This is a genomic window from Actinomadura alba, from assembly GCF_014323705.1.
GTDB lineage: Bacteria > Actinomycetota > Actinomycetes > Streptosporangiales > Streptosporangiaceae > Actinomadura_C > Actinomadura_C alba.
This window is the reverse complement of the sequence record NZ_JABVEC010000019.1, coordinates 1-57,479: the sequence shown is the minus strand read 5'-3', so window position 1 is coordinate 57,479 and position 57,479 is coordinate 1. Positions and strand designations below refer to the sequence as shown.

The window sequence follows — 57,479 nt, the reverse complement described above, 5'->3', positions numbered from 1 at the left end:
GCTCCTCGTGGCCCCCAGGGACAAGAACACGATCACCGCCGAGATCGCCAACCGTGAGGGCCGCACGATCCTGTTCGCCCGCACCAAGCACGGTGTCGACCGGCTGGCCAAGCAGCTCGCGCAGGTGGGCGTGCGGGCCGGGGCCCTGCACGGCGGCAAGAGCCAGAACCTGCGCACGCGCACCCTCGCCGAGTTCCGCGAGGGCAGCATCAGCGTGCTCGTCGCGACCGACGTCGCGGCCCGCGGCATTCACGTGGACGACGTCAGCCTCGTCGTGCACATCGACCCGCCCGCCGACCACAAGGACTACATGCACCGCGCCGGCCGTACGGCCAGAGCGGGCGAGAGCGGCACCGTCGTCACCCTCGTGCTGCCGCACCAGGTACGCGCGACGGCGGCCATGACGCGGCGGGCCGGCATCGACCCGACCCGTACGAAGGTGATGGCCGGCGACGACAAGCTGGTCCGGCTCACGGGGGCGCGCCCGCCGAGCGGCGAGCCGATCACCGAGCCGATCATCCGCACCTCCGCCGGCCGTTCGGGCCGCGGCCGGCCCGGTGAGCGCCGCGGCAACCGGGGCCAGGGCTGGGGCGGCGGCGACCGTTTCGGCGGCCGGGGCCGAGGCGGCGAGCGGCGCGGCGGCTGGTCCGGCGACGGCTCGGGCGAGGGCGGCGACCGCCACTCGTACAAGCCGCGTACGGGCCATGGCCAGCGCGGCCAGGAGCAGCGGCCCACCGGTGGCGCGGACCGCCGCCGGCCGCGCCCCTCCCACCAGGGCTGACGCCCCGCCGTGATCATGTTGCCTCACCCCGCCTCACCCCGCCGTGATCATGCAATTGTTCGCGCCTTCGCGGAATGTGGCATGAGCGTCGCGCCTTAACTGCATGATCACGCTGGGGGTGACGGCGGTTCAGCCGGCCTCTTCGCGGAGCCGCTCCTGGAGCAGTTGCAGGCCCTCGAGCTCTTCGACCGTCAGCGCCGCGAGCTCGTCCGCCGAGGCCAGCCGGGCACCACCGCGCAGTGGCGGCTGCCAGCCCTCTTCGGGGTCGTACCGCCGCACGATCTTGGCGGGCACGCCGGCGACGACGCAGTGATCGGGAAACTCCCCGCGGACGACGGCGCCGCCCGCCACCGCGACGTTCCGGCCGAGGCGGGTGCCGGGCAGGATGATCGCGCCGGTGCCCAGCCAGCAACCGTCGCCGATCAGCACCGGGTTGTTCTCCGGCCACTGCCGGCCGATGGGCGTGTCGAGATCGCCGTAGCTGTGGTTCTGATCGGTGATGTAGACGTTCGGGCCGGTGAAGACGTTGTCGCCGATCTCGATGGACCGGTGGCCGATGATCTGGTTGCCGCGGCCCAGGGAACAGCTGTCGCCGATTCGGACGATCAGATTCGGCCCGAGGTCGAGCCCGGGTCCGAAACCCGCCGACAGCGTGACGTGCGGCCCGATGAGCGTATGGTCTCCGACGGAGATCCATCGCTCGCCGTAGATCGTGCCCACGGGGAAGCCGATACAGGCGCCGTCGCCCAGCCTGGCGAACCGGAGCCGGCCGGGCGTGCTCGGAGTGATCTCGCCATGACGCGCCAGCCACTCCCATCCACGGTGTACGGCGACGGTGACCTTGCGGCGGATCGATGCGGCGACCTTGTCCCTGATCGGCATGGCGCACACGGTACAGGCCACCTAGACGGCGGATGACCGGGGCCGTCTCGCCCCGGACCGGCGCACCGAGGCGGCCGCGCAGGACACGGGCCGGCGGGGGAACCGTCCCGGCGGCAAGAGGGGACGACAAGGAGGACCCGGCGGTCCGACCGCCGGGTCCTCCTGTGTGCGTCGCTGTTCAGCGAGAGTTGATCAAGGAATGCGAGCCTGCCCATCCGCTGACGTCGGGGACGGCTGCAGCACGTCCTCTGAGTGCTTCGGAGAGTTCGTGGGAATGCGACGGCTCACCATCGCGCCGACCGCGCCGATGGCACCGGCGGCCGCCAACGTGATCATCGCGGTGTTGCGCTTCTGCCGCTGACGTCTCGGCGGCTCGACCTTGTCGGCCGCCTTGGTCAGCAGCGTGCCCACCCGTGGGCCCAGTTCGGTCTCGACGTAGTGTGCGGCCCGCACCAGACGCGGTGCGCTCCACTCTCTGGCGTCGAGCATCCGCTCCGTGGCGATCTCACGCGCGACCTGCGTGGTGGGACCGATGCGTTCCCTGGCCCGATGGGCACCTTCCTTGCTCAGCTCCTGCATCCGCTGCAACTGCTCACGGTCGATCTTGACCCGTGTCGACGGGCGGTATCTTTCCTTGAAGGACACGCTAACCTCCCGGATCTGCGGGGTCCTGACCCTCAGCCTTCCCTGAGCGCGCAAGGTAAACCTCTGGCGTGGGAGTATGCGGTCACGCGCTGTTTCCAGGCGCGACTTGTCCGCGACAAAGAGGAGGCAGTCTTCCGTGGCTGAACAAACCAATCGAGGATTCGGGGGACCGGGAGGCTCGGAGGTGCTGGTCGCCACGCTGCGCACGACGCTGGGTCCGATCGTCATCCGGCTGTTCCCCGAGCACGCTCCGCAGACCGTCGACAACTTCGTCAGTCTCGCCGAGGGCACGAGGGAATGGCTCGACCCGCGCACCGAGCAGAAGTCGAACGCGCCGCTCTACAACGGCACGATCTTCCACCGGGTGATCGACGGCTTCATGATCCAGGGCGGTGACCCGCTCGGAACGGGCACCGGCGGGCCCGGGTACGATTTCGCCGACGAGTTCCAGTCGGGCCTGCGATTCGACCGGCCGTACCTGCTCGCCATGGCCAACGCCGGCCCGAACACCAACGGCTCGCAGTTCTTCATCACCGTCGTGGCCACCAAGCACCTCGACAACCGGCACACCATCTTCGGTGAGGTCATCGAGGGCACCGACGTGGTCGACAAGATCGCGACCGCGCGGACGGGCCGGTCGGACCGGCCGGTCAACGACATCGCCATCGAATCGGTGACGATCGACCGCCGCCAGTCGTAATAGAGGTAGGGAAGCAACCACAGCGCAGAGCCGGAGACGAGGCAATGAACACTGACCCGCAGCCCCCTTCCGGGGCGGAGGCGGACAAGCCGACGTGTTACCGCCATTCCGAGCGGGAGACGTACGTCCGGTGCACGCGCTGTGATCGCCCGATCTGTCCCGAGTGCATGCGCGAAGCGGCGGTCGGCCATCAGTGCGTGGAGTGTGTGAAGGAAGGCAACAGGACCGTCCGGGCACCGCGCACGGTCTTCGGCGGCCGGGTCTCGACGACGCCCGTGGTGACGTACACGCTCATCGCCGTCAACGTCGTCGCGTTCTTCCTTCAGTACGCCGGGACCAATGTCGAGGGGCGCTACGGGCTGTGGCCGCCGGCCGTCGCGGACGGTCAGTACGAGCGGCTCGTGACCTCGGCGTTCCTCCATTACGGGCCGGTGCACCTGCTGTTCAACATGTGGGCCCTGTACATGGTGGGGCAGCCGCTCGAGCAGTGGCTCGGGCGGCTGCGGTTCGGGGCGCTCTACCTGCTGAGCGCGCTCGGCGGTTCGGTCTGTGCCCTGCTGTTCGCGCCGCTGAACACCAACACGGCCGGTGCCTCGGGTGCGGTCTTCGGGCTGTTCGCCGCGATCTTCGTGGTCTCCAGGCGGATGCGGGTCGACGCCCGGGGCATCGCCGTGGTGATCGGCCTCAACCTGCTGATCACCTTCACGTTCCCCAGCATCAGCTGGCAGGGACACGTCGGTGGACTGGTGACGGGCGCGCTGCTGGCGTACGCGTACGCCTATGCGCCGAGAAACCGGCAGCAGCTCGTCCAGCTCGGCGCGACCGTGGTGGTCGCCGCCGTGTTCCTGGTACTGATCGCCATCCGCGTCGGCCAGCTCACCACACAGCTGAGCGGCGTCTAGCCGTACTCTCTCAGGGGTTCGCCGGAGGTCCGTGAGATCACGGCGGTGGGCGGACCTGTGGATAACCTGGGGATCACATCCAGGTTATCCACAGGCTGTGGACGAAATTCGTGGATTGATCACCGGCGAACGTGGGTACCCGTTACCGCCACTTAGTGGCGAGCCCCAGCCCCACAATGATCGCGGCGAATCCGATGCCGAGGTTCCAGTTGCCGAGATCGCTCATCACGGGAATGTTGGTGTCGGTGCTCGCCGTGACGTAGAAGGTCGCGATCCAGGCCAGTCCGGCCAGCCATAGCGTGATCATCGTAGGTGCCAGCCAGCGCGGGCTGACCTGGACCTTCTGCGACTTCTGCGGTGGCGTGTAGACGGCCTTCTTGCGCACTTTGGACTTGGCCACTGTGGATCGGTCTCCTCGGGCGGGCGTCGGCAGCGCGCCGGCCCACTCATGGGTGGTTTGTCGGATAGCGTAGTCGCTGGTGAGCAGCGTACGGCGTCAGACGTGGAGAAGCATCATTCCCATCCTCACACTTACCGCGGGCGCGTTGTTCGCGGCGAGTGCGAACACGGCACGAGGCACTGATCTCCGCGATGCGGGCCGCACCAGGCTCACCCAGTTGATCACGGCCGAGCAGCGTCGCAACCAGCGGGAACGCGCTGAGTACCAGCGACTCAACCGTGATGTCGACACCATCTCACGGCAGACCGGCCGGCGCGACGAGCGGGTGAAGCAGGCACAAGTACGAGCCGACGGATTGGCGGGAATCTCCGGATTCACCCCCGTCAAGGGCCGTGGCCTGCGGGTGACGCTCGACGACGCGCCGCAACGGTCCGGTGGAAAGCGCGGCGGTGTCAAGCCCAACCCCGATGACCTGGTGGTTCATCAGCAGGACGTCCAGGCGGTGGTGAACGCCCTGTGGGCGGGCGGTGCCGAGGGCATGCAAATAATGGACCAACGCCTGATCTCGACCAGCGCCGTCAGGTGTGTTGGCAATACGCTGATTCTGCAAGGCGTCGTCTACTCTCCGCCTTTCCGGATCACCGCTGTGGGTGATCCGGGCCGGTTGAGGGCCGCGCTCGACGCCTCCCCGGACATCGCGACCTACAAGGAATATGTCACCGAGTATGGCCTCGGATACGGAGTGAAGACCCTCGATCGCGTCACCCTCCCCGCCTACACGGGCAACGTGACGATGGAACACGCGACCGTGCCGGCCGCCGGCGAGAGCGACGGGACGTAGCTGCGGGGGTATGGACTAATGCGGGCGCTCATCCGTGGTGTCGGCGAGCTCTGCATCACCGCAGGGATCGTCCTCCTGTTCTTCGTCACCTACGAACTGTGGGGCACCGGCCGTTACACCCAGGATCAACAAGACCAGCTGAGCAGGCAGCTCGCTCAGGACTGGGATCGGCCCAAGGTCACCACCGAGAAGGTGAAGCTGGGCAGCGGCATGGCCCTGTTGCGCATCCCCCGGTTCGGCGACAGGTTCCGTTACGTCGTGGTCGAGGGCGTCGACCTCGGCGACCTCCGCAAGGGACCGGGCCACTACCCGGGGACGGCGATGCCCGGCGAGAAGGGGAACTTCGTCGTCTCCGGCCACCGGACCACCTACTCCGCCCCGTTCAACCGGGTCGACGAGCTCCGCGACGGTGACCGGATCCTGGTGGACACCCGCGAGGGGCAGTTCGTCTACAAGGTGACCGACCAGAAGATCGTCTCTCCCCGAGAGGTCAGCGTGACCGCGGCCGTACCCTTCCATCCCAAGCGGGCGGCCGACAAGCGGCTCATCACGCTCACCACGTGCCACCCGAAGTTCTCCGCCGCCAAGCGGCTGATCATCTTTGGCGAGCTGGCGCAGCGGCTGCCGCGAGCGAAGCCCGGCACGCCGGCCGGGGGTGCCTGATGTACGCGTGGATCTGGCGCCATCTGCCCGGCACGGCCCCGGCGAGGGCCGCGACCGCCGTGGCCCTGGCCATGATCATCGCTGGGCTGCTCTGGTACCTGGTGTTCCCCTGGGTCGAGCCCAAGGTCCAGTTCGACCGCGGCGTCATCGACCACCACACCTCCACCCCCGCGAGCCCGCGCCCATGAACACGGCGAGTGGCGCGGTGGCGGCCGGGCGGAGGCCACGGGTCCTCGTCGTGGACAACCACGACAGCTTCGTCTACAACATCGTCCAGTACCTGCTGGAACTGGGTGCCGACTGCGTGGTGCTTGACCGCTCCGACGTCACTCTCGCCGACGCACGGGATGTGGACGGAGTGCTGCTCAGCCCCGGTCCGGGGCATCCGTCCGAAGCCGGTGTCTGCGTCGACCTGGTGCGCGCCGCCGAGCAGAGCGGGCGGCCGTTGCTCGGCGTCTGTCTCGGCCATCAGGTGATCGCGGTGGCGTACGGGGCCGTCGTGTCGCGCGCGCCCGCCCTGCTCCACGGCTACACCAGCCTGATCCACCACGGCGGCGAGGGGGTACTGGCAGGGCTGGCGGACCCGTTCCCGGCCACCCGGTACCACTCGCTGGCCGTGGAGCCGGCGACCGTTCCCGGCGAACTGGAGATCACGGCCCGTACCGAGGACGGGACCATCATGGCCCTCCGGCATCGCCGGCGGCCGATCGAGGGCGTTCAGTTCCATCCCGAGTCGGTGCTCAGCGAGGGCGGCCACCGGCTCTTCGGAAACTGGCTCGGCAGACTCTGTAACACCGCGGCCCGCTGATACGACTCACCTAGGAGGGCTTCCGCCATTGCCCCCGAGTGGCGGAAGCCCTCCTTCACGTCATTGGCCCGGGAAGGTGATGGTCGGGCCCGGGTCCGGAGGCGGCTCTTGCTCCTGGGCCTTCGCGACGAAGATGATCACGGTCGTGTTAGGCGGGACCTTCTGGCCCTCCGGCAGGCTCTGCCGGAAGACGGTTCCCTCGGGCACGTCGCCCTCAGGCGGGGCCTCCCTGACCTCGGCCCGCAGCTTGGCGTTCTTGAGCTGCCTGAGCGCGTCGTTCTTCTGCAGACCCACGAGGTTCGGCACCGTCGTCTCCTGCGGGCCGGTGGAGACGTACATGACGACCCTGGACTTCTCCTCGGCCTTGCTGCCGCCCGAGGGGGTCGTCCTGATCACCATGCCCCGCTGCACCGACGTGGACGCCTGTGTCCGTGTCACGACCTCGAAGCCGGCCGCGGTGAGCTCGGCCTTGGCCGCCTGCGCGGGTTGCCCCTCGACGTCGGGGACCTCGACTTCCTTGACCTCTTTGCCCTTGGAGACGGTCAGCGTCACCGTCGAGTCCGCATCGACCTTCTTACCCTCTGCAGGGTCGGCGCTGATGACCTTCCCGCTGGGCGTGGAGTCGTCGAAGACCTCCTTGGTGTCGGCCTGGAGCCCGGCGGTTTCGAGGGCCTTCACCGCCTCGCCCCGGTCGAGTCCGACGACCTGGGGCACCGCGACCTGCTGTGTCTCGGAGCCGGAGTTGTTGCCATTGGTCATCAGGACGCCGATCAGAGCCGCCCCGCCGAGGAACAGCACCGCCACGAGCATCCAGATCGCGACCTTCTTGCCGTTGCCCCCGTTGCCCCCGTAACGCTCGTCCTCCTGGTCGTAGCGGACGGGAGGCAGGTCGTACCCGGTGTTGGTGGCTCGCTGCATCTGCGTGCGGGCCGGCGGCGCGGCGCCCATGACCTGCGTGCCGCTCATCGCCATCGTGGCGGCCGCGGAGACCGGCTGGCCCTGCAGGGCCCGCTGGATGTCGGCGCGCATCTCGGAGGTGCTCTGATAGCGATCGTCCGCGCTCTTGGCCATCGCCCTGAGAACGATCGCGTCAGCCCACGGCGGGATCTGCGGGTCGAGCTGCGACGGCGGGATCGGCTCCTCCCGTACGTGCTGGTACGCGATCGACACGGGGGAGTCGCCCTGGAACGGGGGCCGCCCGGTCAACAGCTCGTACAGCACACAGCCCGTCGAGTAGACGTCGCTGCGGGCATCGACGCGTTCACCGCGGGCCTGCTCCGGTGACAGGTACTGGGCGGTGCCGATGACCTGAGCCGTCTGGGTCATCGTCGCGGCGGAGTCGTCCATGGCACGGGCGATGCCGAAGTCCATGACCTTGACCTCGTGGTCACGGGTCATCATCACGTTCGCCGGCTTGATGTCCCGGTGGATGATGCCACCGCGGTGGCTGTAGTCCAGCGCCCGCAGAATGCCGTCGACGATCTCCATCGCCCGCTCCGGCCGGAGCCGGCGGCTCTGCTGGAGCAGGTCGCGCAGCGTGTGGCCCTCGACGTACTCCATGACGATGTACGGGACCGGCAGATCGCCCAGCATGTCCTCGCCGGTGTCGTACACGGCGATCACCGACGGGTGGTTGAGCGACGCGGCCGACTGTGCCTCACGCCGGAACCTCGCCTGGGACGTGGGGTCCCTGGCCATGTCCGAGCGGAGCGTCTTGACCGCCACGACACGGTCCAGCCGGAGGTCTCGGGCACGGTAGACCTCGGCCATGCCACCGCGCCCGATGACACCATCGAGCTCGTAGCGGCCACCGAGTAGCCGAGGCTGAGTCATGTCTCGCACATTCCCTTGTCGTCTACAGCATTGCTATGAACCTAGTGGCGATCCGCCACTGCTTGTCGGATCTGGGTCCGGAATCGACGGCTCAGCGCTCGGTTCCGGATCGGGCGGTGTCGGGTTGGGGCTGGTTGTCTGGGATCTGGTCGGTCGTGGCGTGGCGCTCAGGGTGGGGGACGGGCTCCACGTCGGCACGTTCGTCCCTGCGGTCTGCGGAGACGGGGTGGCCTCGGGCGAAGGCCTCGAACCGACCGGGTTCGGATCGGTCAGATCGCCTTGCATGACCGGCCCGGTCGAGGCCGGGACGTCGCTGTCGTTGCCGTTGAGGCCGGCGCCCTGCCGCTCCTGCCACGGGGACGTGATGAGGATCACGCCCAGCAGCACGATACCCAGGGCCACTGCGGCCAGCAGCAACGGGGACCGGTGCTGTACGGCGTCGACCTGGTCGGTGTCGGCGCCCCCGGTGACCTCTTGTGCGGTGGTGAGCTGTCCATCGGTGGTGCTCCCGCTGCCGGGGAGATCCGGCCCCTCGGCTTCGTCCGGCTCGACGGTGAGGGTATCCGACCTCGTGGCATCGTCAAGTTCGGCCGGGTCGAGGCCCGTGGCCAGCGACTCGCGGATGACGTACGCCTGGTCGGCCAGCTCCTGGGCGCTGGTCGGGCGGTCGGCGGGCTTCTTGGCCAGCAACTGCCGGACGAGCTCACGCACCGGTGCCGGAATGTCGAGGGGCAGCGCGGGCGGGAAGTCCCGCACGTGCTGAAGGGCGATCGCGACCGGCGTGTCGGCGTCGAAGGGCGGCCGGCCGGTGAGGCATTCGAACGCCACCACACCGAGCGAGTACAGGTCGGTGGAGGGCGTGATCGCCTGACCTGAGGCCTGTTCCGGCGACACGTAATGCGCCGTGCCCATGACCATGCCGGTCTGGGTCAGCGTGCTGACCGCCGCAGCACGGGCGATGCCGAAGTCGGTGACCTTGATCGTGCCGTCGCCGGTCACCATCAGGTTCCCGGGCTTGACGTCACGGTGGATGATCCCCGCGGAGTGCGCCACCTGCAGGGCGCGGGCGGCCTGTGCGACAAGATCGAGGGTGGCCTCCGGGTCGAGCCCGCCCGTACGTGCGATGATCTTGGAGAGCGGCTCGCCGGGGACCAGCTCCATGACCAGGAAGATGAGATCGTCCTGCTGGCCGTAGTCGTACACCTGTGCGATGCCGCTGTGGTGCAGCGACGCGGCGAACCTCGCCTCGGCCTGGAACCGGCTGCGGGCCGCCTCATCGGACACGTACTCGGGGCGCAGCAGCTTCACCGCGACCGAGCGGGCGAGAAGCTGGTCGGTCGCACTCCACACCTGGCCCATTCCGCCGGTGGCCAGCAGTTCGTCCAGCTGGTACCGGTCGTTGAGCAGGAGCTGCTCGGTCATGGTGCCCCCCGCTCGTCGGCGGGGCGCCGTATCGGCTCGCTCAACGCCGCACCGCCGACATGATCGTCGCGGCGAGGTTGCCCGCGTTGGTGGCGGCCGACCCGGGGCCCTCGGTGACGACGGCGAACGCGTAGCGGGGGCTCTCGACCGGGCTGTAGCCGACGAACCACCGGCTGTTGAGGCTGCCGATGCCGGTCTCGGCGGTGCCGGTCTTGCCGGCGATGTTCCGGCCCTGCAGGTTCGTGGCGGTGCCGGTGGTCACCACGGCCAGCATCATCTGCTTGAGATCGTCGGCGACGCCACTGCTCATGGCCTGGGCGAACTCCTGGGGGTTCGCGCTGTAGAGCTCCGACTGGTCGTCCGCCCGCACCTTGTCCACGAGGTAGGGCTTCATGATCTTGCCCTTGTTCGCCACCGCGGCCGCGACCATCGCCATCTGCAGCGGAGTGGCCCGCACGTTCGCCTGCCCGATGCCGCTGCGGCCGAGGTTGTCGCCGCCGAGCGGCTGGCCGGTCGGCTCCTTGGTCGGGACGTCGCTCTCGGCGCTGAGCAGGTCCGGCTCGACCGGGATCTTCTTGCCGAAGCCGAACTTCGCCGCGCCCGAGTTCAGGGTGGCCGCCTTCATGTCCAGCGCCATCCGGCCGAACGTCGTGTTGCACGACTCGGCGAAGGCACTGATCAGTGGTGCGGTCTGCTTGCACGCCCCGCCCTCGTGCGAGTTCGGCAGCCGCCGCCCGGTCTCGGGCAGGATCAGGGGATCGGTCCGGACGGTGCTGTTGAGGTTGAGCCCCTTCTCCGTCATCTCGATCGCCGCGACCACGGTCTTGAACGACGAACCGGGCGGGAAGGTCTCGTTGAGCGCCTTGTTGACCAGCGGTTTGAAGTCGGCCTTGTCGAGGCGCTGGAGCTCTTTGGAGCCCTTCTCCCCGGTCTGTGGCGCGATCCGCTCCGGGTCGAACGAGGGGTAGGAGGCGACCACCTTGAGGGCGCCGGTCTTGATGTCCATGACGACCGCGGCCGCGCGGCGGTCGGTGGTGCCCTTCAGGGCGTTGTAGGCGGCGCGCTGCGCCCGGGGGTCGATCGTGGTCACCACGTTGGCGCCCTTGGTGGGCTTGCCGATGAAGGAGTCGAACCAGCGCTTGGCGGTCAGCCGCTTGTCCTGGCCGTCGAGCAGCGAGCTGTAGGCCACCTCGAGGCCGGACTGGCCCCCGTTCGAGGAGAAGAACCCGGTGACGGGCGAGAAGATCAGGCCCTCTTTGTAGTCCCGCTGGTACTTCGGGTTGCTCTTCCCGCTCTCCTTGGACGACGCGAGCGTCTCGGAGCCGGCGATGATCGAGCCGCGGTCGCGGTTGAAGACATCGGCGTACTGCCGGGAGTTGAGCTTGTCGTTCCGCAGGTTCTCGGCCTCACTGCCCTGGATGTAGTTCACGTTGATCATCAAGGCGAGGATCAGCAGGAGCGCGAAGATCGACACGCGCCTCAGTGGCTTGTCTAGATCCATGGTTCCGCTCCCTGCATCGTGCGCCCGGTCAGCGGGGCGATGCGACAGTGCGCGCCGGGAGCGGCGCTCCCTCGCCGGTTCGCGGGTTTGCTCATCGTGTCATCACGACCTGCGTCATGCCCTCGTCCTGGATGGCTTGGGGGGGCGGCTTGCGCGCGTCGTGACTCATCCGGATCAGTAGCGCGATCAAGATCCAGTTCGCCATCAGCGACGAACCGCCCTGGGACAGGAACGGCGTCGTGAGCCCGGTCAACGGGATCAGCCGGGTGACCCCCCCGACGATCACGAATACCTGGAGGGCGAGGACGAACGAGACGCCGCCGGCGAACAGCTTGAGGAAGGGATCGCGCGCGGCGAGAGCGGTCTTCATGCCGCGTTGCACGATCAACGCGTAGCAGACGAGCAGTGCCATGAGACCGGTGAGGCCGAGCTCCTCGCCGAGCGAGTCGAAGATGAAGTCGCTGAACGACAGCGGTGTGCGCCAGGGCTCGCCCTGGCCCAGCCCGGTGCCGAGCACGCCGCCCTCGCCGAGCGCGTAGATGCCCTTCAGCAACTGGGCGCTGTCGGCGTACTCGCCGCCCAACTGGAGGCACTTGCCGAAGCCGTTCTCGCCCGGCTTCAGAGTGTCGGGGGCCACCGACACCACCTTGCCGCTGTCGAGCAGGCAGCCGCCATCGAAGTACGGCTTGGGGTTCTGCCAGATGTCGATGCGCTGGTTCACGTGACCGAGGAACGGGATCAGCGTGGCCACGAATATGCCGAGGGCCAGCAGCCCGGTGCCGATGAACACCCAGGAGATCCGCTGGGTGGCGATGTAGAGCATCGACACGAACAGCCCGAAGTACAGGAGCGCGGTGCCGAGGTCCTTCTGGACGAACAGCACGCCGAGAGTGATCAGCCAGATCACCAGGATCGGCATGAGGTCGCGGGCGCGCGGCAGGGAGAGAAAGCCGATCTTCTTGCCGACCAGCGACAACGCCTGCCGCTTGTTCACCAGGTAACCGGCGAAGAACACGACGAGCAGCAGCTTGGCGAACTCGCCCGGCTGGACCGAGAACGGGCCGATGAAGACCCAGACCCGGGCGCCGTTCACCTCGCCGCCGATGCCCGGCACGATCGGCAGGATCAGCAGCAGGATGGCGAGGGCGCCGAGCGTGTAGGTGGAGCGCTGCAGCGTCTTGGGTGTGAGCGTGAAGCGCTGGTCGCCCTTGGTGTCGCGCATCATGATCATGGCGATGACGAAGAGCGCTATGCCGATGAACGTCCACTGCAGCTGCGTGAGCGCCTTGGCCTCGTCCTCGGCGAGCTTCTGGCCTGCCGCGACGGCGGCGATCTTGGTGCGGCTCGTGTCCAGGTCGAGACGGTAGATCATCGCCAGCCCGATCCCGTTGAGCAGTACCGCGAGCGGTAGCAGCACCGGGTCGGCGTACGGGGTGAACCTGGCGACGACGTAATAGGCGGTGCCCGCCAGCACCGGAAGCGCGACGGAATAGAAGAACAGGCCCTTCGGCAGGCCGCCGTCCCGGGCCAGCCCCACCTGTGCGAAGGCGGCGAGCGTGACCACCATCGCGAAGACGAGCAGGGTCAGCGAGGCGCCTGTGCGCGGTGTCTGGGGGGCCGGTTCGGACGGTGAGCTCATGATGTCTACTTCGGGCAGTCGCGCAGGGCGTTGGGCGTGTCGCGGCAGGTGTCGCGCTTGGCGATCAGCTCGGCCAGGGTGGCTTGCGCGCCCTCACGGCTCTCGCTGGCGATGCCCTTGCGGACGTCCTCCTTGTCGGAGTCGGGCAGGTCGTTGAACTTGAGGACCGGGGTTCCGGAGATCGAGGCGCCGCTGCAGCCCTTCTCCACCTGCCCGCGGCCCTGGAAGATCCGCACGTCGGCGCCGTCGACCGCGACCGTGTAGCGGCACAGCGCGGCGCGGAGCTCGCTGACGGTCTTCTTCGCCGCGTTCAGGCCTCCGTCGACCTGGATCGTGTCGGTCACCTCCTTGCCCCGGTCGGCGGGAAGGTCGCCGATCGGAACCGGTGGTGACGGCTGCTCCTTGGCCTTCTTGGACACGTCGAGGCCCAGGACTCCATCAGGGGAGCCCTGGTAGATCGTGACCACGCCCTTGTCCGCGCTCACGTAGTAGACGCTGCGCAGGTACTGCAGACCGGCGAAGCCGCCTCCCACGACCAGCAGTGCGAAGACGGCGACGGCGACGACCAGCCAGGTCCAGCTCCGCCGCTTCCTCGTCGCCTGCGGCGGCCTGCGCAGCGAGTCGGCGGCGCCGGCCATGGCCGGCGCGGGTGCCGGTGGCGGCATCTCGTCGACCGCGATCGGCGGTTGCGGCATGGTGTCACCGAGCTGCCTGGCGCGCTGCGCGGGGGTGTCCTCGACCATGGCCGGAGCCGGTCCGCCACCGCCCGCCGGTCCTGGCGGACCCCCGGCCGCGTTGGCCGCCGCACCCGCCACCACCGGCCGTACGGCCGGTGGCTGCTGGCTCAGGTCGGCCACGTCGGCCACGACACACGTGATGTTGTCGGGCCCGCCGCCCCGGTTGGCCAGGTCGATGAGCTGGCGTACGGCCTGCTCGGGATCGGCGACGCCGGTGAGCACCTGGTGGATGGTCTCGGCGCTGACCACGCCGGAGAGGCCGTCGGAGCACAGCAGATAGCGGTCGCCGACCTTGGCCTCGCGCAGCGACAGGTCGGGCTCGACCTCGCCACGACCGTCGAGGGCCCGCAGCAGCAGAGAGCGCTGCGGATGCACGGCCGCCTCGTCGATGCTGATCCGGCCCTCGTCGACCAGGGACTGCACGAGAGTGTGGTCGTGCGTGATCTGGAAGAGCTCGCCGTTGCGGAGCAGGTAGGCGCGGGAGTCGCCGATGTGGACGAGCGCGATCTGGCTGCCGGCCCACAACATCGCCGTGAGCGTCGTTCCCATGCCCTGCAGCGTCGGGTCGCCCTCGACGATGCGGTGCAGGTTCTCGTTGGCCTGCTTGACGGCGTGTTCCAGCGCCGCGAGCAGTTCGGCGGCGGGGACGTCGGTGTCGAGCTTGCGCAGGGCGTTTATGGCAGCGGCACTGGCGATCTCGCCTCCGACATGGCCCCCCATGCCGTCGGCGACCGCGAGCAGCCGGGTGCCCGCGTAGGCGGAATCTTCGTTGCCCTCGCGCAGCATGCCGACGTCGGACCGGGCGGCGTAACGAATTCCTATGTTCATTTGCGCAGCTCAAGGACGGTTTTGCCGATACGGATTGGGACGCCGAGAGGCACCGGTGCGGGCCGGGTCACTCTCGAGCGTCCGAGATAGGTCCCATTGGTCGAACCGAGATCTTCCACGATCCACTGGCCGTCCTGCGCGAAAATCCGGGCATGTCGGCTCGAAGCGTAGTCGTCGGTGACCACGAGTGTGGAGTCATTGGCTCGGCCGATGGTGATAGGAGCCTCTCCGAGGTCGAAGGTGGTGCCCTGCAGGGCGCCCTGAGTCACAACGAGCTTGCTGGGCCCGCTCTGTCTGCTGGGCCGGGCGGGTGCCCTCTGCTGCCTGGGCGGTTTCGGTTGCCTGGCCGGCCGCGATGCCGATCTCGTGGCGGCCTTCGAGCCGAACAGGTCGGCCCGGATCACGCCGACAGTGGCGATGACGAAAAGCCACAGCACCGCGAGGAATGCCAGCTTGATGAGAGTCAGGGTCAGTGCGGTCATCGGAGTCGGGGCTACTCCCTATCGCGGCGGAACACAAGGGTCGTGCGGCCCATCGTGATCCGAGAGCCGTCGACGAGTGAGACGCGCCGAATCTGCTGCCCGTTCATGAATGAACCGTTTGTCGACCCTAGGTCCACAAGGACTATTTCGGGACCCTCAACGCGGATCTCGGCGTGATGCCGTGATACTCCCGGGTCGACCAGGCGTAGATCGCAGTCTGTTCCTCGGCCGAGGAGCGTCACCGGAGTGGTGATGTCGTACGACCGCTGCACGCCGTCGCCGCCGCCCTCACCGGCCGTGGTCACGAGGAGCCGTGGCCGGCCGCCGAAGACGCCCGGCCGGCCGGGCGGCAGATCACTCCTCGGTTGCCGGATCTCGCCGCCCTCGACGGTCGAGCCGCGGATCACGCCGGACCGGATGCGGAACATCCCGGTGGCCAGATCGCCGGCGTTCTCGAACCGCACCCGCACCGGGCCGACGAAGGAGTACCCCTGCTCTTTCGCGTACTCCCGCGCCAGATTGGCGAGCTCCTGGCTGAGGCTGTCGGCGTAGACCGCCAGCCGCTGTCCGTCCGTAGGCGAGATCTCGACCACGAAGTCGTTCGGCACGAGCGTGCGACCCTGGGCCACGATCGCGGCCCGCTCGTCCATCTCCCGCTGTACGGCGCTCGCGACCTCAACCGGCTGTAGTTCCGATTTGAAGGCTCGCGCAAAGGCACCCTCGACCATGCCCTCGAGCCGTCGCTCGAAGCGCTGTAGGACACCCACGGGCACCTCCCTTCCCCACTGCTAGACGATCGTATCCGTGCGGAGGTTCGCAGGAAGCATGCACGTTCCAGCCCGGTGTCCTACCCGTGCTAACCTTTCCACGCGCCCAGGGCGGGTGGCGGAACGGCAGACGCGCACGGTTCAGGTCCGTGTGTCCGCAAGGACGTGAGGGTTCAAATCCCTCCTCGCCCACTCGGGGACGGCGACAAAATACTGCCCCCCACAGTGACGTAGCGGGCCCCGGTGCGGCAAGCACCGGGGCCCGATTGCTTGTTCTGTGCAGTCTACGGTGCGGCGGCGTCTGACCTGGTCCGATGGGAGAAGTCCGCGCCGTGGGCCCTGTTCGGGCATGAGCACCGTGTCGATGATGTGGACGGTGGTGCCGGCGGTCTTCACGTTGCCGCAGACCGCGCCCGCCATCCACCGGGGCGGGGGGTCAGGAGCCGCCGGCGGCCGACACGGTCGTCGCGGTGGTCGCGGCGACGATCACCGCGGTCGTCGCCGCCTGGACCTCAGCGATCACCTTGCGTACGGCCTCGCCCGCCCACTCGCCCTCGGCCATCTCGCTCGCACGCTGTGCGAACAGCGACTTGGCGACGTCGGGAAACACCTTGCGGTCGAGTTTGCAGGCGTGGATCAGGGCGAACAGGCAGGCGGTGTGCGCGTCGGGCCGGGCGCCGTCGATGGCGGAGCGCAGGCCGGCCCGTATCTTCTGCTCCGGAACCGGATCCTGCTCCGGATAGCGCGTGGTCGGGAAGACGGCGAGCACGCGGCCGTGCTCCTCCCGCAGCACACCGCGTTCGGCCAGCCGGGTCAGGAGTCTTCTCCGCAGCTTGTCCGACCGCAGCTTCGACACCCACCACTTGACCTTGCGTTCCTTCTTCTCCTCGGCGATGCGCTGGAGGGCCGCATCGAGTTCGGGGTCACCGGTCGGTGCGGGGTTCACGCACTTGACGTGGCCGTCGTCGACGCTGACGCGGCCGGAGATGACCAGGTCGGTGAGCAGCGCACCGGCCACGGCGGTGGTGGTCTCGGTGGACCCGATCAGGGGTTTGCCGTCCTCTTCGCGCAGCGACAGCAGGAGAAACGCTTCGGCCATGGTCAGGTTCGCGTCCGTCATGACCCCTGACTACCCGATTGATCCCGGCGGCGAAAGTGAGTCGCGTCACCCCGCCGGCTCGCCGGACCGCGTTCCCTCGCCGTGACCGTGGTGGGGCGCTCCGTGTTCGAGCGGCTGATGGGACACTTCGCGCTATGAGTTCGTCGACGAGTCTGTCAGCGCGGTTGGAGGAACTCGGCCGGCCGCTGGTCGAGGAGCAGCTGGAGCACCCCACGGTGGCCGGCATCGCGAGAGGCGACCTGGACGAGCCGGTCTTCCGGTCCTGGCTGGAGCAGGATTATCTGTTCCTGCTGGACTACGTACGGGTGTTCTCGCGGCTCGCGTGGCAGGCGCCGGCCGAGCATCTGGGCGACCTCGTCGATCTCGCTTACTCGACCTTCCATGACGAGCTGTCGCTGCACCGTTCGCTGGCCGCCGAGTTCGGCGCGGATCTCGAGGGAGCACGCAAGGGCCCGGAGTGCGCCGCGTACACGGCCTTTCTCCTCGACGCCGCGGACTTGTACGGCGAGGGGCTGGCTGCGCTCTACCCCTGCATGTGGGGCTATTCGACGCTGGGCGCGATCCTGGCCGAGAACCCGCCTGAAGAGCCCCGCCTCCGGCGGTGGGTCGACACCTACGCCGACCCGGCCTTCGCGGCGCTGGCCCGGCGCTGCGCGCAGATGATCGATGAGGCGGCACCCGATCCGGCGCGGGCCGAGGTGCTCTTCCTCGAGGGCATGCGCCATGAGATCGCCTTCTGGGACGTGCCGGCCTGAGGTCCGACTCCGGCGTGGGGCCCGGTCGGTGGTGGGGTCCGGGCCGATGATGGGTCGCGCGCAAAGCGGTGACGTTACGCAGAGTTATCCACAGGTGTTGGTGAGGCCGGAACCGCCGTGGCTCGGCGGTTTGCCCGCATCTGTTGTGGTACGGAGCTCGGAGCCCCTGAAGAATCAAGCGAATCCAGAGTTGCGCACAGGCTTTTCCACAGCCGTCCACAGGCCTGTGGACGAGGTGGCTTGCCCGCTTGCGCAGGTCGCTCATACTTGAGGAATGCCTGAGCTACCCGAGGTCGAGGCGCTCGCGGCGTTCCTCCGGGAGCGCGCGGTCGGCCGCGTGATCGCGCGGATCGACGTTCTGGCCATCTCCGCGCTGAAGACCTACGACCCTCCCGTGACCGCACTGGGCGGGCTCGCCGTGACCGCGGTCGGCCGGCACGGCAAGTTCCTCGATCTCGACGTCGACGGGATCCATCTCGTCATACATCTGGCCCGCGCGGGCTGGCTGCGGTGGAAGGAGGAGATACCGGCCAAGCCGGTGCGGCCGGGCAAGGGGCCGCTCGCCCTGCGCGTCCACCTCGATGACGGCTCCGGATTCGACCTCACCGAGGCGGGGACCAAGAAGGGCCTCGCCGTGTACGTCGTCCGTGATCCGGCGGACGTGCCCGGCATCTCGGCCCTCGGCCCGGATCCGCTGTCGGACGGCTTCACGGTCGCGACGTTGCAGGAGATCGTGGGCGGCCGGCGTACCCAGATCAAGGGGCTGCTCCGGGATCAGCGGATCATCGCGGGCATCGGCAACGCCTACTCCGACGAGGTGCTGCACGTCGCGAAGATGTCCCCCTTCAAGGTCGCCGCGACCCTCACCGAAGAGGAGGTCGCGGCACTGCACGGTTCGATCGTAGCGACGCTGAAGGACGCGATCGATCGCTCCAGCGGGCTCGCCGCCGGGGACCTGAAGGCGGAGAAGAAACTCGGATTGCGCGTGCACGGGCGGGCCGGTGAGAAGTGCCCGGTCTGCGGCGACACCATCAGGGAGGTGTCGTTCGCCGATTCGGCCCTCCAGTACTGCCCTGCCTGCCAGACCGGCGGAAAGCCCCTCGCCGACCGCCGGCTCTCGCGGCTGCTCAAATGATCTCGCGCTTGATCTCGCGCCCCGAAGCGCGATGATCGGGTGCCCGTGCGCACACGGGCACCCGATCACCCTGATCGACGTGTGGAGGTCAGCCGGTCTGGGCGGGCTTGCCGAAGACCGGGGCGAGGCCGTTCCAGCGGGACACCTCGCAGCCGTTCTTGCGGTTGAACTTCGCGGCGACCCGCTTGCCCTTCCAGGTTCCTGTGACGGTCGCCTCCTCGGGCCCGCCGAAGATCATTGTGCAGACCTGCTCCTTGGATACGGGCGTGAACGGGTCGGGCGCCTTGCCCAGTGCCGCGCACGCGGCCGTGGGGTCGGGGTGGGTGCCCTGCGCTGGATCACAGGTGAGCGTCCACTTTCGCGTGGGCGCGTCGGCCGACGCCTTGGGCGCCGTCACCTGGATGGTGAGATCGGTCGTGGGCTGTGCCGGACTGGGGCTCGCGATCGCCCCGGAGGGCGTCCGGCTCGGACTGCCTTCGGCCTGTTCTGAGCCGCAACTCGTCAGAGCTACGATCACTGCGAGGCCAGGCGCTGTGAAAAAGAGCCTCCGATACCGCATGCGAGATTCGACGTGGACGGGGTGCTCGGGGTTCCATGGGATCGTGATGAATCTCGGGGAGAACATTCCGGTGGTCGACGCCACGGCCGTACCGGAGGGCGCTTATCTGCTGGACGTCCGGGAGCCGGACGAATGGCAGGCGGGCCACGCGCCGGGGGCGGTGCACATCCGGATGCGCGAACTCAGCGATCGGGCCGGTGAGATCCCACGCGATCAGGACGTGTACGTGATCTGCCGGTCCGGTGCGAGGTCGGCGCAGGTCACGGTCGCCCTGAACAACGCCGGCTGGCAGGCCGCCAACGTCGATGGCGGCATGAAGCGCTGGGCCGAGGCCGGGCGCCCGATGGTCAGCGAGACCAGCATGGAGCCCTACGTGATCTGAGCGGCCGAACCGCCCGACCCGCCGCACGGGCTGACGGCGCCCGACGCCGAAGCCCTCGGGCATGGCGGGCCGGGCTGACGGACCTGTACTATTTGCCCGTCTAATTGAACACCGCGGGAGCTCGGGCGGAACCGGGCTGAGAGGGCGACTTGAAGCGTCGCCGACCGCATGAACCTGTCCGGATAATGCCGGCGTAGGGAGAGTGCGTTGAGCGCCGCCGTCCACAAGGGCCAGAGCAGCGAGCGTCCGGCCGAGCCGCCGTACCGTGGCGATGAGGTCCCTTTCACCCTTGAGGAACCCGCGCCGAAAGTCCTGAGCTTCTGGGACCAGGGGGCGTTCTGGGCCAACCTCGGGGTAAGCCTGTTCGCCTTCTCCGGGGCCTACACCGTGCTGGCCCCGGACGAGAACGGTGTCCCCCAGCTGGCGATCACCGCCGGCATCACCGCGATGATCGTCGGTACGGTGATCGGCGGCCTGATGCTCGGCCTGTCCGCGGTGCCCGGGGCCCGCACCGGCCAACCGGCGATGGTGATGCTGCGCGGGCTGTTCGGTGCCCGGCTGTCGTACGTCCCGACGGTGCTCAACATCGCCCAGTTGATCGGGTGGGGCACCTTCGAACTGGTCGTGATCGCCGACGCCGCGCGGGCGCTGTACGACGACATCCCGCGGTGGACCTACGTCGTCGCCGCCGGCCTGCTCACCACCGTGCTGACCATCTGGCCGCTCGGCTCGGTCCGGATGCTCCGCCGCTACGTCACCATCGCGGTCGCGATCTCGCTCGGCTACTTCTACGTCCAGTTGCTGCGCGAACCGCTGCCGGACCTCACCGAGGGCGGCTGGGGTCAGTTCTGGCTGGGTGCCGACGCCGCGCTGGCCGTCTCGATCTCCTGGGTCCCGATGGCCGCGGACTACACGCGGCACGCCCGTACGGCGCGCGGTGCCTTCGGGGCCGCGGCCATCGGCTATTCGGTCACCCAGATCGTCGCCTACATCCTGGGGCTCATCGCGCTGGCCCTGGTCGCCGGCGACCCCTCCAGGGTCTTCGACCCGTTCCTGCACGTGGCGCTCGGCGCGGTGTTCTTCGGGATCTTCGTGCTCCGGGAGGCGGACCAGTCGTTCGCGAACGTCTACTCCACCGCCGTCTCGCTCCAGAACCTGGCGCCGAGGGCCGACCGCCGCGTGCTGTCGATCGGGCTCGGCGTGCTGATCACCGTGCTCGCGCTGATGGTGCAGATCGGCGACTACGCGAGCTTCCTGTCGCTCATCGGTTCGGTGTTCGTCCCCATGCTCGGCGTGCTGGCGGTCGACTTCTTCGTGTCGCGGCGGGGCCGTGCCTGGAACGTCTCGCGCACCGCGCCCTCGCGCTGGGGGATGATCGCCGCCTGGGCGATCGGCTTCGCCGTGTACCAGTTGATCAACCCGGGCAGTGTCGGATGGTGGCGCGGGTTCTGGGCCGATGTGCAGGGCCTGCTCGGGTTCACCCCGGAGTCCTGGATGAGCGCGTCACTGCTCTCGTTCGCGGCGGCGGCGCTGGCGACCTACCTCATCGGCCGGGTCACCGCTCGCCGCTGACACCGGGAGAACTCCGTGAGATCACGCTGATCAGTGGTGATCCTCCGGAATCGGCCGGGGAGACGTGGAAAGTTTTCCACCTCACTTCGGGCGCCGCCCCCCGGCTTCCGGTGGCACCATGACAAACGTGCAAGGGGACGTCCACGATCCGATCGTCCGCGCGGTCATCGAGTGCGCGGCCGATGCCATCGTTGCCGTCGACCCCGATTTCGCCGTGACGGTGTGGAATCCGGCGGCGGAGCGGATGTTCGGCTGGAGCGCCGGTGACGTGCTCGGCAAGGTCCCGCCGATCGTCCCCGACGAGCTCAAGGCCGAGCACAACGCCGTGCTGGAGCGGATCCGCGAGGGCGGGCAGATCTCGATCGCGACCCGCCGGTTCCACCGGGACGGGCACCTGATCGATGTACGTATCGACACAAGCGTCCTGCGCGACGCAGGCAACGAGCTGATCGGCTGGGTGAGCGTCTTCCACCCGGTCGAAGAGGACGAGGCCGTCCAGCATCACGCCACCGAGCGGGCCCGCCTCGTCCGCCGCCTCAACGATGTGATCGCCGACCTCAACGCCGAGCTCGATCTGCCCACCGTGCTCGACCGGATCACCGGCGCGCTGATCGAGCTCACCGGCGCCGACGCTGGCGGGTTCGTCCGGATCGACGGGGACAAGCTCAGGCTGGTCAGCATGCGCGGCCTGCCCGACCACCTGGTGGGTTCCATCGCGGACCTGCACCCGAGCCTGGTCGGCGAGCTGATCCGCACCGGCAAGACAGTGATGCTCGCGACCGGCCACCGCCGGCTGGGCGAGCTGATCTGGTCGGAGCTGCCCGGGCTCCACACGATCGCGCTGAGCCTCTCCTATCTGCAGCAGGCGCCGTACGGTGCGTTGTACGCGCTGTTCTCCGGCCAGAAGGTCGGCCACAGCGAGCTGGAGGTGCTCGAACTCCTCGCGGGGCACGCGGGGGTGGCCGTCGGCAACGCCGTCGCCTACGCCGAGGTGGTCCGGCAGCGCGCGCACGAGCGCGCGGTCATCGACTCCAGCGCCGACGGCATCGCCGTACTCGACCGCGAGGGTTTCGTACGGCAGTGGAACCCGGCCGCGCACGCCATCACCGGTGTGCCGCCGGACGTGGCGATCGGGCAGCACCTGCCGTTCCCGCAGCCGCTGCCCGGTGAGATGGTCACCCACCGGCTGACCGGCGGCACCTGGCTCAACGTGCTGTGCGCCGAGATCGAGGAGACCGACGAGCTGGTGGTCGACTTCCGTGACGTCTCCGACGCCAAGGCCCTCGAGGAGGCCAAGGACCTGTTCCTGGCCACGACCAGCCATGAGCTCCGTACGCCCATCACGGTCGTCCAGGGGTTCGCGAGCACGCTGGTGAACCGGTGGGACAAGCTCACCGACGAGGATCGCCGGCAGGCGGTCGGGACGATCGCCGAACGCGCGCATTCGCTCGCCCGGCTGGTGGAGAACCTGCTGCTCGGCTCGCGGGCGGGTGCCGGTGAGCTCAAGGTGACCATCGAACGGTTCGATCTCGGCAGGCTGCTGCACGGGGCCGTCGCGGGGTTCCGCTCGCTGTCGGACCGGCACACGGTCGAGCTCGACGTGTCCCCGGACCTGCCGGAGATCAGCGGCGATGCGCTGGCGACCGACATCATCATCGGGCAGCTGCTCGAGAACGCGTTCAAGTACTCGCCGGACGGTGGCACCGTCCACGTGCGGGCGACGCTCGACGATGCGGACATCGTGGTGACGGTGGAGGACGAGGGCGTCGGCATCGCGCCCGGTGACCACGAGCGGATCTTCGAGCGGTTCGTTCAGGGTGAGGCCGGCGACCGCCGGCGGTTCGGCGGGATCGGGCTCGGCCTCTACATCGTGAAACGACTGGCCCAGGCACAGCAGGGCAATATCTCGGCCCATTCCCGCACGTGCGGCGGAACGTGCATGCGCCTTGTGCTGAAACCCGCCGATGAGCAGGTCTTGCACGCACCGTGACGGACGAGACTCTCGCAGGAGGAGTAATCCCGCGTTGAGTGGATAGGTCTTTTACCGAACTTGGTGCAGCACGCGCCTGCTGTCCGCTTCAAGACACTTCAAGATGCTTCAAGGGCTCTGAGGGGGTCTGTGAGCGTGTCTGTTGAGTTAGTCACTCGTTGTATCGATAGCCAATGCTTTGCGGCGGGTTTCCGGCTACCTCGTACGGGGCATTTCGGTCGTACCGGTGATGCGATGGTGAGTGTTCGCGCTCAGGAGGCCGCGGGGAGGTGAGGGCGTCGAGCGTCGTACTGCTGCCACACGCGCCATCCAGCGTTGCGATCGCCCGGCAATGCCTCAGTTCTGAGCTGATCGCCTCGGGGGTCCTTCAATCGGTCATCGATGACATCAACGTCATCACGAGTGAGCTGCTCAGCAACGCTCTGCGGCATGCTCGGCCGTTGCCCTCCGGGCACGTCAAGCTCGCCTGGGTCAGCGCCGGAGACACGATCGAGGTCGCGGTGAGCGACGGTGGAGCCATGACCGAGCCCCGGCGTAACCACCCGACGCTCTCCTCGCTCGGAGGGCGCGGGCTGGGCATCGTCGAGAGCCTCGCCGAGTGCTGGGGCGTGCGCTACGAGGACGGCACCACCACGGTGTGGGCCCTCCTGCGCTCCACTCAGCCGTCCGCCACCAACGGGCGGATCGGTACGGACACCCCGCAGCCTGCGACAACGGGCCAGCCCGGCATATCGGGCGTACCCGCCATGAACCTCCTGGATCGCACCCGCTAGGGTCTTCCCAGCTCGGGTGCTGCCGCGCCCCCGTCGGCAGCACCTGAGCGTTCCAACCGCCTTCTCACCCCCCGGCCCCGCGCTACGACCCCAGCAGGGGGGCCCGCTCGATCGGGCAGGACATACAGCGCGGACCGCCTCGGCCGCTGCCGAGTTCGCTTCCCTTGATCCGGATCACCTCGACGCCCGCGGCCTCGAGCTGGGCGTTGGTCTCGATGTTCCGCTCGTACGCGACCGCAAGCCGCGGCGCCACGGCCAGGGTGTTGTTGCCGTCGTCCCACTGCTCGCGTTCGGCGGTCACCGGGTCGAGCCCCGTGTCGATCACCTTGAGCCGGTCGACGCCCATCGCGGCCGCGGCGGCCCGCAGGAACGGCTGGGCCGGCGTGATCCGCAGATCTCCGTCCAGCGTGGTCACCGTGTTGGCGGTCAGCGAGTGGGCGATCGCCGGATACATCACGACCGTGTCGACGTCGACCATGGTGCAGATCGTGTCGAGGTGCATCGTCGCCCGCTCCTGGGCGATCGGGACGGCCAGCACGGTGTGCGCCAGGCCCGCGTCGAAGACCCGGCGCGCCAGCCGTTCCACGCCCGCGGGCGTGGTGCGCTCGCCGGTGCCCACGGCGATCACGCCCGGGGCCAGCAACAGGATGTCGCCGCCCTCGACGTGCTCGAGATCAGGTTCGTACAGTGTGCGCACCCCGGCGAAGCGCGGGTGGTGAGCATAGATCAGGCGGGTCAGCGCCGTCTCGCGCTCACGGGCGGGCATGGCCAGGCTCGTCACCGCCACCCGGTCGCCGATCCAGGCGCTGGAGTCCCGGGTGAACAGCAGGTTCGGTAGCGGATCGATGATGAAGTCGTGCCGGCCCATCAGCTCGTACACCAGGCCATGGCCGGACTTGAGCTCCTCGTGCGCGATCCCGGCGATCAGCGCATGGGCGAGCGTCTCGGTGTCGAGGTCCCCGAGATATGACGCGACCACCCCCCGCAGCCGGTCACCGAGGCGGGCGTCGGTGAGGACGCCGGCGATCGCCTCCTCCCGGGCCGACTGGTACTCCAGCGCCTCCTGGAGCAGTTCGGTGACGTAGAGCACGTCGACGCCGTGGCTCCGCAGCGCCTCGGCGAAGGCGTCGTGTTCCTCCTGGGCCCGGCCCACCCACGGGATGCCGTCGAACAGGAGCTTGTCGTTGTTGCGGGGAGTGAGGCGTTTCAGCTCCGCACCCGGGCGATGCAGGATGACGGCTCGAAGCCGCCCGACCTCACTGTCCACGCGGTAGTTATGGGGCACATTGTGCAGCGTAGCGCCGTATGTACCACGCGGAGATCACCAGACTTGCGCACCCGGTTCATGTGACCGCCGCGAATTGATCCACTTCAGGGTCGCAGAAAACCAGTCGACTTCCGGGATGGGCGGCCGTACGGTCTGACGCATGTTCTTCGCGGCCGTCACCAGCACCCCGGCAGGGTTCGCCCTGCACGGCGCGGTGCCGGCCGCCCACGCGTCCGCGGCGTTCCGGTCGCCCGTCACCCTGTCGCCGCTCGCCGACGCATCGGTCGCGGCACACGCTGACGGCGCGCGAAGCTGACCCTCCTCCGTCCCGACTTCGCAAGAGAACCCGCGGAGGAGGGTGGTCAGTGCGGCAGGCCTGCGCCTGCCCGGTTCTCACCCCCTGTTCGACACAGAAGTGAGGACGACTCTCATGGCCAAGCAGCTGTACGAGCGCAGTAAGCCGCACCTGAACATCGGCACGATGGGTCACGTCGATCACGGCAAGACCACGCTCACCGCGGCGATCACGAAGGTGCTCGCCGACCGCGGGCTGGCCCGTTCGATTCCGTTCGAGGGGATCGACCGAGCCCCCGAGGAGCGCGACCGCGGCATCACGATCAACATCGCGCACGTCCACTACGAGACCGCCACGAGGCACTACGCCCACGTCGACATGCCGGGCCACGCCGACTACGTCAAGAACATGATCACCGGCGCGGCTCAGCTCGACGGCGCCGTGCTCGTCGTGTCGGCTCAGGACGGCGCCATGCCGCAGACGCGTGAGCACGTGGTGCTCGCCCGCCAGGTGGGCGTGCGCCACATCGTGGTGGCGCTCAACAAGGCGGACGCGGTCGAGGACGTCGAGCTGCTCGACCTGGTCGAGCTGGAGGTCCGTGACCTGCTGACCGAGTACGGGTTCCCCGGTGAGGAGATCCCGATCGTCCGGGTCTCGGGTCTGCGCGCCCTCGAGGGCGACGCGTACTGGACGGCCAGGATCGGGGAGCTGCTCGATGCGATCGACGCGTACGTGCCGATCCCGGCGCGGATTCTCGACCGGCCGTTCCAGATGCCGATCGAGAACGTGCTGACGATCACGGGCCGCGGCACCGTCGTGACCGGAGTGGTGGCCCAGGGCGCGATCCGCCTCGGCGACCACGTCGAGATCGTCGGTCTCGGTGAGACGCTGTCGTCCGTCGCGACCGGGCTCGAGACGTTCGGGCAGACGATGGACCACGCCGAGGCGGGCGACAACACGGCTCTGCTGCTCCGCGGGATCAAGCGGGACCAGGTCCGCCGCGGTCAGGTGGTCGGCGCGCCCGGCTCGATCCGGCCGCACCTGAGGTTCCGGGCGGCGGTACGGGTGCTGACCGCGGACGAGGGCGGCCGGAGCAGGCCGTTCCTCACCAACTATCGGCCGCAGTTCCACTTCCGTACGACCGACGTGGTCGGTGAGGTGGACCTCGGTGAGGGCGGTATGGCGCTGCCCGGCGACTCCGTCGAGATGACGGTCGAGCTGGGCAAGCCGGTCGCCATGACCGAGGGGCTCGGCTTCGCGATCCGCGAGGGCGGCCGTACGGTCGGCGCCGGCACGGTCACCGCTCTCCTCGACTGACGGCCGCGCGTAGTTGAGTCGTGGCGTGTCGGGGCATCACGCCGGTGAGACGCCCCGACACGCCACGACTCAACGAAGGAACCCGCGGGGTTCGCGGGCGGGGGATCAGTGGACGGCGCGGTCCTGGTCGGCCCAGTACGGGGCGCGGAGCTCACGCTTGAGCACCTTGCCGGTCGGGTTGCGGGGAATGGCGTCGCTGCGCTCGATCGAGGTGGGGCACTTGAAGTGCGCGAGACGTTCGCGGCAGTGGTCGATGAGTTCCTGGTCCGTGACCTCGCCGGACAGGACCACGAACGCCTTGGGGGTCTCGCCCCACTTCGGGTCGGGCACCCCGATGATGGCGCAGTCGGCGACCAGCGGGTGACTCATCAGGACGTTCTCGACCTCGGCCGGATAGACGTTCTCCCCGCCCGAGATGATCATGTCCTTCACCCGGTCGTGGATGTAGAGGTAACCGTCCTCGTCGAGGTACCCGGCGTCGCCCGTGCGCAGCCAGCCGCCCGGCAGTACGGTCTGGGCGCTCGCCTCGGGCAGCCGCCAGTAGCCGTGCATGTTCTGCGCGGTGCGCGACAGGATCTCGCCGACCTGGCCGGTCGGCATCTCGTCGCCGGTGGCCGGGTCGACTATCTTCAGCTCGGTCTCGGGGGTCGGGATGCCGGCACTGCGCAGCCGGTGCGGGTTCGGGCCGTCCGGGGCATGGTCGGCGGGCGGCAGAATGGTGATGGCCCCGGTCGTCTCGGTCAGGCCGTACACCTGCATGAAATCGGTGTGGGGCAGCAGTCGCATGGCGCCGCGCAGGACGTCATCGCTGATCGGTGAGGCGCCGTACAGCATCACGCGCAGGCTCGACAGGTCCGCGGTCTGCGCCTGCGGCATCTGCGGCATGAACAGCAGCAGCACCGGCACGAGGAACGTGTGGGTGACACGGTGCTCTGCGATGGCGTCGAGGATCAGGCCGGGGTCCGGGTCGCGCACGATGACGCCGGTGATGCCGTCGTAGATGACGCTGATGCTCAGGATGCAGCCCGCGATGTGGTACCCGGGCATCGCCACCATGAGCACCGAGGACGGTTCCGGCGCCCAGGTCCGGTTCGACGGCCGCAGCGCTCCGACGAAGTTGTCGTGCGTCAGCATGACGCCCTTCGGCAGGCCCGTGGTGCCCGAGGAGTAGAGCTGGGCGAAGACGTCGGTGGAGTCGAGTTCGACGTGGACCGGCGCGGTCTCGTAGGCGCCGACCCAACCGGCATAGTCCTGGTAGGCGTGCTCGTCTCCGCTGATGACGACGAGGTGCTCGGTGTGCTCCAGCCGGTCCGCGATCGCGTCGAGCAAGGGTACGAACTCGCGTCCGGCGAGGAAGACCCGTGCCTGGGCGTCGTTGACGACGTAGGCGACCTCGTCGGCGCTCAGCCGGTAGTTGACCGGCACCTGGACGGCACCGAGCCGCGCGGCGGCGAACAGCTGCTCGACGTACTCGATGGAGTTCTTGTCCAGAATCGCCACGCGGTCGCCACGGTCGACGCCGGCCGCCCTGAGCGCGTTCGCGGCCCGGTCGACGCGGCTGTCGAACTCGGCGTAGGTGACCCGCTCATCCGCACTGATGAACGCGATCCGATCCGGGGTCTCACGCGCACGGTCACGCAGCACATCCGTCAGAAGTGACACGACTGGCCCTCTCGTCGGCAACGTTCCAGGCATCATGCGCGAACCGACGATGAGGCGACAAGGAGCTAACTGTCGCTTTTGGCAAACCGTCCGATGACCGCCACCACGGCCATGATGACGAGGACCACGAAACCGATGTACAGGAAGAACTTCAGGGTGGCGATGAGCGCGCCGATCACGGTGATGACCAACCAGATCGCGAGCAGGACACCCAGTACCGTCAAGACCGTCCGAGTCATACCCCCACGGTACGCCGCGACAAGTACCGCTACACCATCACTAAGGCCGATATCGGCCAACAGGCCGGCCAGGCTTGAGTCGTGGGCGCCGCCGTAGCACTGAGGGGATCATCCGCGAGTTGCCGGCCCGGCTGGGCGACCCTACGGCCTTACAGAGTGATGACGTCGTCCGCGTGAACGTGCGGGGCGTCCTTATGGTGGGGTTCGTGACCCCACGTGCTGTTTCCTCGCCGGCCGTCCCGCGTACCCGGGCGATGCGCATGAGGCGGTCTCGGTGACCGCCGAGGAGGCCGGGCGCATCCTCGTCGTCGACGACGACCCGACCGTCGCCGACGTGGTCGCTCGTTACCTGCTCCGCGACGGGCACGAGGTGGAGTGCGTGGCCGACGGTGCCGAGGCCCTCCGCCGGGCCCTGCGGAATCCGCCCGACCTGGTGGTGCTGGATCTGATGCTGCCGGGGATGGGCGGCCTCGAGGTCTGCCGCCGGCTCCGGGAGAGTTCACCCGTTCCGGTCGTGATGCTGACCGCGCTGGGCGAGGAGACCGACCGGCTCGTCGGTCTGGAGACCGGCGCGGACGACTACGTGACCAAGCCGTTCAGCCCGCGCGAGCTGGCCCTGCGGGTCAGATCGGTGCTGCGGCGCGCCCGCGGCATGTTCGGGCCGGTCGGCGCGGGCCTCGTACGCGATGGGGATCTCGTGGTGAACGTCGGCGCGCACGAGGCCACGCTGAGGGGTGAAGAGCTGCACCTCACCGCCCGGGAGTTCGACCTGCTCGCGTATCTGATGCAGCATCCACGGCGGGCGTTCACCCGAGGCGACCTGCTCAGCCAGGTCTGGGGATGGTCGTTCGGTGACTCCTCCACCGTGACGGTGCACGTGCGGCGGCTCCGGGAGAAGATCGAGGAGGACCCGACCTCACCCCGCCGGATCGTCACCGTGTGGGGCGTCGGCTACCGGTACGAGACCGCCGGCGGGCACGCATGATCCCGCTGCGCGACCTCATCCTGGTGGCCGCGTACGCCGCCGGAGCCGCGCTGCTCGTCGCCACCATCGGGCTCGCCGCCCTGTACGTCCTGCGAAGCCGCTCGGTGGCGGCCCAGCTCGCCGTCGTCGCCACGGCCACCGTGGTGAGCTCCGCTGCGGGCATCGTCGCCATCACCGTCCTCATGATGATCTCCGAGCATGACCGCAACGTCGCCCTGACCGTCGTGCTGGCCGCAGGACTCGTCAGCATGGGGGTGTCGTTCCTGCTCGGCCGCCGGCTGATCGCGGCCAACCGTGCGCTCGTCCAGGCCGTACGGGCCGAACCCTTCCGAGTCCCGCCGACCCGGCTGCCCGCCGAGCTCGCCGAGTTGGCGCGTGAGCTGGCGGCCGCCTATGAACGGCTCGACGCCTCTCACCGCAGGGAGAAGGCGCTGGAGTCCAGCAGACGTGAGCTGGTCGCCTGGGTCAGCCACGACCTGCGCACACCGCTGGCCGGCCTGCGCGCCATGGCCGAGGCGCTCGAAGACGAGGTGGTGGTCGACGCCGGCACCGTGGGCCGCTACCACGGCCGGATCAGAGCCGAGGTGGATCGGCTCACCGAGATGGTCGACGACCTCTTCGAGCTGTCGCGCATCCACGCGGGGGCGCTGCGGCTGTCCCGGGACCGGATCGGGCTGGATGATCTGGTCGCCGAGACCATCGCGGGCACTGAGGCGCTCGCCGAGGCCAAGGGGGTTCGCCTGCGCGGAACGGCGCAGCCGGGGGTACCGGTGGAGGCGGACGCCTCCGAGCTGGGCCGGGCCCTGCGCAACCTCGTCGTCAACGCGATCCGGCACACGCCGTGGGACGGGACGATCGAGGTGCTCGGCGAGTTGCGGGACGGCAAGGTCTGCGTGACGGTCATCGACGCCTGTGGCGGCATCCCCGAAGAGGATCTGCCCCGGGTCTTCGATGTGGCCTTCCGCGGAGAGGCCGCGCGCACCCCGGGCGGCGGCGCGGGACTCGGCCTGGCCATCGCGCGCGGCATCGTCGAGGCCCACGCGGGCGATATCGGTGTGACGAATTCTTCGCCCGGCTGCCGTTTCGACGTCCGCCTGCCCTTCGGCGGCTGAGGGACGTGCGGCACACCGTGGCGTCACAGGGCGTGATGCGATCCGGGTTCGGTGGCGTCGGTGTCGTTCGCGGACGGCGATGGCCGAGTTCGCGAGCGCGGATCGCCATTGACCGGCGATGGCGACGCCTCTTGACCGACTCAGGACAAAAACCGGTGAAGTGCCAGCTGACGGCGGGTTTCTGGTAACACAACTGACAATTGTTCCATGTATCGGTAAACCAGATGTATTGCCGGGGCGTCTTCCTGATACTGCGCGGCATTGACGGCGCGCATCGACGGGAGGCTTCATCGTGAAATCTCGGCTTTTCGTACGCACTGCGGCCATTGCCGCAGTGACCGCCCTCGGGGGGCTCGGCCTGGCGGGGTTGGCCCCGTCGGCTTCGGCGGCGGCGCCGGCCAAGGCCTACGACTTCAACGGTGACGGTTACCAGGACCTCGCCATCGGCAGTCCGTATGGCAAAGTCGGCACTTATGCGTCCGCCGGTTTCGTGAGCGTGGTCTACGGTACCGCCAACGGGCCCACCGGCAGGAAGCAGGTCATCAGCCAGAACAGCGCTGGGGTTCCCGGTACCGCCGAGACGAGCGACCACTTCGGCTACTCGCTGGCGTCCGCCGACTTCGACTCGGACGGCTACGCCGACCTGGTGGTCGGCACGCCTGACGAGGACACGACCGCAGGGGCGAACGGTGGTCTGATCACGATCTTCTGGGGCACGCCCGACGGGCTCGTCACCGACGTCGTGCAGAACATCGACGACGAGATGCCCGCCGCGAACAACCGCTGGGGCGAGAACCTGACCACGGGAATGATCGAGCCGGGTGCCCCGGTGAAGCTCTTCCTCACGATCCCCGGCCAGTCGACCTTCACCTGGTTCTACTTCATCCCGGCTGAGGGCGCGCGGGCGGCCGGGAAGCCGGCGCCGAAGCGCGGCGAATCCGTCGTCGTGCCCCGCAAGAAGGGAATGTCGACGAGGTCGGTCGAGGACGTGACCTCCTCGTGGCTGGCGACAGGGGACGTGACCGGGGACGGCATCGGCGATGTGGCCTACGCGTGGTACGACGCCGACTGGCCCGAGCCTTCCGAGCGGCGTGGCTTCTCCGTCTACCCGGGAACGGCCGACGGTGGGTTCGACGGCACCGCGGGCACCGGCGACCTCACCGAGGTGAATTCGATCGCCATCGGCGACTTCGAGAAGGATGGTTTCGGCGACGTCGTCGTGGGACAGCCGTCGGATGCGGTGAAGGGCGGTCAGGTCACCGCGTACAAGGGCTCGGCATCAGGCGTGTCCCCGGACGCGAAGACCTCGATTCATCGGGACACCCCGGGCGTGCCAGGTACGGCGGCGGCCGGAGACGCGTTCGGCGCATCCATCGCCGCAGGCGATGTGAACAACGACGGCAAGAGCGATCTGGCCGTCGGGATCGCCAACGACGAGGTCGGGACGGTCGTCGACGGGGGGCGTGCCTACGTGCTGTTCGGAGGGCCGACCGGTCTCGGGACCGCGGGTGCCGAGGACGTCTCGCAGAACAGCGAGGGTGTGCCGGGCGATGCTGAGACCGGGGACCACTTCGGTTACCAGGTCACCGTGCTGGACAACAACCAGGACGGTTACGGGGACGTGTCGGCCGGAGCTCCCAACGAGGACAGTAACGCGGGTGTGGTCATCTGGCTGAAGGGCGGGACGCAAGGGGTTCGCCCGCCGACCGGCCCGATCACCGGCTCGGTCATGCTCACGGCGGCCACGTTCGGCGTGACGGGTAGGAACGCCGAACTCGGCCGCCGTCTCGGCAAGTAACGGCCAATGTCCACGCCGGCCGCGGCCGGCGATCCGCGGACTCCTGCGAGATCACACCGACCTCCACGGTCGTGATCTCGCGGGAGTTCGCTTTTGACCGGCGGCTCAGCGGGTCTACGGCTTCACCCGCGCTTCAGCGGTCTACGGCCTCGTCGATGGCGCGGTAGGTCGGGCAGGGCCACCGCCACATGCAGGCCCTGCACCGGCGGATCGGGTTGTCCGGGTCGCTGGAGATGCCGCCCGCGTCGCGGGGCTGGTGCATCTCGAGCAGGCGGATCCCCAGCTCGGCCAGCGCGATGACGTCGTCGCGGGCGCCGGCCAGGAACGCGATGTCCTCACGCGACAGCTTGGTCTTCACCGGGACGAACCCCTCCCGATTGATCAATCGGGACAGGAACTGCGTCGACGAACGCCAGGAGTTCGACTTCTCCGAGCGGCTCCTGATCGTCTCGAGACGCTCCCGGAGCCTCCCCTGCCGGGGATCGGCGAATCTGTCGGTGGCCCGGTCGGTGGTCATGGCTTGAGCTCCAGAAATTCCGCCATTCGCCACTCCGAATTCGGACAAGCAGCCATCAGCGGTCCCGCATCGGGGCAGCGTACGGCCGGGATCCTCGGTGGACGGCCGAGGCCCTGCGTGACACTCCCCGAGTCGTCAAGCCTCTGTTGCACGGCCCTAGCCTCCCGTACTCGGGCACGGGTCGAGGACCGAATTCCATACTTCGTCGTCGCAGAACACAGCCCAGATCGTGACGTATCTGGTAAAGACCGTCGGTGAATGGGATCTGAGTGTGTGAACTCTCTGGCTCCTGGACCCGCGGCCCGATAGTGTGCGGCAGGTGGAGCTAAATGTCTCAAGTACGTCTCAGGGAGGTCACGCCGTCGTCACCGCGAGCGGCGAACTCGACCTTTACACCGCACCGCGACTGCAGACCGTACTGGCCTCGCTGCTGCGCGAACGCGTCGACCGCGTCGTGGTCGACCTGAGTGGGATCGAATTCTGCGACTCGACCGGCATGAACGTGCTGTTGTCGGCCATGAAGCGGCTCAAGGAGCAGGGCGGCACGCTCGAGTTGGCCGCCCCACGCCCCGCCGTACGGCGCATCCTGCAGGTGACCGGGCTCGACACCGTCTTCTCCGTGCACGACGCGGTGCCGGCGCTCGATGCGACCTGATGCCGGTGTTCTGGCGTCGGTGACCCGCCGGTAGGGCCCGGCGGCACTACCATCGCCTTTATGCAGGCTGACGTGGCCGTCATCATCGCGGCCAAGGACGAGCGTGACCGTGTCGCCGCGACGGTGAAGGCAGCCCTCGAACTGCCCGGCGTCGATCTTGTCGTGGTCGTCGACGACGGCTCGGCCGACGGGACGGCCCGAGTGGCCGAGGATGCCGGTGCCAAGGTCGTACGGCACAGCCGTAACCGGGGCAAGGGCGCCGCGATGGAGACCGGTGCCGAGGCCGTGCGCCTTCTCGACGACGGCCGCGAGATGCCGCGGCATCTGCTGTTCCTCGACGCCGACCTCGCCGAGACCGCCCGCGACGCCGCACCCTTGATCGAGCCGGTTCGGCGCGGCGAGGCGGACATGACCATCGCGGTGTTCTCCTCGATCGTCAAGCTCGGTGGCCATGGCTTCGTGGTGCGGCTGTCGCGCGACGGCATCAGGCGGGCGACCGGCTGGCAGGCGACGCAGCCGCTCAACGGGCAGCGCTGCCTGACCAGGGCGGCGTTCGCCGCGGCGCTCCCGCTCGCCCCGGGCTTCGGGGTCGAGACGGCGCTGACGATCGATCTGCTGCACCGGAGCTTCCGGGTGACCGAGGTCGAGGTGCCGCTGGCGCACCGGGCCACCGGCACCGACTGGAAGGCACAGATCCACCGGGCCAGGCAGTTCCGCGACGTCGCGCGCGCGCTGGCCGTCAGAGAGCCGGCGATCACCGGCCGGCTCGACCGGCTACGCGGCTTCAAGTGACCTCACGCGGGATCGGCTTCGCCGGGCTCTGCGCCATCGGCCTGAGCACCGGATGCTTCCTCGTCACGGCCGTGCTCGGGCCGTCGGCGGTGCAGCCGACCCTGCCCGGTCACGGCCCGCCGTTCTCGCTGACCGCGCATCCCTCGCCGTACCTCGTGATCGGCCTGGTCGCGGGCGGGGTGCTGCTCGCCGGGCTCGGCCTGGGCCTCTGCCTGTACGCGGCGGGCCGGGGCTGGCGCCCGGCGCCGAGACCGCTCCTGCTGGCGGGGCTCCTCGCGACGGCCGCGTTCGCCCTCCTGCCGCCCGTCGGCTCCGCCGATCACCTCAACTACGCCGCGTACGGCCGGATGGTCGTGACCGGTCATGATCCGTACACCACCGGCGCCGCCGACCTGCCCGACGACCCGGTGGCGCGCGCCGTACAGGAGTGGCGCTCCACTCCGTCGGTGTACGGGCCGATCGCCACCGGTCAGCAGGCCATCGCCTCATGGTTCGGCGGCGAGTCGGTGCGGCTGACGGTCTTCGGCCTGTCGGTCACCGGCGCGCTGGCATTCGCCCTCGTCGGTCTGATCCTCTACCGGTACGGCGACCCGGTCCGATCGGTGCTGTTCTGGACGCTCAACCCGTTGATGCTCTTCCACCTGGTGTCCGGAGCGCACAACGACACCCTGGCCATCGCCGTGGCAGTCGCCGCCATCGCGGTGTTCACGGGTGCCGGGCCCGGCGGACGATCGACCGAGCCCCGCCCCATCGACCGAGGCGGGGTGGTGCCGCCGGCCGGGCGGCTACTCGCCACCGGCGCGCTCGTGGGCGCCGGCGTCGCGCTCAAGCTCCCGGCCGCCCTCGTCGGCGGTGGGCCCGCCTGGGCGCTCCTGCGCGGGCGTCCCTGGCAGCAGGCGCGATCACAGCGGTCGTTCCGGCCGTTGCTCCCGGCGGCGGCCCTGTTCGGCGCGGCGGCGACGGTCGTGGCGGTGGCCTACTGCATCGTCGGGTGGCAGGCGTTCGACCAGGTCAGGAGGGCGTCCAACTCGGTGTCACTGGCCACGCCATGGCATCTGGTGGACGTGGCGCTCGGCAAGGGGACCAATCGCCCGGTCGTCCAGGCCGGGGCGTTGCTCCTGCTGGCCGGGCTGGTCGTCCTGCTGGCTCGGGCGCTGCCCGTCGAGCCGGGGCAGGAGCACCGGCGGGTCGCGGCCGCGCTGGTGCTCGCCTGGCTGTTCGCCGCACCCTACGCGCTGCCCTGGTACGACGGGCTGGGCTGGGCGGTGCTGGCGCTGCTGCCGTGGTCGCGGTTCGACCGGCTGCTGCTGGCCCGCACCGTGGCGCTCAGCCTGGCCTACCTGCCCGCCCGGGCCCCCGACCTGATCGATCTGCCGGCCGGTCTGTCCTGGCTGTTCACCGTGGTGCGGCCGGTGATCGTCCCGTGGACGCTGACCGCCGTGCTGGTCCTTCTGGTGGTGTGGGCTCGCCGTTCCGCCCGTCCAGTTCCAGTGCCCGGATCGAAGCCGCCAGTACGAGCGGGATCGCGAGGCTGAACACCAGGGCGGGCACCACCACCCCGGAGTCGTTCATCAGCATCCCGATGATCGCCACGGTCAGTGCCGAGAGCAGCGCCGGCCGCAGCGTGAGGGAGTGGCTGTACGCCTGGCCGAGCAGCGCCGCCCGCCAGTCGAGCGGCCGGGCCAGCACGAAGTACAGGAAGCTGAGCGCGGCGATCGCGATCACCGTGTACGGCCAGTAGCCGAGGCTGTGCAGCATCGCCCCGGCCTTGCGCATGATCACGTCCCACGCTTCACCGGCCATGAGCTGTTCCCAGAACCGGCCGAGGTGTGACTGGTCGCCGGCCGGTCGCCGCGCGTCGACGTAGGAGATCAACAGGACCACGACCGCTCCGGCCATGCAGAACAGCCCCAGCCTGAACGCCGAGACCCGCTTGCCCGCGACCATCAGCGTGAGCACTGCGACCGCGGGCACGATCGCGAGCACGCCGCCGAAGTCGCTGCCCCACGCCGGCCAGCCATCGATCGCCATCGCGGCGATGCCCACCGCCACGACCACCGCCACCGCGATCTTCTTCCGCTGGGCGCGCAGGGGCCACTCGGCCAGCCAGGCCGCCGACAGGATCGCCGCCGTGGCGAAGAGCGCGAAGGCCGGATTGCCGAAGCCGTAGAAGCGGCCGGCGACGATCGCGTTGTAGCCCATGAAGGCGTTGAGCTCCAGGCGCGAGCCCGTCACCACGTCGAGGCCGAGCACCAGCGCGGTGACCCCGGCGATGATCAGGCCTGGCGTGATGACCGACCGTCGCCATGGCCCGCCCAGCGCCAGCCCGATCACCACGGCCAGGGCGACGGTCGCGCTGACCAGCAGCCCCGCCAGCGGATGGGGGTTGCGCCACCAGGGCACGACATTGGCCAGGAAGGTCGCCACCGGGGCGGCCGCGCCGATCAGCGACACGACGCGGATGGTACGCAGGATGCGCCGTCGTGAGTCCGTTCCGCCCCAGCGGCGGCGCAGCGCCATCGAGGCGAGCAGGTAGACCAGCAACTGCCCGCCGAACAGCACGATGAAGAAGGCCGCCTGCATCCGGCTGACCACCTGCGCGGCGACGTCCTCGTCGTTCAGGTTGTGCACCTTGGCGGCGGCCGAGTCGGCGGAGGCCTCCACGCGCCATGCGGAACCGATCGCCTGGTTCGGCTGGGAGATCCCGAGCGCCCGCAACGCCGTCGCCGTCACGTCGGTGAGTGTCACCAGCCCGGTCCGCCGGGTCGAGTTGGCGGTCAGGTAGCCCGGGCCGCCCGGCGCGTCATCGGGGTGTGATCCCGCGGCCGATCCGAAGCTCGTCCCCTCACCGCCCGGGCCGGCCGCCAGGGCGACGTGTAGGTGCGCCAGCACCGTGTCCGACAGCCCGGCGACCAGCACGGTGGTGTCCGGCGGGAGTGCGGCGAGCACCTGGCCGACCCGCCGGTCGGCGACGGCCGCCGCGGCCCTGCGGTCTTTGCCGCTGAGCGGCACCTGCGCGCCGCGCAGGTCGACACCGGCGTTGATATAGGCGCGGAAGACGTCGTCGATCTCCACCACGGTCAGCGCGCACCGGCCCCACCCGCCCGAGGGGACCCGGTCGATCGAGGGAGCGTAGACGTCCACCGCGCCGTTGCCGTCGGCGGCCCCGTACACGGCACCCGGACCGACCGCCATCGTGCACGGTCGCGCGCCGGCCCTCGCCTGTCCTGCACCGGGCTGTCCTGCACCGGGCTGTCCCGCGCCCGGCTGCCGTACGGCGTCACCGAGCAGGCCCACCCGGGCCTTGTAGGAGGTGCCCGCGTTGTCGCTGCGGATGTCCGGCCAGCCGGCGGCCTGGGCGTTCTCTCCCTGTACGGCCGGGGCCGGCGGCAGGGCACAGTTGCCGTGGGCGAGCCGCGCACGCTGCCCGGCCGAGACGGTGAGCCAGCCGTCGACCGGGCAGGTGATGCTGGTGGTCGCCCGGACGCTGAGCGCGGCGGCGGACCCGGTGCCGGTCAGCCGCCACAGGGCGGGGGTGCCGGTCTCGCTCACGTCGTTCCACAGCAGGCTGGGAATCCCGATGATCACCACGCGCCCGGATCCGGGCTTGGTGGTGCCCGGCGCGGCCTGTGCGGACCTCCCCGAGACCGGAGCGGCCGCGGCCGCTCCGGTGCCGGCCGTACCCGCTCTCGCGGCGGGCGGAGGCGTCAGGAGCACCAGAAAGGCCAGGAGCGCCACCGCACAACATGCGGCGGCCGTCGCCCCCCGTAGTGACACCTGAATACCTCCATCGTCAAGGTCGATCTCAGGTTAGTGGGCGTCTTGGGCCAGGATGGACGTATGCCTGAACGGAAGACCGTGCGCTGGGGACGCCCGGCCGCCGCCGACATCGCGATCGTGATCGCGGGGATCGCGGTGGCCGTGGCGGCGGTCGCGCCGATCCTCCTGCACTGGATGACCAACCCACCGGACCAGCGACTCGTCGACCTCGACGTCTATCGTTCCGGTGGCCAGGCGGTGCTGAGGGGCGCTCCGGTCTACGACGTGCTCACCCAGCCCCCGCAGCTGCTGCCGTTCACTTATCCGCCGTTCGCCGCCCTGCTCGCCGCGCCGTTGGCGGTGATCTCGTGGCCGGTCGTGCAGTGGGTGTGGGTGATCCTGGTGTACGCGGCCCTGGCGATCACGATCTGTTACGCCTTCCGCGATCTCATCCGCCGAGCCGGAAGGTGGGCCCCCGTCGCCACCGGCGCCCTGTTCGGGGCGACCGCTCATCTCATGTCGGTGAGCGATCAGATCCGGTTCGGCCAGGTCGGGCTGTTCCTCGTCGTGCTCTGCGTCGCCGACTGTGTCACGGAGTCGCCGCGCTGGCCGCGTGGCATGCTGATCGGGCTGGCCACCGCGATCAAGCTGGTGCCCGGGGTCTTCCTCATCTATCTGCTGATCAGCGGGCGGCGGCAGGCGTCGATCAATGCCGTCACGACGGCGGTGGTGGCGACCTTGTGCGCCTTCGCCCTCCTGCCCGGAGACTCCGTCGACTTCTGGTTCGGCGCACTGCTCGACAACGACCGGGTCGGGGCCAACAACGGCACCACGAATCAGTCGATCAACGGCATGCTGCTCCGGCTGTACTGGCCTGGGACGCTCACGTCACTGTTGTGGGCCGCATGCCTCGTCACCGTCGGTTATCTCGGTTTCCGGCAGGCTCGCAGGGCCTCACTGCTGGCCACCCGGCTGGACGGGCCGGACGCCCGCAGCGCCGAGATGGCGGGTATCGCGATCGTCGGGCTGCTGTCTGTGCTGCTGTCTCCGGTCGGCTGGATCCACCACCTGGTGTGGATCATCCTGGTGCTCGGCGCGCTCGCCGGCGACGGGCGCCACCCACGGCGGTGTCTGGCGGCCGCCGGCGTCTGGCTCTTCTATGTTCTGCCGCTGCCGTGGTGGGGAACGAAGCTGATCGGTGCCGATCATTCGGCGCCCGTCCGCTTCGCCGGGCGGATGATCCAGAATTCGTACGGTTTGATGGCCGTCTCGCTTGTGCTGGTGCTCGGATATTGGCTGGTGAGAAGGCTGGATTTGGTAAACCGGCACCGCGAGTCCTCGCCTGGGACGGTTGGGGTGGATACTCTCGCCAGGTGATTCTTGTCACTGTCGCGATCGCCGGCTTGGTGGCCGGAGCGACCGGGCTCTCCATCGCCCTGGCCGCGCACAACCGGGTGAACCTGGTCGTCGAGGAGTGCGCCGACGTGCTTCGTCGCCAGCTGCAGGTCGCCGGCGGCGTCGTCGACAACCAGGCCCTGCGAGATCTCGCCATCGTGCACTACGACGCGCTGAAAGAGATGTCCGGCCGGCTGTCCTTCTCGCTCGCGGTGATCAACGCCGCCGGGGACGGCGTGGTGGTCACCTCGATCAACGGGCGTTCGGAGACCCGGACCTACGCCAAGGTCGTCAGGGACGGGCGTGGCATCGAGCCGCTGTCGCCCGAGGAGGATCAAGCCCTGCGGGCCGCCCGCCTCGGCAAGGGCCCGGTGGTACGAATGACCGATCCGCTCCCCGACTTCGGCTCGGGTACCCCGTCCACGACACATGCGTGACGGAGGGCACGTAACCTCTTCTACCATGCGCTATGCCTACCTGGGCCCCGCCGGTACCTTCACCGAAGCGGCGCTGCACACGCTCGCCGACGCGGCCGGTGCCGAGCAGCTTCCGTTCGCCACGGTGCCCGCGGCGCTCGATGCGGTACGGCGCGGCGACGCCGACGCGGCCGTCGTGGCGCTGGAGAACTCGGTAGAGGGTTCGGTGCCGACGACGCTCGACGAACTCGCCACCGGCGAGCCGCTGCAGATCGTCGGCGAGATCCACCTTCCCGTTGAGTTCGCGCTGCTCGTACGGCCGGGCGCGACCTTCTCGTCGATCAAGACGGTGGCCAGCCACCCGCACGCCCAGCCGCAGTGCCGGCGCTGGCTGGCGGAGCATGTGCCGGACGCCGAGTGGCGGGCCGCCACCTCCAACGCCGAGGCCGCCCAGCACGTGGCCGACGGCCTGTACGACGCGGCGCTGGCGGGGGGCTTCGCCGCCGCCCGCTACGGCCTGTCCGTGCTGGCCGACGAGATCCATGACGTCGCGGACGCGGTCACCCGCTTCGTCGTCCTGCGGCGCCCGTGCGTGGCGCCCGAGCCGTCCGGTGCCGACCGTACGACCGTGGTCGCGTTCATCGGTGAGGACCATCCGGGCGCGCTGCTGGAGATCCTGACCGAGTTCTCCATGCGGGGTATCAACCTGACGCTGATCCAGTCCCGGCCGACCGGCGCGGGCCTCGGGTCGTACCTCTTCTGGATGGACTTCGAGGGCCACGTCGCCGACGCCCGGGTCGGCGAGGCCCTGATGGGCCTGCGCAGGGTGTGCGCCGACCTCCGCTTCCTGGGCTCGTACGCGGCCGCCGACCGTGCCCGGCCCGAGATCCGCCGCGGCACCCACGACGACGACTTCACCGAGGCCTCCGCCTGGCTCCGAGCCATCAGAGCCGGCCACGCCTGACCGTTCCGGGTATTTACTCGCGGCACGCGGTAAACCACTGCGGCCGGGTGGGCGTCTCCACGTGTGTGCATCCGAAGTTGATCAACAGTGGGGTACGCCGAGCTCCGGTGCGCCGGACCCTCGCATTCGTTGTAGTCCTCCTACTCGCCATGTGCATTCCACTGCCCGCGAGCGGTGAGACCTTGTTGCGGATCACCTATGCCGTGGTCGACACGTCCCAGCGCCCCTTGGTGATGCTCCAATCCGAGCGCGACATCCAGAAGGTCGTGGCGCGATACCGCATCGCGGGTACTCAAGAAGTGGTCGCCACGCGCGAGGACTTCAAGTCCATCCAGGTGAATGGGCAGTATCACTACTGGTCAAGTGACAGCGCCCTGTCGTTGGACCTCGGCCAGTATGAGACGGACATAGAAGCCTGGAATGTGGACGGCGAGCACGTCACCAGGATCAACGCCGGAAAGTATGACACTCGCATCCGTACGTGGTTCGCCGACTTCTCGGTGAACCCGAAGTCGATCGATTACGACATGCAGGACGTCACGTTGAAGGGACGGCTTCTGTCCGGCACTCCGGGTAAGGATGAGCGGCCGATGGCGGGTGTCCAGGTTCATGGCTTGCGGATTCCGGCCGAGACCACCACGGCCGCCGACGGTAGCTTCACGATGACGGGTCGCGTCAACGGTCTCGACGTTGCGGCGGCGTATGACGGAGACCCGACCCATCGCTCGGTCGAGTCACCGGACGTCGACATCGAGCATGTCACGCAACCGACCCGTCTGTCGCTCTCCGTTCCGGCATCCGTTGCCAAGGGCGTGAAGACCACCGTGACCGGCCTGCTGGAAAGGCAGCGTAACGGCGTGTGGGTGCGGCTTCCGGGCGAGACCGTGTCGATCGCCTTCCACTATCCGGACAACACATGGAACTGGCTCCCGTCCGTCAAGACGGACGCGCAGGGACGCTTCACTGCCGCGGTGATGATTCCAGCATCCGGAATGTTGAGTGCCGAGTCCGGGGGATCGTGGGCACTGCAGCAGTCGAGGGTCTACTCGGACATGATCACGGTGAAGACCGGGACGGCGATCTCCTCGTTCGACGCTGGGCCAGAGCCGGTTGGCAAAGGGGCGAATGTCACCGTGAAGGGCCGGATCGTCCGGCCTGTCGCCGCGGCCGGTTCGCAGTACGTCAAGGGCGGGTACTTCGACGTGGACTTCTCCGCCGACGGCAAATCCTGGAGCAGGGTCAAATCCGGGCGGACGAACCAGGACGGCTACTTCTCCACGCCCGTTACAGCGGAACGTGATGGGCACTGGCGGGTTCGTTACTTCGGGTCCTCCACTGACCAGGTGGGGGACGACCTGCCGTCCGTCAGCGGAACCGACTACGTCGATGTGAAGTACCGGACGGCGATCTCGTCGTTCAATGCGGCGCCTGAGCCGGTGCGCAAGGGTGCGACGATCACGGTGGGCGGGACGTTGAAGCGTTATGTCTCGTCGTGGGGTTCGTGGAGCGGTCAGTGGGTGTACTTGTACTTCCAGCCGCGCGGTTCGAGTGCCTGGACGTACATGGCGGTGGCCAAGACCGATCGGTACGGGAAGTTCCGCAAGGGCTTCAAGGCGAGCCGGGACGGCAGTTGGATGGCCAAGTACAAGGGCGGCACGAGCTACCTGCCCGGCTCCAGCGCCGGCGACTACGTCGACGTTCGCTGACGTGGTGCCCGGCGAGCGGGTCCGCTGATGTGGGTCTTCGCTCGCCGGACTTGATCAACGGCGGTCGGGCAGCAACCGAATTGGGCCATGAGGTCATGGACGGCACGATGTTGTAGCGGTTTGTGCCGACGGGTAAACCTTGATGATCTTTCAGGCGTCTGCCCTGCGTGCCGACAAAGTTCATAGATGCGGTCCCCTGGCGACGATTGATCGCCCTCGTCCTGGGGATCGCGCTCGCCGCCCTGCTGGTGAGCATTCCCCGCCCCGCCTTGGCCGGGTCGCTGACGGTGCGGTCCGCGGCCGCCACCACATCGGGCTGGAGCACCCAGATCGAGGTGCGCGCGGCCTCGGACAGCGACATCACCAAGATCACCGCAAGGCTGCGGTTGGGTGACACCGCGGACCCGTTCACGACAGCCGAGGATTTCGAACTGGTCAGCGGAACCGTCACGGACGGTGTCTGGCGCACCGCCCAGCCCGTGACGCTGGAGATGGGTGTCATCCACGTCGATGTCGATGCCACGGACGCCTCCGGTGCGACGGTCACCAGGAAAGCGGCCGGCATCATCGACAGGCTTGGTGAGACGCGGTTCAGCGAGTTCACCTTCTCCCCGTCCACCGTGGACATCGACCACGACACCGTGACGTACGCGGGGCGGTTGGTCTTCGAGGACAGGGACGGGAACGAACACGGGATACCGGACGCACGGCTCTGCCTGGCCCTCAATAGCGCCTGCGCCGACTACACGACGACCGACCCGGACGGAAGGTTCTCTAGCCCCGTCCGCCTGTACGTCAGGCCCGACCATCGCACGAACATGGTCGACAGCGACGCCTCTGCGGCCTATCACGGAGCCCGGCTGTACCGGCCGGCTGAGTCCCCGCGGAGCCGTCTCAAGGTTCTCCGCCAGGAGACCCGGGTGTCCATGAGCTTGTCCTCGCGGCCGGAGATCATCGGCGACACCGTGCAGGTCACAGGTCGGCTCGAACGCAAGACCGCCGAGGGCCAGTGGACCGGCGTTTCGAATCAGGACGTCGACATCTACACCTACGACTCCCAAACGGGGTACCACGGCCCCGTCGAGACGGCGCGGACGGGATCGGACGGGAGCTACTCGCAGCCGGTCCTCGTGCCGCAGGCCACCCAGTGGATGGTGTATTTCCGGCCGGAGTACCTGACGTGGGACAGCAGGTGGGTCTTCGGCCCTTATCTGCCTAGCAGCCAGGGCCTCGGGGAGGTGATCTACTCCCACCACCGTACGTCCATCAGGGGGTTCAAGATATCTCCGAACCCGGTCGGCAAAGGCGCGCAGATCACCGGGAGCGGTCTCCTGACCATCCAAGACACCACTGGAGCCGAGGTTCCGCTGGCGAACGGCAGAGTCGAACTGCACTTCTCCAGGGACCGCAAGAACTGGTCGGTGGCGGCAGAGGGCCGGTCCGGCGCCAAGGGGCAGGTGTCGCTGCGGGCGACCGCCGGGTCCTCCGGCTACTGGCGGCTGAACTATCTGCCCGACTACGGGGACCGTGACCTCGGTTTCGTCAGCGCCTCTGTGTACGCGACGGTGAAGTACCGGACGACGATCTCGTCGTTCAACGCGGCGCCGGAGCCGGTGCGCAAGGGCGCGACGATCACGGTGGGCGGCACGTTGAAGCGGTACGTGTCGTCGTGGGGTTCGTGGAGCGGTCAGTGGGTGTACTTGTACTTCCAGCCGCGTGGGTCGAGTACCTGGACGTACATGGCGGTGGCCAAGACCGATCGGTACGGGAAGTTCCGCAAGGGCTTCAAGGCGAGCCGGGACGGGACCTGGATGGCCAAGTACAAGGGCGGCACGAGCTACCTGCCCGGCTCCAGCGCCGGCGACTACGTCGACGTCCGCTGAGCCGTCGCTGGCCGCTGGAGTTCCTCGAGGAGGTCTCGATGGGGGTCATGCCATTCGCGCCGGCCGTACCCGACGGCCCGTGCGGCACGGCCCTCACAAGTCGAAATGGGTCTGGTAATTAGGCCCTTAGGCCTATGTCACCGAAAACCAACAGAATTAGGGTCATCGAGTGAATTCCTTTTTCCGTCGGCAGGACGCTCGCGTGCGTCGGACCCTTGTGACGGTGCTCAGCCTGGCGGTCGTGGTCGTCGGCCTGGGTGCGCCGGCCTCGGCCGCGCCCGCGCCGATCCCCACCCGATTCGCGGAGTTCTCGATCACACCGTTGATCTCCGACATCGACCATCCGCGGGCGTTCGCCGGACGTCTCGTCCAGCGGGGCGCGGACGGCACCGACCAGGCGCTCGCGGGCGCTGTCGTGGCGCTCCGAGAGAACGTCAATACGCTTCCCAAGCCGATCCTCGCCCAGGCGACGACCGACGCGGACGGCCGGTTCACCGGGACTTTCGCCTACGGCTACTCGCGTCCGTTGTTCGCCGACTACAGCCCGCCCAAAGATTCGGGCTACTACTACTCGCTCACAGACAATGTCCGGGTCTACTCAACGCCGGTCGAGTCCCGCATCTCGCTCGCCTTCACGCCACGGCCCGCCGTGGTGGGAGACAAGGTCACCCTGTCGGGACTGGTGGAGCGCAAGCTGCCGGACGGCTCTTGGGCGACGCTGTCGAACCAGCCCGTGCGGGCCTTCTGGGTGCCCCGAGACACCCAGTCCGCGCAATTGATCACCAGCACCCGCTCCGGTGCCGACGGCCGTTACCAGGTGACGGTCGCGACCCCCGGCCCGTCGGGTGCGTTCAGGGTCGACGACTTTGAAGACGCCCAAGGGCCCTACACGCAGGCCACCGCCACGACCGAGTGGCTGACGGTGCGGCAGACGGCGCGCCTGCTGTCGTTCGACGCCGGGCCGGAGCCCGTGAAGAAGGGGCGGACGCTGACCGTCCGCGGCACCCTTCAGCGCTACGACGGCGCCTGGCGCCCGTTGAGCGGTGGGCTCATCCGCATCTACTTCCGGGCGAAAGGCACGACGACCTACAAGCTCATGCGGAACACCGGGAGCGCGTCGGACGGAAAGTGGAACCTGCCCTTCAAGGCCGACCGGGACGGCTACTGGTACGTCGCGTACCCGGGCGACTCGAAGTTCTTGTCGGTCAAGAGCGGCAGTGACTACGTCGACGTCCGCTGAGTTGGCCCACTTGAACGACGGCGTCTCGGGCCGCCCCGACGTGGGGCGGTCCGAGACGCTTTTTTCATTCCGCCTCGATGACCTTCCGTTCGTTCATCGAACTGACGTCTTCCGTTCCGCATACCAGGTAAACCGCCCAGGTGACATGGACGTCCCAGGTGCGTGCTTCCTAAGTTGATCTTTGGGGTCCCCGCAGGCGCGTCCCCGCCCTCGCCGATGCGGTTCCGGCGCAACATCCCTATCGTCCTGGTGACCGTCATCGTGTCGATCTTGGGTCTTGGCTCAGTGCGACCCGCGGTTGCGGCCGCCACCGAGATTCGCTCGGCCACTGCCACGAGCATCTTCGGCGAGCTGCAGCTCAGAGTGATCATCGCATCGGAACAGCGGATCGAAAGAGTCGAGGCCCGTATCCGCAAGGTCGGCGAGGATGAGGTGATCGCCACCTTCGGCGACTTCGTGATCACCGGGCCGCGCCCGGCTTCGAACATCTACAACGCGACGATCCAGCCGATCGACCTTCCCGAGGTCGGCGATTACACGATCGATGTCAGCGCCTGGGACGCCGATGGGGTTCGTACTGACAAGTCGGACGTGGGGGTGATCCGCAAACGGCTGGCCACCCGGTTCATCGGCCTCACCGTGACGCCCACGGTGGTCGACGTCGAGAACGACGAGGTGACCGTGACCGGGCGCCTCCTGTACACGGCGGCCGACGGGATCGAACGCGGGCTCTCCGGCGAGCCGGTGTTCGCCGGTACGCCGCAGCGGGAATTCGTCACGGACGCCGACGGCAGGTTCGCCGGGAAGGCGGATCTGGGCGGCGCCTGGGGGCTCACGGTGCGCTATCCAGGCGACTCGGTGTACGGCGAGGCGTCTCCTAGCAGCGTCAACGTCAAATATCAGACCCTGAACACCAGGCTCACGGTCGACGCCACGCCGAATCCCGCGATCATGGGAGGGAAGGCGCTGGTCAAAGGAATGCTCGAACGGGAGAGCGCGACGGGACAGTGGGCGGGCCTACCGGACAAGCCTGTTCGGATCTGGTTCGAGAGCGATGCCACCGATACCCGCGACGACCTCGGCGAGGTCCGCACCGGTCCGGACGGTGTCTTCCAGCTCTCCGCGCCGGTGACGGGAAGCGGCAATTGGTTCGCGCAGTTCAACACGCTCCCGGTGCCGACGCACCCCGGATATACCGAGACGAACATACGCACGGGCAGGTTCGTCGCGAACTACCGCACCGCCATCACCGGATTCGACGCCGGACCCGAGCCGGTGGCGAAGGGCACGAGCCTCACCCTGAAGGGCCGGGTCGTCCGGCTCGCCCCTGCGGCCGGTCCGACGGCGTACGTGAGCGGAGGCCATGTCACGTTCGAGTTCTCCGCCGACGGCAAGAAGTGGGTCCCGGACATCGGCGGAACCACGAACCAGGATGGGTTCTTTTCCACGTCCATCAGGGCCGGACGTGATGGGTACTGGCGCATGGTCTACAACGGCCTCACCAGAGACCTGCCCTGGCCCACGGGTGACCTGCTCTCGAGCAGCGGGAGTGACCATGTGGACGTGCGGCAGAAGACGACGATCTCGTTGTTCAACGCGGCACCGGAGCCGGTGCGCAAGGGCGCGACGCTCACGGTGAGCGGCACTCTCAAGCATTTCGTCTGGTCGTCACGAGGGCCGTGGGGTTCCTGGGAGGCCTTGAGCGGCCAGACGGTCTTTCTGTACCTCCAGCCGCGTGGGGCGAGGACCTGGACGTACATGGCCACGGCCCGCACCGACCGGTACGGCAGGGTTCGGAGGGGCTTCAAGGCGAGCCGTGACGGCACCTGGATGGCCAGGTACAAGGGCAACACCACATACATGCCCGGCTCCAGCGCCGCGGACTACGTCGACGTCCGCTGAGGCGGTGCCCGGCGAGCGCGGTCCGCTGCTGTGGATCTTCGCTTGCCGGGCCTAATCAACGCGCGGCCACGGGGTGCGGACCGGTAGCCTCGTTGCCGTGATTGACCTGCGAGCTCTTCGAGAGGACCCCGAGCGGCTGCGCGCCTCGCAGCGCGCCCGCGGCGAGGACGAGGCCGTCGTCGACCGGCTGCTGGAACTGGACGAACGCCGCCGCGCGGCGCTGACCCGGTTCGAGCAGCTGCGATCCGAACAGAAGAGCATCGGTAAGTCGGTCTCCAAGGCCAAGGGCGACGAGCGAGAGCAATTGCTGGCCCGGGCCAGGGACCTCGCCCAGCAGGTCAAGGAGTCCGAGTCTGAGGCCGGCCGGCTCCAGGAGGAGCTCACCGCCACGCTCCGCACCGTCCCCAACATCATCGAAGAGGGCACACCTCCCGGTGGTGAGCAGGACTTCGTGGTGCTCGAGCACGTCGGTGAGCCGAGGACCTTCGACTTCGAGCCGCGCGATCACCTCGAACTCGGTGAGATGCTCGGCGCGATCGACACCGAGCGCGGCGCGAAGGTCTCGGGTGCGAGGTTCTACTACCTCACCGGCATCGGCGCGCAGCTCCAGCTCGCCCTCCTGAACCTGGCGATGGAGCAGGCGATCGACAGCGGCTTCACCGCGATGTACCCGCCGGTGCTGGTCAAGCCCGAGGCCATGGAGGGCACCGGGTTCCTGGGCGCGCACTCGGCCGAGGTCTACCAGCTGCCGCAGGACGAGCTCTACCTCGTCGGCACGTCCGAGGTCCCGCTCGCCGCCTACCACATGAACGAGATCATCGACCGGCTGCCGAGGCGCTATGTCGGCTGGTCCTCGTGCTTCCGCCGCGAGGCCGGCTCGTACGGCAAGGACACCCGCGGCATCATCCGGGTGCACCAGTTCGACAAGGTCGAGATGTTCTCCTACTGCGACCCGGCCGACGCGCACGAGGAGCACCTGCGGCTGCTGGCGTGGGAGAAGGAGATGCTCGCCAAGGTCGAGCTGCCCTACCGCGTGATCGATGTGGCCGCGGGCGATCTCGGCTCCAGCGCCGCCAGGAAGTACGACTGTGAGGCCTGGGTTCCGACGCAGAACGCCTACCGTGAGCTGACCTCGACGTCGAACTGCACCGACTTCCAGGCCCGCCGGCTCGCCGTGCGCTTCCGCGACGAGGGCGGCCGGTCGCAGCCGGTCGCCACGCTGAACGGCACCCTGGCCACCACCCGCTGGATCGTCGCCATCCTGGAGAACCACCAGCAGGCCGACGGCTCGGTACGGGTCCCGAAGGCCCTGCAGCGGTATCTCGGCCGCGAGGTCATCGAGCCCGTCCGCTGATCACCCCGCCCGCCCGGCGGGTTCTCCTTCCGAGCGCATTTGCCGTACGCACCTACGCATACGCGCAGCAACCGGGGGAGGGTGGTCCGAGGGGGTGGCGGTTCGAGGCAGACTATGGAGCAATATGTCTGATCTCATGCCGCGCCTCATCGCCACCGATCTCGACGGGACGATAGTTCGTACGGACGGTTCGGTGTCCGCTCGCACGGTCGCCGCCCTCGCCCGTGTCGAGCGCGCCGGGCGGATGCTCGTGCTGGTCACCGGGCGGCCGCCGCGCTGGATGCGCGATATCGCCACCGTCGTCGGCCATCGGGGCATCGCCATCTGCGCCAATGGCGCCGTCGTCCACGACCTCCACACCGAGAGCACTGTCCGGGCCCGGGTGATCGAACCGGAGGTCCTCGCCACCGTCGTGGAACGGCTGCGTGCGGCGGTTCCGGAGTTCAGGTTCGCCGTCGAGCACGAGTCCGAGTTCGTGTGCGAGTCGGATTATGACCTGGGCCGGTGGGACGCCGAGGCGATCGGCGGGCGTCGGGTCGACGACGAGGGCCTGCTCGACGGCCCGGGCACCAAGCTGCTGGCGTACCACCGCAGCGGGGACCCCGACCGGCTGGCGGAACGGGCCGAGAAGGCGGTGGGTCATCTCGTTACGGTGACCCATTCGTCCGGGCGAGGGCTGCTGGAGATGAGCGCGCAGGGCGTCACCAAGGCGAGCGCGCTGGCGGAGTTCTGCGCCGAGCACGGGATCGCCGCGTCCGAGGTGGTGGCCTTCGGCGACATGCCGAACGACCTGCCGATGCTGACCTGGGCCGGCACCTCGTACGCGGTCGCCAACGCCCACCCCCACGTTCTGCGAGCGGTGACCGGGCGGACCGGCGCCAATGACGACGACGGCGTGGCCGAGGTCATCGAGCGACTGTTCCCCTGATCGAGGACCAGCGCCCAACACCCCGGCCACGCCGCCGTATCAACACATGCGCCGGCCGGTCGCCTACAGGTAGGGGCCGGAGCTGCGGTGGTGCTCCTGTTCTGGCTCGGCACCAGGGGGGAGCATTCCGGCGGGCAGCGCGCGGCGCATCTGCTCGAGCTGCGCCCGGGCGGCCATCTGCTGGGCGAACAGCGTGGTCTGGATGCCGTGGAAGAGTCCCTCGAGCCAGCCGACCAGCTGGGCCTGGGCGATCCGCAGCTCCGACTCGCTCGGTACGACGTCCTCGGTGAACGGCAGCGACAGCCGCTCGAGCTCGCTGATCAGCTCTGGAGCCAGCCCGTCCTCGAGCTCCTTGATCGACGATGCGTGGATGTCCTTCAGCCGTACCCGGCTGGCCTCGTCCAGGGGGGCTGCCCGGACCTCGTCGAGCAACTGCCGGATCATGCTTCCGATGCGCATGACCTTGGCGGGCTGCTCCACCATGTCGGTGATCTGACGCTCGTCGTCGCCCTCGACGCCCATGCCGTTCGGGCCGACCACGACGACCTGCGGGTCCTTCTCGGAGTCGTTGTTCAACGGGTGGTTCATAGTCCCTCAGTCTTCCAGCAGGATTTTGCCCACGTGACCACTGCTCTCCAGGATCTGGTGAGCCTGGCCGGCCTCCGACATCGGCAACCGGCGGTCGATGATCGCCCGTACGTCACCTGACTCGATCAGCGGCCAGACATGTTCCCGGACGGCCGCCACGATAGCGGCCTTCTCCTCGAGCGGCCGAGCCCGCAGGCTGGTCGCGTGCACGGACGCCCGCTTACGCAGCAGCGCGCCGAGGTCGAGCTCACCGCGGGTGCCGCCCTGCAGCCCGATCACGATCAGCCGGCCGCCCGCCCCCAGGGTCTTGACGTTGCGCGGCAGGTACTTCGCCCCCATGTTGTCGAGGATGACGTCGACGGGCTTCGCCACCTCGACGAAGTCCTCCTCGCGATAGTTGATCGCGACGTCGGCGCCCAGTTCGCGGCACCTCGCCGCCTTCTCCGCACTCCCCACGGTGCACAGGACACGTGCTCCGTGGGCGTGGGCGAGCTGGATCGCCATCGTTCCGATCCCGCTGCCCCCGCCGTGCACGAGGAACGTCTCGCCCTTGCGCAGTCGACCGAGCATGAAGACGTTGGACCACACGGTGCAGGCGACCTCGGGCAGCGCCGCCGCGTCGGCCACGCTCATGCCACGCGGTACGGGCAGCAGCTGACCGGCCGGAACCGCCACCCGCTGGGCGTATCCGCCACCGCTCAGCAGGGCACAGACCTCGTCGCCGACCTTCCAGCCGGTGACGGCGTCGCCCACGGCGGCGATGCGCCCGGAGGCCTCCAGCCCGGGGTAGGGGGAGGCGCCGGGAGGCGGCGGGTAGTGCCCCTGGCGTTGCATGACATCGGCGCGGTTGACGGCGCTGGCCACGACGTCGAGCAGCACCTCATCGGGACCGGGGACGGGATCGTCGACTTCGACCCACCGCAGGACGTCGGGGCCGCCGGGCTCGTTGATAACGATTGCGCGCATGCCGATCACGTTAGTAGGTCACCTGGGACGCTGGGAGACAGCAGAAGGTATGGGGTCGGTCGCGCAGTGCCTTAGGCTTCAGTTGCCTTTTCTTGACTAGTGCGCGACGCCTGGCATCGAGGGGGAACCGGTGGCGAAGAACGAGCATGATGGCCGTTCCCTGGAGGAACGGCTCGCTTCACTGGACGCGATGACCAACGAGTCGGCGAACAAAGAATCGGCGAACCAGGAATCGTCATCCGGCGAGCCGGCGCCCGAGCCGCCGTCCGGTACCGGCGAGGGCGCCCACGCTCCGGCTCCCCGCGCCGAGGAGCCCCCGTCTTTCGATGAGCCGCAGAACGGGAATGACATCACTTTCCCGGTCAATCCGTGGCTGAGCGATCCGCCGCCCCCGTACTCCGGGCAGCCCGAGCCGTACGGTTCCTCGTCACCGCAGGGGGACCCGGGACAGGTGCCGGGTGGGCCTCCGCCCCAGCAGCACACCCCGATGCCGCCGCCGGGTTACCCGACGCCCGCACCGGCCTACGGGGGCCCGCACCCGTCGCCGTACCCGTCGGGGAGCTTCTACCCGGGTGCACCGCCGGCCGGCAGCCAGCCTCCGCCGCCGCTCGAGCCGCTGCCCGAGTACGCGCCGGAGCAGAGTACGCAGTACCTGCCCGAACAGCACCAGCAGCCCTATCCCTGGGGAGGGCAGTCGTACGCGCAGCCCCAGCAGGGCGACCCGTCGGCCTCACTCGCCGCGTACCCGCCGCAGCAGGCCGAGGGGCCGGGGGCCGCTCTGCCGTACGCGCCGCATCAGCAGGGTGAGCAGCCAGGTAACCCGTACGCGCCGCATCAGCAGGGCGAGCAGCCGGCCATTCCCTACGCGCAGCATCAGCAAGGCGAGCAGCCGGGTAACCCGTACGCGCCGCATCAGCAGGGCGAGCAGCCGGGATCGGCCGGGCCGTACGGGCCGGTCCAGCACGGCGAGGGCCAGGCGGCGGGTCCGTACCTGCCGCAGCAGGGTCAGGCGGCACCCTCCCCATACGCGCCCATGCAGCAGCCGCCGGGGTCCCCGGCCATCCCCGGGGTGCCCCAGCAGCCCGCCGCGGCCGGACCGCAGACCGCCGACAGCCTGAGCGCCGACACGCTGCTCCGCAATCGCCGCAGCGCACCGGCGGGCGGCTGGCGGCGGGCGGTCTACAAGGCCACGGCCGGCGCGATCCACCCGGGCGAGGCACCCGGTGAACTGCGGCGGCGTGAGCTGCTGGCCCGCGCCCGTACGCCCGTGGCGGGCGGCCACCACCGGGTCGCGGTGATGAGCCTCAAGGGCGGCGTCGGCAAGACGACGACCACGGTGGGGCTCGGAGCGAGCCTGGCCTCGCTGCGCGGTGACCGGGTCATCGCGGTGGACGCCAACCCCGACCGCGGCACGCTCTCGGACAAGGTACGGCTCGAGACGGCGGCGACCGTACGCGACCTGCTCAACGAGCGGGAGCAGATCCAGCGTTACGCCGACGTGCGGGCCTTCACCTCCCAGGCCTCGTCGAGGCTCGAGGTGCTCGCCTCGGACCGGGACCCCGCGGTGTCCGAGGCCTTCAGCGAGGAGGACTACCGCTCGGTCACGCGGGTGCTCGAGCACTACTACTCGATCTGCCTCACCGACTGCGGTACGGGCCTGCTGCACTCGGCCATGGCCGGCGTGCTCGACCTCGCCGACCAGTTGGTCCTGGTCAGTTCTCCCTCGGTCGACGGTGCCCGGTCGGCGAGCGCGACGCTCGACTGGCTGGAGGCGCACGAACACGGCGACCTGGTCAGAGGGGGCGTGGTCGTGCTCTCCATGGTGCGCTCGCGCAGCAAGAGCACGGTCGACCTGGACCGGCTGCAGCAGCATTTCGAGAGCCGTTGCCGGGCGGTCGTGCGCATCCCGTACGACCCGCATCTGGAGGAGGGCGCCGAGGTCGAGCTGGACCAGCTCGCCCCCGCGACACAGGACGCCTACCTCGTGCTGGCCGCCACGATCGGCGACGGCTTCGCCCGCATGCGCTGAGCCTCGCCCGCCACCGGGGCCACTGGCCGGGGTAGGCGATATCGCGTCGCCCCCCAGATCGATTGGGCGGTAGGGTTGGGGCACCATCGGGAGGGTTCGCCTAGTGGACGATGGCGGCGGTCTTGAAAACCGCTAGGCCGGGTGACCGGTCTCGTGGGTTCGAATCCCACACCCTCCGCTCACCTCGATCTCCGCAGGTCATGCTTGGGGAAGCCGACCAGGCCTCATGATCGGCATGCGCAACTGGCTGCCCCGAGAAGCCGCCGAGCGCCGCCAGTGATCGCGGGATACGCGGGATGAAACCGAGCGCGTTTCCCCAGCTCAGCCCGGAAAGCCGGAAGGGGGCCCGGGATGAGCGGGACCCCTTCACAGTTGGCGACATCAGTCCGCCAGAGGATTGTCTATCCGTAGGTTCGAGGTCTGTTCGCCGCCATCGATGCACTCACTTGCGGGACACCAGGACCCGCCGCCCGCCGTAGCCGAGATGCTCCCGCCGGTGTGCTTTGCCCTTGCAGTAGCCAGGGGTCAGCCCTGGCCGGGCGTTCTTCGGTTGGATGCCGTACCGCAGCCAGTTCGCGCACGTCGGTGAGCACGGCTCGTAGCGGAGGGTCTCGGCCATCCGCTCGACTCTGACCGTGGGTCACCGGGTCCGCGCCGCCGCGTGATCAGTCACCAGTGACGCCAATAAACGCGATCTCATCGGGGGCATCGTCGCGGTACAGGACCACGTATTTGCCGTAGCCGTTGCGGAGGACGTCCCACATCGCATTGGATGCACGGTCGTAGTCCGCCCGGGTAGGCCGCTCAGACCCGAACACCTCGCGCATGATCTCTGGACTCAGCGGGGCGGCATCCAGAATCTCCTGCTCCTGACCGACCTGCGAGGCACCGAACATGTCCAGGACCGAGTGAGTCAAGTCCTCCTGGACGACCTCGTCTTCCCAGAGCTCATCCTCAGAGTCAGGCCGAGGACGCTCGGGAAGGCCCCAACGACCGTCATACGGCCAGTAGTAGTCACCTTCACGGAACGTCTTCTCACGCGCCACCCTCAGCGCCACTGAAGGATCCTCGTGATACGGCACCACGCAGTCCCAACAAGACCCACCCAAAGCAAACGCCTCCCAGACACGATCACCGCTCGCCCGAGCGAACCTAACCGAGAGGTAAGACAAACAAGGCCGCTCGGCCATCGGCACCCGAATAGCCTCCGGCAGGGGGCCTCCGACTCCGGGATGGCCGAGGAGCCCGCGCGCCACAAGGTAGTCAGTGGTTGAGGCGGAAGCCTGGTCATCCCGCCCGCCGTGTGCACGCCAGTCCTCATGGCGGAGCCGACGTGCTGTCTGTTCTAATTCTGATGTGATCGACGAGCTGCTTTTCCTCGCAGTTGCTGCGCTTGTGGCTGGCCCCACGGGGTGGCTTGTTCGCAGGGGTCAACGGCGGCGTGCGCGCATGTCCGCTGAAGGAATGTCGGTCAAGGTTCCCTGTCTTCTCAGGAGGCCGTCTCAAGAGTCCGGATGGACACGTGGCCAGCTTGTGGTTGGTTCGGAATCGTTGACCTGGGAGCCCCGCTCAGGACGGGGAGTGCCGCTATCACTTCCTGCTGATCTGCGAAGGGTTGGGGTGCGCTCCCCATCATTTAAATCATGGGGGGAGGCATGGTCTATCAACCCCACATCCAAGATCGTCGAGTGTGATTCGTCGGAAGGAGCTGTCCAGATCGCGGTTCTCCCGAACGAGTTTGATCTGGTGATCAAGGCGCTAGACCGCACCTGATGATCCCGGCGACGAACCTCGTCACAGCCTCAAACCGTTTGGACCGGCTTCGGGAAGCGACCCACGCGAAGCTGCGTGCAGGCGGCCACCCGGCCTGGAGACGCTTGCGGGATATACACGGGATGAGCCCTTGCCTGGCCTGGCAGATCTGGACATGTACTGAGGTCACCGAGCCCGGACGCGAGTGACCCCCAGCGCTCTTGAAACCGCTAGGCCGGGTGACCGGTCTCGTGGGTTCGAATTCCACACCCTCCGCTCACCTCCATCCCCGTACGCAAACCGTGGGAGCCGACTAGGCCTCCCGACCGGCATGCGCGGCCGACTTCAGCCATGAGAAGCCGCCGTGCGCCACCTGCGAGATCACGACCCAGGTAGGAGCGTACGGCCGGGTCAGGCATAACGATGGTTTGCCACGGCTACCGTCCGGCCATTGGTCGTTCAGGGTCCTGCCCCAAGCGTGGCGGCTCATGTGACAGCAGCGATCCGCCCTGGGGATCACCCGACTGGCTATAGGCGAATATACATATGCCCGATTCACGCCTTTTCTGCATTCAAGAACGCGACTCCATGACGCGATGAGAGCGGCATTTTTTTCGTCTATCACGGTTACGTTTCAGTCATTGGTTCGATAATATGTTCGAAGGTGTGGTCGTCCGTTCCTGTGGAGGAACACGCCGGAGGGAGGTGTCGCCGGATGTCTGAGGGCCGAGTCGAGGAGTTGCCGGGCATATCGGCGATGCTTCCTGGCCCGCGACTGGCCGCTGAGCTCGCTGATCTGCCGCTGGGCCGGCTGGATGAGCACGCGTTGATCGAGGCGATGCGGGCGGCCCGGCGGTTGACTTCGTGGGCTGAGTCGCTGGAGCTCTCGGCCATCGCTGAGCTGGACCGGCGCCGTCAAGCCCAAGCCGACCGGTACGGGGCATGGACGGTCGAGATGAGCCGGGCGCTGTGCGATGAGGTCTCCGCGGCGTTGACGCTGTCGGGCACCGCCGCCGCGATTCAGCTGGGACTGGCGACCATGCTCGAAGGGCCGCTGCTGGAAACCGGCCGGGCCCTCGTAGAGGGTCGCATCACCGCCACCAAGGCGCGGGTGATCTGTGACGGCATCCTCGGGGTCAGCCACGATATCGCCCGCGAAGTCGAGGCCCTCGTGCTACCCGATGCGCCGCGGCTGACCGCCCGGCAACTGGCGGTACGGGTCCGTAAAGCGATCATTGACGCCGACCCGGATGCCTACGAGCGGCGCCGTAAGGCAGCCGAGAAGGGCCGCCGGGTGGAGTTGTACGACAACCTCGACGGCACTGCGGATCTGACCGCCCGCGATCTGCCCGCCGAGGACGCCGACGCCGCCTACAACTACGTCAACGCGCTGGCGAGCGCGATCAAGGCCGATGGGGACGACCGGCCCATGGACGCCATCCGCGCTGATGTGTTGTTGGAACTGCTGCGCGGCAAACGACCCCAGGACCTGTTCCCCACAGCGGCCGAGCCCGTACAGGGCCTGCCTCCATCTGATCGCACACCCGAGGAGCCTGGGCCCAGAGGCACCGGCACCCCGGCGGCCACCTCCTGGGAGGCCGACAGCGAAGTTGCCGTGGAAAAAGCCGGCCTCGCGGTTGAGGCCGACGCATCCCGGCGGCGAGCCACCGGCCACGTCGGCAACACACGACGAACAGATTCCCGAACACCAGGCCAGACCAACGGCGAAACCGAGCGCGCAGAGGCCGCCGCGATCACCCGGGCCATCCGCGACGAGCTGAGCGACCTGCTCGGCCGGATCCGTGACCAGCGTGGGCCTCGCGAAAGCCGACTGCTGGCCG

The 57,479-nt window shown here is 68.7% G+C and carries 51 protein-coding genes, 2 tRNA genes, 2 pseudogenes and 1 riboswitch (1 of these 56 running past the window's edge); of the genes and pseudogenes, 34 read left to right on the top strand and 21 right to left on the bottom strand.

What is annotated here, in order from left to right; translation table 11 throughout:
• Positions 1-781: the 3' portion of a DEAD/DEAH box helicase gene (locus tag HKK74_RS23755; protein WP_312881701.1), read on the top strand. 674 nt of this gene lie to the left of the window's left edge; 781 of the gene's 1,455 nt are visible here — the last part of the coding sequence; the start codon falls outside the window, past its left edge; the stop codon is at positions 779-781.
• A gap of 129 nt (positions 782-910) precedes the next feature.
• Here HKK74_RS23755 and HKK74_RS23750 read toward each other — a convergent pair whose 3' ends face one another.
• Entirely contained in the window at positions 911-1,663 is a 753-nt protein-coding gene (locus HKK74_RS23750; protein ID WP_187245539.1) for an acyltransferase, read from the bottom strand.
• A 192-nt stretch (positions 1,664-1,855) separates the two neighbouring features.
• Positions 1,856-2,308, bottom strand: a complete 453-nt coding sequence (locus tag HKK74_RS23745) for a hypothetical protein (protein WP_187245538.1) — start codon at positions 2,306-2,308, stop codon at positions 1,856-1,858.
• 136 nt (positions 2,309-2,444) lie between these two features.
• Between HKK74_RS23745 and HKK74_RS23740 the strand changes: the two genes are divergently transcribed.
• Together HKK74_RS23740 and HKK74_RS23735 are read left to right on the top strand one after the other, a co-directional pair.
• Positions 2,445-3,008 carry a peptidylprolyl isomerase gene (locus tag HKK74_RS23740; RefSeq protein ID WP_312881700.1) on the top strand — a complete coding sequence of 188 codons (564 nt, stop codon included), beginning with the start codon at positions 2,445-2,447 and terminating at the stop codon, positions 3,006-3,008.
• A 206-nt stretch (positions 3,009-3,214) separates the two neighbouring features.
• On the top strand, positions 3,215-3,910 hold the full coding sequence (locus tag HKK74_RS23735) for a rhomboid family intramembrane serine protease (RefSeq protein ID WP_312881698.1): 696 nt from the start codon (positions 3,215-3,217) through the stop codon (positions 3,908-3,910).
• A gap of 142 nt (positions 3,911-4,052) precedes the next feature.
• Here the strand turns inward: HKK74_RS23735 and HKK74_RS23730 are convergent, their stop codons facing one another.
• Complete coding sequence (locus HKK74_RS23730) at positions 4,053-4,310, bottom strand: cell division protein CrgA (protein ID WP_187245535.1); 258 nt, start codon at positions 4,308-4,310, stop codon at positions 4,053-4,055.
• Positions 4,311-4,527: 217 nt separating this feature from the next.
• Here HKK74_RS23730 and HKK74_RS23725 point away from each other — a divergent pair, with 217 nt between their 5' ends.
• From HKK74_RS23725 to HKK74_RS23710, 4 genes are read left to right on the top strand one after another with little or no spacing between them, the layout of a single operon-like run.
• Positions 4,528-5,151: a DUF881 domain-containing protein gene (locus HKK74_RS23725; RefSeq protein WP_246491916.1), complete on the top strand. Its 624-nt coding sequence runs from the start codon at positions 4,528-4,530 to the stop codon at positions 5,149-5,151.
• 18 nt (positions 5,152-5,169) lie between these two features.
• On the top strand, positions 5,170-5,814 hold the full coding sequence (locus HKK74_RS23720) for a class E sortase (RefSeq protein ID WP_187245533.1): 645 nt from the start codon (positions 5,170-5,172) through the stop codon (positions 5,812-5,814).
• Complete coding sequence (locus tag HKK74_RS23715) at positions 5,814-6,002, top strand: hypothetical protein (RefSeq protein ID WP_187245532.1); 189 nt, start codon at positions 5,814-5,816, stop codon at positions 6,000-6,002. The genes HKK74_RS23720 and HKK74_RS23715 overlap by 1 nt, the downstream gene beginning before the upstream one ends.
• On the top strand, positions 5,999-6,622 hold the full coding sequence (locus HKK74_RS23710; RefSeq protein WP_187245531.1) for an anthranilate synthase component II: 624 nt from the start codon (positions 5,999-6,001) through the stop codon (positions 6,620-6,622). The genes HKK74_RS23715 and HKK74_RS23710 overlap by 4 nt, the downstream gene beginning before the upstream one ends.
• Before the next feature lie 60 nt (positions 6,623-6,682).
• Here HKK74_RS23710 and pknB read toward each other — a convergent pair whose 3' ends face one another.
• From pknB to HKK74_RS23675, 7 genes are all read right to left on the bottom strand, one after another.
• On the bottom strand, positions 6,683-8,455 hold the full coding sequence (gene pknB, locus HKK74_RS23705; protein WP_187245530.1) for a Stk1 family PASTA domain-containing Ser/Thr kinase: 1,773 nt from the start codon (positions 8,453-8,455) through the stop codon (positions 6,683-6,685).
• 33 nt (positions 8,456-8,488) lie between these two features.
• The gene (locus tag HKK74_RS23700; RefSeq protein WP_187245529.1) at positions 8,489-9,877 is read right to left on the bottom strand and encodes a serine/threonine-protein kinase; all 1,389 of its coding nucleotides are present in this window, start codon (positions 9,875-9,877) and stop codon (positions 8,489-8,491) included.
• A 40-nt stretch (positions 9,878-9,917) separates the two neighbouring features.
• Positions 9,918-11,378, bottom strand: coding sequence for a penicillin-binding transpeptidase domain-containing protein (locus HKK74_RS23695; protein WP_187245528.1), 1,461 nt, complete (start codon positions 11,376-11,378; stop codon positions 9,918-9,920).
• Positions 11,379-11,469: 91 nt separating this feature from the next.
• Positions 11,470-13,017 carry an FtsW/RodA/SpoVE family cell cycle protein gene (locus HKK74_RS23690; RefSeq protein ID WP_187245527.1) on the bottom strand — a complete coding sequence of 516 codons (1,548 nt, stop codon included), beginning with the start codon at positions 13,015-13,017 and terminating at the stop codon, positions 11,470-11,472.
• A gap of 5 nt (positions 13,018-13,022) precedes the next feature.
• Positions 13,023-14,582: a Stp1/IreP family PP2C-type Ser/Thr phosphatase gene (locus tag HKK74_RS23685; RefSeq protein WP_187245526.1), complete on the bottom strand. Its 1,560-nt coding sequence runs from the start codon at positions 14,580-14,582 to the stop codon at positions 13,023-13,025.
• Positions 14,579-15,064 carry an FHA domain-containing protein FhaB/FipA gene (locus tag HKK74_RS23680; protein WP_187245525.1) on the bottom strand — a complete coding sequence of 162 codons (486 nt, stop codon included), beginning with the start codon at positions 15,062-15,064 and terminating at the stop codon, positions 14,579-14,581. Before HKK74_RS23680 ends, HKK74_RS23685 begins: the two co-directional genes overlap by 4 nt.
• Positions 15,065-15,075: 11 nt before the next feature.
• Positions 15,076-15,831 (bottom strand): FHA domain-containing protein, encoded by a 756-nt coding sequence (locus HKK74_RS23675; RefSeq protein WP_187245524.1) that lies wholly within the window; start codon positions 15,829-15,831, stop codon positions 15,076-15,078.
• Between the two features lie 109 nt (positions 15,832-15,940).
• Between HKK74_RS23675 and HKK74_RS23670 the strand changes: the two genes are divergently transcribed.
• Positions 15,941-16,023, top strand: a tRNA-Leu gene (locus tag HKK74_RS23670).
• 244 nt (positions 16,024-16,267) lie between these two features.
• Here HKK74_RS23670 and HKK74_RS23665 read toward each other — a convergent pair.
• The gene (locus tag HKK74_RS23665; RefSeq protein WP_187245523.1) at positions 16,268-16,951 is read right to left on the bottom strand and encodes a GOLPH3/VPS74 family protein; all 684 of its coding nucleotides are present in this window, start codon (positions 16,949-16,951) and stop codon (positions 16,268-16,270) included.
• A 134-nt stretch (positions 16,952-17,085) separates the two neighbouring features.
• Here HKK74_RS23665 and HKK74_RS23660 point away from each other — a divergent pair, with 134 nt between their 5' ends.
• Positions 17,086-17,706 (top strand): TenA family protein, encoded by a 621-nt coding sequence (locus HKK74_RS23660; protein ID WP_187245522.1) that lies wholly within the window; start codon positions 17,086-17,088, stop codon positions 17,704-17,706.
• Positions 17,707-17,980: 274 nt separating this feature from the next.
• Positions 17,981-18,841 (top strand): Fpg/Nei family DNA glycosylase, encoded by an 861-nt coding sequence (locus HKK74_RS23655; protein WP_187245521.1) that lies wholly within the window; start codon positions 17,981-17,983, stop codon positions 18,839-18,841.
• Positions 18,842-18,929: 88 nt separating this feature from the next.
• On the opposite strand, the gene HKK74_RS23650 is transcribed toward HKK74_RS23655, so the two are convergent.
• Positions 18,930-19,286, bottom strand: coding sequence for an SSI family serine proteinase inhibitor (locus tag HKK74_RS23650; RefSeq protein WP_312881713.1), 357 nt, complete (start codon positions 19,284-19,286; stop codon positions 18,930-18,932).
• 160 nt (positions 19,287-19,446) lie between these two features.
• Here HKK74_RS23650 and HKK74_RS23645 point away from each other — a divergent pair, with 160 nt between their 5' ends.
• From HKK74_RS23645 to HKK74_RS23630, 4 genes are all read left to right on the top strand, one after another.
• Positions 19,447-19,782: a rhodanese-like domain-containing protein gene (locus HKK74_RS23645; RefSeq protein WP_187245641.1), complete on the top strand. Its 336-nt coding sequence runs from the start codon at positions 19,447-19,449 to the stop codon at positions 19,780-19,782.
• Positions 19,783-19,885: 103 nt separating this feature from the next.
• Positions 19,886-20,000, top strand: a riboswitch (TPP riboswitch).
• Positions 19,990-21,354 carry a purine-cytosine permease family protein gene (locus tag HKK74_RS23640; protein WP_187245519.1) on the top strand — a complete coding sequence of 455 codons (1,365 nt, stop codon included), beginning with the start codon at positions 19,990-19,992 and terminating at the stop codon, positions 21,352-21,354. (Overlaps the previous riboswitch by 11 nt.)
• A gap of 118 nt (positions 21,355-21,472) precedes the next feature.
• Positions 21,473-23,344, top strand: coding sequence for a sensor histidine kinase (locus tag HKK74_RS23635; protein ID WP_187245518.1), 1,872 nt, complete (start codon positions 21,473-21,475; stop codon positions 23,342-23,344).
• A 269-nt stretch (positions 23,345-23,613) separates the two neighbouring features.
• Positions 23,614-24,117, top strand: coding sequence for an ATP-binding protein (locus HKK74_RS23630; protein WP_312881696.1), 504 nt, complete (start codon positions 23,614-23,616; stop codon positions 24,115-24,117).
• 82 nt (positions 24,118-24,199) lie between these two features.
• Here the strand turns inward: HKK74_RS23630 and HKK74_RS23625 are convergent, their stop codons facing one another.
• Positions 24,200-25,384, bottom strand: coding sequence for an arginine deiminase (locus HKK74_RS23625; protein WP_187245517.1), 1,185 nt, complete (start codon positions 25,382-25,384; stop codon positions 24,200-24,202).
• Between the two features lie 160 nt (positions 25,385-25,544).
• Here HKK74_RS23625 and HKK74_RS23620 point away from each other — a divergent pair, with 160 nt between their 5' ends.
• Positions 25,545-25,700, top strand: coding sequence for a hypothetical protein (locus HKK74_RS23620; RefSeq protein WP_187245516.1), 156 nt, complete (start codon positions 25,545-25,547; stop codon positions 25,698-25,700).
• 114 nt (positions 25,701-25,814) lie between these two features.
• Positions 25,815-26,996 carry an elongation factor Tu gene (gene tuf, locus HKK74_RS23615; RefSeq protein ID WP_187245515.1) on the top strand — a complete coding sequence of 394 codons (1,182 nt, stop codon included), beginning with the start codon at positions 25,815-25,817 and terminating at the stop codon, positions 26,994-26,996.
• A gap of 105 nt (positions 26,997-27,101) precedes the next feature.
• Here the strand turns inward: tuf and HKK74_RS23610 are convergent, their stop codons facing one another.
• Entirely contained in the window at positions 27,102-28,658 is a 1,557-nt protein-coding gene (locus HKK74_RS23610) for a long-chain-fatty-acid--CoA ligase (protein ID WP_187245514.1), read from the bottom strand.
• A gap of 65 nt (positions 28,659-28,723) precedes the next feature.
• Positions 28,724-28,897, bottom strand: a complete 174-nt coding sequence (locus HKK74_RS23605; RefSeq protein ID WP_187245513.1) for a hypothetical protein — start codon at positions 28,895-28,897, stop codon at positions 28,724-28,726.
• 274 nt (positions 28,898-29,171) lie between these two features.
• On the opposite strand from HKK74_RS23605, the gene HKK74_RS23600 reads away from it, so the two are divergent.
• From HKK74_RS23600 to HKK74_RS23590, 3 genes are all read left to right on the top strand, one after another.
• Positions 29,172-29,882 (top strand): response regulator transcription factor, encoded by a 711-nt coding sequence (locus HKK74_RS23600; RefSeq protein WP_187245512.1) that lies wholly within the window; start codon positions 29,172-29,174, stop codon positions 29,880-29,882.
• Positions 29,879-30,994, top strand: coding sequence for a sensor histidine kinase (locus HKK74_RS23595; protein ID WP_187245511.1), 1,116 nt, complete (start codon positions 29,879-29,881; stop codon positions 30,992-30,994). The genes HKK74_RS23600 and HKK74_RS23595 overlap by 4 nt, the downstream gene beginning before the upstream one ends.
• Before the next feature lie 292 nt (positions 30,995-31,286).
• Positions 31,287-32,792 (top strand): FG-GAP and VCBS repeat-containing protein, encoded by a 1,506-nt coding sequence (locus HKK74_RS23590; RefSeq protein WP_187245510.1) that lies wholly within the window; start codon positions 31,287-31,289, stop codon positions 32,790-32,792.
• A 133-nt stretch (positions 32,793-32,925) separates the two neighbouring features.
• On the opposite strand, the gene HKK74_RS23585 is transcribed toward HKK74_RS23590, so the two are convergent.
• Positions 32,926-33,309, bottom strand: coding sequence for a hypothetical protein (locus HKK74_RS23585; RefSeq protein ID WP_187245509.1), 384 nt, complete (start codon positions 33,307-33,309; stop codon positions 32,926-32,928).
• Positions 33,310-33,628: 319 nt separating this feature from the next.
• Here HKK74_RS23585 and HKK74_RS23580 point away from each other — a divergent pair, with 319 nt between their 5' ends.
• From HKK74_RS23580 to mptB, 3 genes and pseudogenes are all read left to right on the top strand, one after another.
• A complete protein-coding gene (locus HKK74_RS23580) occupies positions 33,629-33,964 on the top strand; it encodes an STAS domain-containing protein (RefSeq protein WP_187245508.1) in 336 nt (111 codons plus the stop codon).
• Between the two features lie 60 nt (positions 33,965-34,024).
• Entirely contained in the window at positions 34,025-34,756 is a 732-nt protein-coding gene (locus HKK74_RS23575; RefSeq protein WP_187245507.1) for a glycosyltransferase, read from the top strand.
• A pseudogene (mptB, locus tag HKK74_RS41550) lies at positions 34,753-35,616 on the top strand (polyprenol phosphomannose-dependent alpha 1,6 mannosyltransferase MptB); the annotation flags it as partial. The gene HKK74_RS23575 and the pseudogene mptB, both read left to right, overlap by 4 nt.
• A 535-nt stretch (positions 35,617-36,151) precedes the next feature.
• Here the strand turns inward: mptB and HKK74_RS40175 are convergent.
• Positions 36,152-38,533 (bottom strand): hypothetical protein, encoded by a 2,382-nt coding sequence (locus HKK74_RS40175; protein ID WP_312881695.1) that lies wholly within the window; start codon positions 38,531-38,533, stop codon positions 36,152-36,154.
• Between the two features lie 63 nt (positions 38,534-38,596).
• Here HKK74_RS40175 and HKK74_RS23565 point away from each other — a divergent pair, with 63 nt between their 5' ends.
• The 9 genes from HKK74_RS23565 to HKK74_RS23525 all read left to right on the top strand — a co-directional run bounded on the left by HKK74_RS23565 (position 38,597) and on the right by HKK74_RS23525 (position 50,303).
• The gene (locus HKK74_RS23565) at positions 38,597-39,892 is read left to right on the top strand and encodes a glycosyltransferase 87 family protein (protein WP_187245506.1); all 1,296 of its coding nucleotides are present in this window, start codon (positions 38,597-38,599) and stop codon (positions 39,890-39,892) included.
• A complete protein-coding gene (locus tag HKK74_RS23560) occupies positions 39,889-40,347 on the top strand; it encodes a DUF4446 family protein (protein ID WP_187245505.1) in 459 nt (152 codons plus the stop codon). The genes HKK74_RS23565 and HKK74_RS23560 overlap by 4 nt, the downstream gene beginning before the upstream one ends.
• 25 nt (positions 40,348-40,372) lie before the next feature.
• Complete coding sequence (gene pheA / locus HKK74_RS23555) at positions 40,373-41,290, top strand: prephenate dehydratase (protein ID WP_187245504.1); 918 nt, start codon at positions 40,373-40,375, stop codon at positions 41,288-41,290.
• 149 nt (positions 41,291-41,439) lie between these two features.
• Positions 41,440-42,996, top strand: coding sequence for a hypothetical protein (locus tag HKK74_RS23550; RefSeq protein WP_187245503.1), 1,557 nt, complete (start codon positions 41,440-41,442; stop codon positions 42,994-42,996).
• 206 nt (positions 42,997-43,202) lie between these two features.
• Positions 43,203-44,879, top strand: coding sequence for a hypothetical protein (locus HKK74_RS23545; protein ID WP_187245502.1), 1,677 nt, complete (start codon positions 43,203-43,205; stop codon positions 44,877-44,879).
• A 202-nt stretch (positions 44,880-45,081) separates the two neighbouring features.
• Positions 45,082-46,119 (top strand): hypothetical protein, encoded by a 1,038-nt coding sequence (locus tag HKK74_RS23540; protein WP_187245501.1) that lies wholly within the window; start codon positions 45,082-45,084, stop codon positions 46,117-46,119.
• Between the two features lie 285 nt (positions 46,120-46,404).
• Entirely contained in the window at positions 46,405-48,021 is a 1,617-nt protein-coding gene (locus tag HKK74_RS23535) for a hypothetical protein (protein WP_187245500.1), read from the top strand.
• A gap of 97 nt (positions 48,022-48,118) precedes the next feature.
• A complete protein-coding gene (gene serS, locus HKK74_RS23530) occupies positions 48,119-49,375 on the top strand; it encodes a serine--tRNA ligase (RefSeq protein WP_187245499.1) in 1,257 nt (418 codons plus the stop codon).
• Positions 49,376-49,499: 124 nt separating this feature from the next.
• Positions 49,500-50,303, top strand: a complete 804-nt coding sequence (locus HKK74_RS23525; RefSeq protein ID WP_246491915.1) for an HAD family hydrolase — start codon at positions 49,500-49,502, stop codon at positions 50,301-50,303.
• A gap of 63 nt (positions 50,304-50,366) precedes the next feature.
• Here the strand turns inward: HKK74_RS23525 and HKK74_RS23520 are convergent, their stop codons facing one another.
• Together HKK74_RS23520 and HKK74_RS23515 are read right to left on the bottom strand one after the other, a co-directional pair.
• Positions 50,367-50,891 carry a bacterial proteasome activator family protein gene (locus HKK74_RS23520; protein ID WP_187245498.1) on the bottom strand — a complete coding sequence of 175 codons (525 nt, stop codon included), beginning with the start codon at positions 50,889-50,891 and terminating at the stop codon, positions 50,367-50,369.
• Positions 50,892-50,897: 6 nt separating this feature from the next.
• Positions 50,898-51,857: an NAD(P)H-quinone oxidoreductase gene (locus tag HKK74_RS23515; protein ID WP_187245497.1), complete on the bottom strand. Its 960-nt coding sequence runs from the start codon at positions 51,855-51,857 to the stop codon at positions 50,898-50,900.
• 130 nt (positions 51,858-51,987) lie between these two features.
• On the opposite strand from HKK74_RS23515, the gene HKK74_RS23510 reads away from it, so the two are divergent.
• Positions 51,988-53,886, top strand: a complete 1,899-nt coding sequence (locus tag HKK74_RS23510) for a MinD/ParA family ATP-binding protein (protein ID WP_312881694.1) — start codon at positions 51,988-51,990, stop codon at positions 53,884-53,886.
• Positions 53,887-53,975: 89 nt separating this feature from the next.
• Positions 53,976-54,064, top strand: a tRNA-Ser gene (locus tag HKK74_RS23505).
• Between the two features lie 267 nt (positions 54,065-54,331).
• Here HKK74_RS23505 and HKK74_RS23500 read toward each other — a convergent pair.
• Positions 54,332-54,514, bottom strand: a pseudogene (locus tag HKK74_RS23500) (replication initiator); the annotation flags it as partial.
• A 37-nt stretch (positions 54,515-54,551) separates the two neighbouring features.
• The gene (locus tag HKK74_RS23495) at positions 54,552-54,944 is read right to left on the bottom strand and encodes a hypothetical protein (RefSeq protein WP_187245496.1); all 393 of its coding nucleotides are present in this window, start codon (positions 54,942-54,944) and stop codon (positions 54,552-54,554) included.
• Positions 54,945-56,353: 1,409 nt separating this feature from the next.
• Here HKK74_RS23495 and HKK74_RS23490 point away from each other — a divergent pair.
• The coding region (locus HKK74_RS23490) for a DUF222 domain-containing protein (RefSeq protein ID WP_187245495.1) at positions 56,354-57,479 on the top strand (1,126 nt) is incomplete at its 3' end.

Bases quoted from the DNA above. Each gene is read 5' to 3' on its own strand.
- HKK74_RS23750 (WP_187245539.1), bottom strand. From the start codon at position 1,663: ATGCCGATCAGGGACAAGGTCGCCGCATCGATCCGCCGCAAGGTCACC.
- HKK74_RS23720 (WP_187245533.1), top strand. From the start codon at position 5,170: ATGCGGGCGCTCATCCGTGGTGTCGGCGAGCTCTGCATCACCGCAGGG.
- HKK74_RS23715 (WP_187245532.1), top strand. From the start codon at position 5,814: ATGTACGCGTGGATCTGGCGCCATCTGCCCGGCACGGCCCCGGCGAGG.
- HKK74_RS23710 (WP_187245531.1), top strand. From the start codon at position 5,999: ATGAACACGGCGAGTGGCGCGGTGGCGGCCGGGCGGAGGCCACGGGTC.
- pknB (WP_187245530.1), bottom strand. From the start codon at position 8,455: ATGACTCAGCCTCGGCTACTCGGTGGCCGCTACGAGCTCGATGGTGTC.
- HKK74_RS23700 (WP_187245529.1), bottom strand. From the start codon at position 9,877: ATGACCGAGCAGCTCCTGCTCAACGACCGGTACCAGCTGGACGAACTG.
- HKK74_RS23695 (WP_187245528.1), bottom strand. From the start codon at position 11,378: ATGGATCTAGACAAGCCACTGAGGCGCGTGTCGATCTTCGCGCTCCTG.
- HKK74_RS23690 (WP_187245527.1), bottom strand. From the start codon at position 13,017: ATGAGCTCACCGTCCGAACCGGCCCCCCAGACACCGCGCACAGGCGCC.
- HKK74_RS23685 (WP_187245526.1), bottom strand. From the start codon at position 14,582: ATGAACATAGGAATTCGTTACGCCGCCCGGTCCGACGTCGGCATGCTG.
- HKK74_RS23680 (WP_187245525.1), bottom strand. From the start codon at position 15,064: ATGACCGCACTGACCCTGACTCTCATCAAGCTGGCATTCCTCGCGGTG.
- HKK74_RS23665 (WP_187245523.1), bottom strand. From the start codon at position 16,951: ATGACGGACGCGAACCTGACCATGGCCGAAGCGTTTCTCCTGCTGTCG.
- HKK74_RS23660 (WP_187245522.1), top strand. From the start codon at position 17,086: ATGAGTTCGTCGACGAGTCTGTCAGCGCGGTTGGAGGAACTCGGCCGG.
- HKK74_RS23655 (WP_187245521.1), top strand. From the start codon at position 17,981: ATGCCTGAGCTACCCGAGGTCGAGGCGCTCGCGGCGTTCCTCCGGGAG.
- HKK74_RS23645 (WP_187245641.1), top strand. From the start codon at position 19,447: ATGAATCTCGGGGAGAACATTCCGGTGGTCGACGCCACGGCCGTACCG.
- HKK74_RS23635 (WP_187245518.1), top strand. From the start codon at position 21,473: ATGACAAACGTGCAAGGGGACGTCCACGATCCGATCGTCCGCGCGGTC.
- HKK74_RS23620 (WP_187245516.1), top strand. From the start codon at position 25,545: ATGTTCTTCGCGGCCGTCACCAGCACCCCGGCAGGGTTCGCCCTGCAC.
- tuf (WP_187245515.1), top strand. From the start codon at position 25,815: ATGGCCAAGCAGCTGTACGAGCGCAGTAAGCCGCACCTGAACATCGGC.
- HKK74_RS23605 (WP_187245513.1), bottom strand. From the start codon at position 28,897: ATGACTCGGACGGTCTTGACGGTACTGGGTGTCCTGCTCGCGATCTGG.
- HKK74_RS23595 (WP_187245511.1), top strand. From the start codon at position 29,879: ATGATCCCGCTGCGCGACCTCATCCTGGTGGCCGCGTACGCCGCCGGA.
- HKK74_RS23585 (WP_187245509.1), bottom strand. From the start codon at position 33,309: ATGACCACCGACCGGGCCACCGACAGATTCGCCGATCCCCGGCAGGGG.
- HKK74_RS23575 (WP_187245507.1), top strand. From the start codon at position 34,025: ATGCAGGCTGACGTGGCCGTCATCATCGCGGCCAAGGACGAGCGTGAC.
- HKK74_RS23565 (WP_187245506.1), top strand. From the start codon at position 38,597: ATGCCTGAACGGAAGACCGTGCGCTGGGGACGCCCGGCCGCCGCCGAC.
- pheA (WP_187245504.1), top strand. From the start codon at position 40,373: ATGCGCTATGCCTACCTGGGCCCCGCCGGTACCTTCACCGAAGCGGCG.
- HKK74_RS23550 (WP_187245503.1), top strand. From the start codon at position 41,440: ATGTGCATTCCACTGCCCGCGAGCGGTGAGACCTTGTTGCGGATCACC.
- HKK74_RS23525 (WP_246491915.1), top strand. From the start codon at position 49,500: ATGTCTGATCTCATGCCGCGCCTCATCGCCACCGATCTCGACGGGACG.
- HKK74_RS23520 (WP_187245498.1), bottom strand. From the start codon at position 50,891: ATGAACCACCCGTTGAACAACGACTCCGAGAAGGACCCGCAGGTCGTC.
- HKK74_RS23515 (WP_187245497.1), bottom strand. From the start codon at position 51,857: ATGCGCGCAATCGTTATCAACGAGCCCGGCGGCCCCGACGTCCTGCGG.